This window comes from Rhodococcus sp. Chr-9 (genome assembly GCF_000801125.1).
GTDB lineage: Bacteria > Actinomycetota > Actinomycetes > Mycobacteriales > Mycobacteriaceae > Rhodococcus > Rhodococcus pyridinivorans.
Window position 1 is genome coordinate 1 of record NZ_JTIZ01000053.1, and the last position, 57,671, is coordinate 57,671.

54 protein-coding genes, 2 tRNA genes, 1 pseudogene and 1 riboswitch (1 of these 58 running past the window's edge) are annotated in these 57,671 nt (G+C 68.6%); of the genes and pseudogenes, 34 read left to right on the plus strand and 23 right to left on the minus strand.

Annotated elements, in window-relative coordinates:
• Positions 1-259: 259 nt before the first annotated feature.
• From QR64_RS06240 to QR64_RS06250, 3 genes are all read left to right on the plus strand, one after another.
• The gene (locus tag QR64_RS06240; protein WP_006553818.1) at positions 260-1,387 is read left to right on the plus strand and encodes a resuscitation-promoting factor; all 1,128 of its coding nucleotides are present in this window, start codon (positions 260-262) and stop codon (positions 1,385-1,387) included.
• 53 nt (positions 1,388-1,440) lie between these two features.
• On the plus strand, positions 1,441-2,349 hold the full coding sequence (gene rsmA / locus QR64_RS06245; RefSeq protein ID WP_039584563.1) for a 16S rRNA (adenine(1518)-N(6)/adenine(1519)-N(6))-dimethyltransferase RsmA: 909 nt from the start codon (positions 1,441-1,443) through the stop codon (positions 2,347-2,349).
• Positions 2,350-2,575: 226 nt separating this feature from the next.
• Positions 2,576-2,782, plus strand: a complete 207-nt coding sequence (locus QR64_RS06250; RefSeq protein WP_006553820.1) for a cold-shock protein — start codon at positions 2,576-2,578, stop codon at positions 2,780-2,782.
• Positions 2,783-2,845: 63 nt separating this feature from the next.
• On the opposite strand, the gene QR64_RS06255 is transcribed toward QR64_RS06250, so the two are convergent.
• Positions 2,846-3,112, minus strand: a complete 267-nt coding sequence (locus QR64_RS06255; RefSeq protein WP_006553821.1) for a hypothetical protein — start codon at positions 3,110-3,112, stop codon at positions 2,846-2,848.
• 89 nt (positions 3,113-3,201) lie between these two features.
• Here QR64_RS06255 and QR64_RS06260 point away from each other — a divergent pair, with 89 nt between their 5' ends.
• The 3 genes from QR64_RS06260 (at position 3,202) to QR64_RS06270 (ending at position 6,485) form a co-directional block, all read left to right on the plus strand.
• Positions 3,202-4,137, plus strand: coding sequence for a 4-(cytidine 5'-diphospho)-2-C-methyl-D-erythritol kinase (locus QR64_RS06260; protein WP_037216304.1), 936 nt, complete (start codon positions 3,202-3,204; stop codon positions 4,135-4,137).
• A gap of 43 nt (positions 4,138-4,180) precedes the next feature.
• On the plus strand, positions 4,181-5,974 hold the full coding sequence (locus QR64_RS06265; RefSeq protein WP_019288771.1) for an ABC-F family ATP-binding cassette domain-containing protein: 1,794 nt from the start codon (positions 4,181-4,183) through the stop codon (positions 5,972-5,974).
• A 73-nt stretch (positions 5,975-6,047) separates the two neighbouring features.
• Entirely contained in the window at positions 6,048-6,485 is a 438-nt protein-coding gene (locus tag QR64_RS06270) for a DUF6069 family protein (RefSeq protein WP_039584564.1), read from the plus strand.
• A gap of 224 nt (positions 6,486-6,709) precedes the next feature.
• Here QR64_RS06270 and QR64_RS06275 read toward each other — a convergent pair whose 3' ends face one another.
• Together QR64_RS06275 and QR64_RS06280 are read right to left on the minus strand one after the other, a co-directional pair.
• Positions 6,710-7,504, minus strand: coding sequence for an enoyl-CoA hydratase/isomerase family protein (locus QR64_RS06275; RefSeq protein ID WP_039584598.1), 795 nt, complete (start codon positions 7,502-7,504; stop codon positions 6,710-6,712).
• Positions 7,501-9,015 (minus strand): acetyl-CoA acetyltransferase, encoded by a 1,515-nt coding sequence (locus QR64_RS06280; protein WP_039584565.1) that lies wholly within the window; start codon positions 9,013-9,015, stop codon positions 7,501-7,503. Before QR64_RS06280 ends, QR64_RS06275 begins: the two co-directional genes overlap by 4 nt.
• Positions 9,016-9,115: 100 nt before the next feature.
• On the opposite strand from QR64_RS06280, the gene QR64_RS06285 reads away from it, so the two are divergent.
• From QR64_RS06285 to QR64_RS06305, 5 genes are all read left to right on the plus strand, one after another.
• Positions 9,116-9,724: a TetR-like C-terminal domain-containing protein gene (locus tag QR64_RS06285; protein ID WP_039584566.1), complete on the plus strand. Its 609-nt coding sequence runs from the start codon at positions 9,116-9,118 to the stop codon at positions 9,722-9,724.
• Between the two features lie 134 nt (positions 9,725-9,858).
• Positions 9,859-10,341: a nuclear transport factor 2 family protein gene (locus QR64_RS06290; protein ID WP_024103220.1), complete on the plus strand. Its 483-nt coding sequence runs from the start codon at positions 9,859-9,861 to the stop codon at positions 10,339-10,341.
• A gap of 14 nt (positions 10,342-10,355) precedes the next feature.
• Complete coding sequence (locus QR64_RS06295) at positions 10,356-10,790, plus strand: VOC family protein (protein WP_024103221.1); 435 nt, start codon at positions 10,356-10,358, stop codon at positions 10,788-10,790.
• Between the two features lie 25 nt (positions 10,791-10,815).
• Positions 10,816-11,487 carry a pyridoxal 5'-phosphate synthase gene (locus tag QR64_RS06300; RefSeq protein ID WP_039584567.1) on the plus strand — a complete coding sequence of 224 codons (672 nt, stop codon included), beginning with the start codon at positions 10,816-10,818 and terminating at the stop codon, positions 11,485-11,487.
• A 49-nt stretch (positions 11,488-11,536) separates the two neighbouring features.
• Positions 11,537-12,577 carry an enoyl-CoA hydratase/isomerase family protein gene (locus tag QR64_RS06305; protein WP_019288763.1) on the plus strand — a complete coding sequence of 347 codons (1,041 nt, stop codon included), beginning with the start codon at positions 11,537-11,539 and terminating at the stop codon, positions 12,575-12,577.
• 34 nt (positions 12,578-12,611) lie between these two features.
• Here the strand turns inward: QR64_RS06305 and QR64_RS06310 are convergent, their stop codons facing one another.
• Positions 12,612-13,262, minus strand: coding sequence for a hypothetical protein (locus tag QR64_RS06310; protein WP_039584569.1), 651 nt, complete (start codon positions 13,260-13,262; stop codon positions 12,612-12,614).
• 95 nt (positions 13,263-13,357) lie between these two features.
• The gene (locus tag QR64_RS06315) at positions 13,358-15,067 is read right to left on the minus strand and encodes a peptide chain release factor 3 (protein WP_006553834.1); all 1,710 of its coding nucleotides are present in this window, start codon (positions 15,065-15,067) and stop codon (positions 13,358-13,360) included.
• A 205-nt stretch (positions 15,068-15,272) separates the two neighbouring features.
• Between QR64_RS06315 and QR64_RS06320 the strand changes: the two genes are divergently transcribed.
• Positions 15,273-16,910: a fatty acyl-AMP ligase gene (locus tag QR64_RS06320; RefSeq protein WP_039584570.1), complete on the plus strand. Its 1,638-nt coding sequence runs from the start codon at positions 15,273-15,275 to the stop codon at positions 16,908-16,910.
• Between the two features lie 55 nt (positions 16,911-16,965).
• On the opposite strand, the gene pth is transcribed toward QR64_RS06320, so the two are convergent.
• From pth to QR64_RS06335, 3 genes are all read right to left on the minus strand, one after another.
• A complete protein-coding gene (gene pth / locus QR64_RS06325; protein WP_006553836.1) occupies positions 16,966-17,538 on the minus strand; it encodes an aminoacyl-tRNA hydrolase in 573 nt (190 codons plus the stop codon).
• A 95-nt stretch (positions 17,539-17,633) separates the two neighbouring features.
• Entirely contained in the window at positions 17,634-18,242 is a 609-nt protein-coding gene (locus QR64_RS06330) for a 50S ribosomal protein L25/general stress protein Ctc (protein WP_039584571.1), read from the minus strand.
• 218 nt (positions 18,243-18,460) lie between these two features.
• Complete coding sequence (locus QR64_RS06335) at positions 18,461-19,639, minus strand: aminotransferase class V-fold PLP-dependent enzyme (protein WP_006553838.1); 1,179 nt, start codon at positions 19,637-19,639, stop codon at positions 18,461-18,463.
• Between the two features lie 154 nt (positions 19,640-19,793).
• On the opposite strand from QR64_RS06335, the gene egtA reads away from it, so the two are divergent.
• The 5 genes from egtA to QR64_RS06360 all read left to right on the plus strand — a co-directional run bounded on the left by egtA (position 19,794) and on the right by QR64_RS06360 (position 25,298).
• Complete coding sequence (egtA, locus tag QR64_RS06340) at positions 19,794-21,023, plus strand: ergothioneine biosynthesis glutamate--cysteine ligase EgtA (RefSeq protein ID WP_037216302.1); 1,230 nt, start codon at positions 19,794-19,796, stop codon at positions 21,021-21,023.
• Positions 21,020-22,312: an ergothioneine biosynthesis protein EgtB gene (egtB, locus tag QR64_RS06345; protein WP_039584572.1), complete on the plus strand. Its 1,293-nt coding sequence runs from the start codon at positions 21,020-21,022 to the stop codon at positions 22,310-22,312. The genes egtA and egtB overlap by 4 nt, the downstream gene beginning before the upstream one ends.
• Positions 22,305-23,054: an ergothioneine biosynthesis protein EgtC gene (gene egtC, locus QR64_RS06350; protein WP_006553841.1), complete on the plus strand. Its 750-nt coding sequence runs from the start codon at positions 22,305-22,307 to the stop codon at positions 23,052-23,054. The genes egtB and egtC overlap by 8 nt, the downstream gene beginning before the upstream one ends.
• Complete coding sequence (gene egtD / locus QR64_RS06355) at positions 23,051-24,007, plus strand: L-histidine N(alpha)-methyltransferase (protein WP_039584573.1); 957 nt, start codon at positions 23,051-23,053, stop codon at positions 24,005-24,007. Before egtC ends, egtD begins: the two co-directional genes overlap by 4 nt.
• A gap of 64 nt (positions 24,008-24,071) precedes the next feature.
• A complete protein-coding gene (locus QR64_RS06360; protein ID WP_039584575.1) occupies positions 24,072-25,298 on the plus strand; it encodes an MFS transporter in 1,227 nt (408 codons plus the stop codon).
• Here QR64_RS06360 and QR64_RS06365 read toward each other — a convergent pair.
• From QR64_RS06365 to QR64_RS06390, 6 genes are all read right to left on the minus strand, one after another.
• Positions 25,267-27,855, minus strand: a complete 2,589-nt coding sequence (locus tag QR64_RS06365) for a helix-turn-helix transcriptional regulator (RefSeq protein WP_039584600.1) — start codon at positions 27,853-27,855, stop codon at positions 25,267-25,269. The genes QR64_RS06360 and QR64_RS06365 overlap by 32 nt on opposite strands.
• Positions 27,856-28,075: 220 nt before the next feature.
• Positions 28,076-28,753, minus strand: coding sequence for a hypothetical protein (locus tag QR64_RS06370; RefSeq protein ID WP_006553845.1), 678 nt, complete (start codon positions 28,751-28,753; stop codon positions 28,076-28,078).
• Positions 28,754-28,910: 157 nt separating this feature from the next.
• Positions 28,911-29,540 (minus strand): DUF2461 domain-containing protein, encoded by a 630-nt coding sequence (locus QR64_RS06375; RefSeq protein ID WP_033098259.1) that lies wholly within the window; start codon positions 29,538-29,540, stop codon positions 28,911-28,913.
• A 33-nt stretch (positions 29,541-29,573) separates the two neighbouring features.
• Entirely contained in the window at positions 29,574-30,551 is a 978-nt protein-coding gene (locus QR64_RS06380; protein WP_039584577.1) for a ribose-phosphate diphosphokinase, read from the minus strand.
• A complete protein-coding gene (gene glmU / locus QR64_RS06385) occupies positions 30,548-32,023 on the minus strand; it encodes a bifunctional UDP-N-acetylglucosamine diphosphorylase/glucosamine-1-phosphate N-acetyltransferase GlmU (protein WP_033098261.1) in 1,476 nt (491 codons plus the stop codon). Before glmU ends, QR64_RS06380 begins: the two co-directional genes overlap by 4 nt.
• A gap of 79 nt (positions 32,024-32,102) precedes the next feature.
• A tRNA-Gln gene (locus QR64_RS06390) sits at positions 32,103-32,174 on the minus strand.
• A 192-nt stretch (positions 32,175-32,366) separates the two neighbouring features.
• On the opposite strand from QR64_RS06390, the gene QR64_RS06395 reads away from it, so the two are divergent.
• From QR64_RS06395 to QR64_RS25600, 13 genes and pseudogenes are all read left to right on the plus strand, one after another.
• On the plus strand, positions 32,367-32,972 hold the full coding sequence (locus QR64_RS06395; RefSeq protein ID WP_024103232.1) for a TetR/AcrR family transcriptional regulator: 606 nt from the start codon (positions 32,367-32,369) through the stop codon (positions 32,970-32,972).
• A gap of 83 nt (positions 32,973-33,055) precedes the next feature.
• Entirely contained in the window at positions 33,056-33,697 is a 642-nt protein-coding gene (locus QR64_RS06400; protein WP_033098277.1) for a ScbR family autoregulator-binding transcription factor, read from the plus strand.
• A complete protein-coding gene (locus QR64_RS06405; protein WP_006553851.1) occupies positions 33,694-34,023 on the plus strand; it encodes a helix-turn-helix domain-containing protein in 330 nt (109 codons plus the stop codon). Before QR64_RS06400 ends, QR64_RS06405 begins: the two co-directional genes overlap by 4 nt.
• Positions 34,024-34,089: 66 nt before the next feature.
• Positions 34,090-34,668 carry a PIN domain-containing protein gene (locus QR64_RS06410; protein ID WP_039584602.1) on the plus strand — a complete coding sequence of 193 codons (579 nt, stop codon included), beginning with the start codon at positions 34,090-34,092 and terminating at the stop codon, positions 34,666-34,668.
• Between the two features lie 138 nt (positions 34,669-34,806).
• Positions 34,807-38,460 (plus strand): transcription-repair coupling factor, encoded by a 3,654-nt coding sequence (mfd, locus tag QR64_RS06415; protein ID WP_039584578.1) that lies wholly within the window; start codon positions 34,807-34,809, stop codon positions 38,458-38,460.
• Positions 38,457-39,110 carry a MazG family protein gene (locus QR64_RS06420; RefSeq protein WP_039584579.1) on the plus strand — a complete coding sequence of 218 codons (654 nt, stop codon included), beginning with the start codon at positions 38,457-38,459 and terminating at the stop codon, positions 39,108-39,110. The genes mfd and QR64_RS06420 overlap by 4 nt, the downstream gene beginning before the upstream one ends.
• Before the next feature lie 405 nt (positions 39,111-39,515).
• Positions 39,516-41,096: a putative bifunctional diguanylate cyclase/phosphodiesterase gene (locus QR64_RS06425; protein ID WP_235367031.1), complete on the plus strand. Its 1,581-nt coding sequence runs from the start codon at positions 39,516-39,518 to the stop codon at positions 41,094-41,096.
• Positions 41,097-41,213: 117 nt separating this feature from the next.
• Positions 41,214-41,936, plus strand: coding sequence for a lytic transglycosylase domain-containing protein (locus tag QR64_RS06430; RefSeq protein WP_039584580.1), 723 nt, complete (start codon positions 41,214-41,216; stop codon positions 41,934-41,936).
• A gap of 116 nt (positions 41,937-42,052) precedes the next feature.
• Positions 42,053-43,339 (plus strand): phosphopyruvate hydratase, encoded by a 1,287-nt coding sequence (gene eno / locus QR64_RS06435; protein WP_006553858.1) that lies wholly within the window; start codon positions 42,053-42,055, stop codon positions 43,337-43,339.
• An 8-nt stretch (positions 43,340-43,347) separates the two neighbouring features.
• Positions 43,348-44,055 carry an FtsB family cell division protein gene (locus QR64_RS06440; RefSeq protein WP_033098268.1) on the plus strand — a complete coding sequence of 236 codons (708 nt, stop codon included), beginning with the start codon at positions 43,348-43,350 and terminating at the stop codon, positions 44,053-44,055.
• On the plus strand, positions 44,052-44,579 hold the full coding sequence (locus QR64_RS06445; protein WP_006553860.1) for a DUF501 domain-containing protein: 528 nt from the start codon (positions 44,052-44,054) through the stop codon (positions 44,577-44,579). The genes QR64_RS06440 and QR64_RS06445 overlap by 4 nt, the downstream gene beginning before the upstream one ends.
• Entirely contained in the window at positions 44,576-45,520 is a 945-nt protein-coding gene (locus QR64_RS06450; protein ID WP_006553861.1) for a Ppx/GppA phosphatase family protein, read from the plus strand. The genes QR64_RS06445 and QR64_RS06450 overlap by 4 nt, the downstream gene beginning before the upstream one ends.
• Positions 45,521-45,532: 12 nt before the next feature.
• Positions 45,533-45,649 (plus strand): annotated as a pseudogene (locus QR64_RS25600) (cold shock domain-containing protein); the annotation flags it as partial.
• A 121-nt stretch (positions 45,650-45,770) separates the two neighbouring features.
• Here QR64_RS25600 and QR64_RS06455 read toward each other — a convergent pair.
• Positions 45,771-46,235 (minus strand): hypothetical protein, encoded by a 465-nt coding sequence (locus tag QR64_RS06455; RefSeq protein ID WP_039584604.1) that lies wholly within the window; start codon positions 46,233-46,235, stop codon positions 45,771-45,773.
• Between the two features lie 14 nt (positions 46,236-46,249).
• On the minus strand, positions 46,250-47,503 hold the full coding sequence (locus QR64_RS06460; protein ID WP_039584581.1) for a lipase family protein: 1,254 nt from the start codon (positions 47,501-47,503) through the stop codon (positions 46,250-46,252).
• A gap of 347 nt (positions 47,504-47,850) precedes the next feature.
• Here QR64_RS06460 and QR64_RS06465 point away from each other — a divergent pair.
• Positions 47,851-47,924, plus strand: a tRNA-Leu gene (locus QR64_RS06465).
• Between the two features lie 120 nt (positions 47,925-48,044).
• Here the strand turns inward: QR64_RS06465 and QR64_RS06470 are convergent.
• The 3 genes from QR64_RS06470 to QR64_RS06480 form a co-directional block, all read right to left on the minus strand.
• A complete protein-coding gene (locus QR64_RS06470) occupies positions 48,045-48,815 on the minus strand; it encodes an ABC transporter ATP-binding protein (RefSeq protein WP_006553864.1) in 771 nt (256 codons plus the stop codon).
• The gene (locus QR64_RS06475) at positions 48,812-49,597 is read right to left on the minus strand and encodes an ABC transporter permease (protein WP_019288745.1); all 786 of its coding nucleotides are present in this window, start codon (positions 49,595-49,597) and stop codon (positions 48,812-48,814) included. Before QR64_RS06475 ends, QR64_RS06470 begins: the two co-directional genes overlap by 4 nt.
• Entirely contained in the window at positions 49,575-50,642 is a 1,068-nt protein-coding gene (locus QR64_RS06480; protein WP_259443599.1) for an ABC transporter substrate-binding protein, read from the minus strand. Before QR64_RS06480 ends, QR64_RS06475 begins: the two co-directional genes overlap by 23 nt.
• Positions 50,625-50,721: riboswitch (TPP riboswitch) on the minus strand. It overlaps the preceding gene by 18 nt.
• Before the next feature lie 318 nt (positions 50,722-51,039).
• Here QR64_RS06480 and QR64_RS06485 point away from each other — a divergent pair.
• A partial coding sequence (locus QR64_RS06485) for a hypothetical protein (RefSeq protein ID WP_235367034.1) occupies positions 51,040-52,710 on the plus strand: 1,671 nt, incomplete at its 3' end.
• Between the two features lie 44 nt (positions 52,711-52,754).
• On the opposite strand, the gene QR64_RS27130 is transcribed toward QR64_RS06485, so the two are convergent.
• Entirely contained in the window at positions 52,755-52,901 is a 147-nt protein-coding gene (locus tag QR64_RS27130; RefSeq protein WP_162836409.1) for a hypothetical protein, read from the minus strand.
• Positions 52,902-53,121: 220 nt separating this feature from the next.
• On the opposite strand from QR64_RS27130, the gene QR64_RS06490 reads away from it, so the two are divergent.
• The gene (locus tag QR64_RS06490; RefSeq protein ID WP_006553868.1) at positions 53,122-53,319 is read left to right on the plus strand and encodes a hypothetical protein; all 198 of its coding nucleotides are present in this window, start codon (positions 53,122-53,124) and stop codon (positions 53,317-53,319) included.
• 115 nt (positions 53,320-53,434) lie between these two features.
• Here QR64_RS06490 and QR64_RS06495 read toward each other — a convergent pair whose 3' ends face one another.
• Complete coding sequence (locus QR64_RS06495) at positions 53,435-53,632, minus strand: CsbD family protein (RefSeq protein ID WP_019288742.1); 198 nt, start codon at positions 53,630-53,632, stop codon at positions 53,435-53,437.
• 119 nt (positions 53,633-53,751) lie between these two features.
• On the opposite strand from QR64_RS06495, the gene QR64_RS27135 reads away from it, so the two are divergent.
• Positions 53,752-53,928, plus strand: a complete 177-nt coding sequence (locus QR64_RS27135) for a hypothetical protein (RefSeq protein WP_162836410.1) — start codon at positions 53,752-53,754, stop codon at positions 53,926-53,928.
• Positions 53,929-53,957: 29 nt separating this feature from the next.
• On the opposite strand, the gene QR64_RS06500 is transcribed toward QR64_RS27135, so the two are convergent.
• Together QR64_RS06500 and QR64_RS06505 are read right to left on the minus strand one after the other, a co-directional pair.
• Positions 53,958-54,977, minus strand: a complete 1,020-nt coding sequence (locus QR64_RS06500; RefSeq protein WP_037216292.1) for a magnesium transporter CorA family protein — start codon at positions 54,975-54,977, stop codon at positions 53,958-53,960.
• Positions 54,978-55,034: 57 nt separating this feature from the next.
• Positions 55,035-57,671, minus strand: the 3' portion of a protein-coding gene (locus tag QR64_RS06505) for a serine/threonine-protein kinase (protein ID WP_039584583.1). It continues 864 nt past the right edge of the window; the window shows 2,637 of its 3,501 coding nt (coding positions 865-3,501); its start codon lies beyond the right edge, outside the window — the gene reads right to left on this strand; the stop codon is at positions 55,035-55,037.

Below are 57,671 nucleotides of genomic sequence, written 5' to 3' on the forward strand. Positions count from 1 at the left end.
CAACGGGGTCGATCGACACCCGCCCCTACCAAGTGCGAAGAGCCCCGAATCGCGAGGAAGTTCTTCTTCCGAGTGTCGATCGAAAATGGCGATTTCGGACACTCGAAAATGATCGAGCTAATATCGATCCGATATCTGTGACGTGCGTCGTGATCTGACAGAAATCATGATCTGTGCAGGTAAAGGCGATGAAGTTGCGATAACAATGCCGTCTCGTTACCGTGCTGTGATCACAGTTGTCGTCCGTCTGGAAATAATCGTGTCACCTTTCACCAAGATCAATCGCCTCAAGTCGCCGGTGTTCTACTCGGTGGTCGCCGCCGTCTTCGTCACCCTCGGTGCCGGTGGCGCCACTGCTGTGGTTCAGCACAAGGACGTCGTCCTCGACGTCGACGGTGAGCAGCGTGCCTTCGGCACGATGAACTCCAACGTCGGCGACATCCTGGCCGCAGCCGGCTACACCGTCGACGAGAACGACGTCGTGGCCCCGGCCGTGGACTCGTCCGTCTCCGACGGCGACACCATCGTCCTGCGACAGGCTCGCGAGCTGCGCCTCACCGTCGACGGTGAGGAGCGCTCGGTGTGGACCACCGCGCTGACCGTCGACGAGGCGCTCGACCAGTTCCGCCTCTCCGACGACGCCTACGTCTCCGCCTCCCGTTCGCACCGCCTCCCGCTCGACGGTGCCGATCTCGAGGTCGTCAACCCCAAGACGGTGCGCTTCGCCGACAACGGCGCGCCCGCCGCCGAGGTGCGCGTCGCAGCGCCGACGGTCGCCGAGTTCCTCGAGGCCCAGGGCGCGAAGCTCGAGCAGGCCGACAGCGTCACCCCTGCCCTCGACGCGGAACTCGCGGAGGGCATGGAGGTCGTGGTCACCCGCGACCGGACCGAGTCGCGGACCGAGAACCTGCCGATCGCCCCGCCGGAGAACCGCGTGGACGATCCGAACATGCTCGAGGGTGAGGCCGCCGTGAGCGACCCGGGTGCTCCGGGCGAGCGGTCGGTGACCTTCGACGTTCACACCGTCAACGGTGTCGAGGTCGGACGCGCCGAGACCGCTTCGAAGGTCCTCGTCGAGCCGCGGCCCGTCGTGGTCCGCGTCGGCACCAAGCCGAAGCCCGCCGTGCCGGCCTCCGGTCGCGGCTCCACCTGGGACGCTCTCGCGCAGTGCGAGGCGACCGGCAACTGGGCGATCAACACCGGCAACGGTTTCTACGGTGGCCTGCAGTTCACGCAGCAGACGTGGGCCGGCTTCGGCGGCACCCAGTACGCGCCGCGTGCCGATCTCGCGACGCGCGAGCAGCAGATCGCCGTCGCGGAGAAGGTCCAGGCGGCCCAGGGCTGGGGCGCCTGGCCATCCTGCACCAGCAAGCTCGGTCTGCGCTGACCGGCGCGGGTGTGCGCGGTGTGACCTGCTCCCGAGTGCGCTAGGTTCACCACGTGTCAGCAGACGATCCCGAAATCACTCCGAGGGCCACTCCGGCTTCTCCGCGCGGCCTCGCCGCGCTGCTCGGGCCCGCCGAGGTCCGCGCACTCGCGGAGGAGTTCGGGGTGCGCCCGACGAAGCAGCTCGGCCAGAACTTCGTGCACGACGCGAACACGGTGCGCCGCATCGTCAACGTCGCCGGGGTCGGCCCTGAGGATGTCGTGCTCGAGGTCGGGCCGGGCCTGGGTTCGCTCACCCTCGCCCTGCTCGACTTCGTCGACCGTGTGGTCGCTGTCGAGCTCGATCCCGTTCTCGCGCAGCGTATTCCCGTTACCGTGCGGGAGCGGGCCCCGCAGCTCGCCGACCGCTTCGACGTCGTGCACATGGACGCGATGAAGGTGCTGCCGAAGGATCTTCCCGTCACGCCCACCGCGCTGGTCGCGAACCTGCCCTACAACGTCGCGGTGCCGGTGCTGCTGCACCTTTTCTCTGAATTCCCTACTCTGCGAACCGCTCTCGTGATGGTGCAGGCCGAGGTCGCCGATCGGCTCGCAGCAGAACCGGGCGGTAAGATCTACGGCGTACCCAGCGTGAAGGCGCGGTTCTTCGGCGACGTCCGCAGGGCCGGCGCCGTCGGGCGTGCGGTCTTCTGGCCCGTTCCCCAGGTGGAATCGGGCCTCGTGCGTGTCGACCGCTATGCGGAGCCACCGTGGCCCACCGACGCCCGGACACGCGCCCGGGTCTTCGCCGTCGTCGACGCGGCCTTCGCTCAACGGCGAAAGACGTTGCGCGCAGCGTTGAGTGGATGGGCAGGTTCGCCCGCGGAGGCCGAGAGGCGCCTGCTGGCGGCCGGTATCGAGCCGTCGACCCGCGGGGAGAAGCTCGACGCCGCAGCCTTCGTGCGGCTCGCAGGGGTGGAGTGATCCCAATCACTCTTCCTGGCGGTCGGATGCGATGTGTGGTTAAGTTGTCCTCGGTCGTTAGGTAGTGTGTTCGTGGTTTACCCCTCGCACATTTCTGGTTGCGAGCGGATGCGATAGCCACGATGGAATCGTTTCAGCCGTGTAGTGACAGACCCGGGGGCCGAAACCGACTCCCGACGAGACAGAACGTCTACATCCGTTCTGCCTGCAAGTGAAGGACAGCAACATGGCTGAAGGTACTGTGAAGTGGTTCAACGGCGAAAAGGGCTTCGGCTTCATCGCTCCCTCGGACGGCTCTGCTGACGTCTTCGTGCACTTCTCCGAGATCCAGGGCCGCGGCTTCCGCACCCTCGAGGAGAACCAGCGCGTGAGCTTCGAGATCGGCCAGGGCCAGAAGGGCCCGCAGGCCACCGGCGTGAACGTCATCGGCTGATACCGATAATTCTCCGAATCCGGGCCGGCACCTCAGGGTGCCGGCCCGGATTCGTTCGTCCGGTCAGCCGATCATTGCCCCGTAACCGGTGATGCCCAAGTTCGACGAACCGGTCGACGAGCCCGCCGAGTCGGCGGAGCCGGTCGCCATTCCGGCGGAGCCCGTGGGAGGGGTCACGCAGTCCACGAGATTCAGCGAGCGCAGGACCAGGTCGCCGAGCGAGCAGACGCGCGGCGGAGCCGGTTCGGCCGAGGCGACGCCGGCGGTTCCCATGGTGGCCGCCACGGCGACGGCGCAGACGGCGACCGCATTACGTACGGAACGAGTCACATTTCCTCCAGAGTGTTCAGAGTCGATCGATCGTAGAGCGTGGCCGCGGCGGTCGGGAAGCATCCGTATCCCGAGTAAGCTCTGTACTCGTGCTTTCCGTCGTGCCGACCCCCGTGACAGTGAGGGTCCCGTCCAAGGTCAACCTGCATCTCGCGGTGGGTGACCTCCGTCCTGACGGCTACCACGACCTGCACACCGTCTTCCAGGCTCTGTCCCTGTACGACGAGGTGTCGGTGGTCCCGGCCGACACCCTGAGCGTGACGGTGCGCGGCGCGGGCGCCGAGTCGGTACCTACCGATTCGACGAACCTGGCGTGGCGCGCCGCCGAGATGATGGCGGAACGGGCCGCACGTACACCCGACGTGGCGATCACGATCGACAAGGGCATCCCCGTGGCCGGCGGAATGGCCGGTGGCAGCGCCGACGCTGCCGCGACGCTGGTCGCGCTCGACACACTGTGGGGCATCGGGGCGCCCCGGGAGGACCTCGCGGATCTCGCCGTCCGCCTCGGCAGCGACGTGCCGTTCTGCCTCCACGGCGGAACGGCGATCGGAACAGGGCGGGGCGAGCGCCTCGTCCCCGTCCTCACCCGCGGCACCTTCCACTGGGTACTGGCCCTCGCGAAGGGGGGCCTGTCCACACCGGTCGTCTTCCGTGAACTCGACCGGCTGCGTGCCGAGGGAGAACCTCAGCGCATCGGCAGCGCGGATGCCGTGCTCTCCGCGCTCGGCTCCGGCGACGCCCACCAGCTCGCGCCGCTGCTCGGCAACGACCTGCAGGCCGCGGCCCTGTCCCTCGACCCGATGCTGCGACGCACGCTCCGGGCGGGTGTCGAGGCCGGGGCCCTGGCGGGCATCGTCTCCGGTTCCGGCCCCACCTGCGCGTTCCTCGTCGAGGACCAGCACGCCGCCGTCACCGTGAGTGCCGAACTCGCCGGTGCCGGTGTGTGCCGTACGGTGCGGGTCGCCTCCGGTCCGGTGCCCGGAGCCCGTGTCGTCGGCGACGCCGATCCCGCACACTCCTGATCCTGTAGTACATCCCCGCAATTCTCGGAAGGCGTTCCTCCACGTGGCGAATCTGATCAACCTCGAACAGGTCTCGAAGTCGTTCGGCATCAAGCCGTTACTCGACTCGGTGTCCCTCGGCGTGAACGAGGGGGAGCGGATCGGTGTCGTCGGCCTCAACGGCGGCGGCAAGACGACGATGCTCGAGGTGCTCGCCGGCATCGAGGAGCCCGATTCGGGCCGGGTGAGCCGCGTGAACGGTCTGCGCATGGCCGTCGTGACGCAGCGCGGCGGTCTGCCGGAGGGCTCGACCGTCGGCGAGGTGGTCCTCGGGCCGCTCGATGTGGCCGAGCACGAGTGGGCCGGTGATGCGCGCATCCGCTCGGTGCTCACCGGTATCGGCATCGACAATCTCGGTCTCGACGCGGTCGTCGACGGTCTGTCCGGTGGTGAGCGTCGCCGGGTCGCCCTCGCCGCAGCCCTCGTGCAGGATCTCGACCTGCTCGTCCTCGACGAGCCCACGAACCATCTCGACGTCGAAGGCGTGCAGTGGCTCGCCGAGCACCTGCTGTCGCGGCGCAGCGCGCTCGTCGTCGTCACCCACGACCGCTGGTTCCTCGATACCGTCGCGACGCGCACCTGGGAGGTCGTGAACGGCCGGGTCGAGAGCTACGAGGGCGGCTACAACGACTGGATCTTCGCGCGCGCCGAGCGTGCCCGCCAGGCCGACGCGATGGAGGAACGCCGCCGCAATCTCGCGCGCAAGGAACTCGCGTGGCTGCGTCGCGGAGCCCCGGCCCGCACGTCCAAGCCGAAGTACCGCATCGAGGCCGCCGAAGCGCTGATCGCGAACGTGCCGCCGCCGCGCGACTCGGTGGCGCTGGCATCGTTCGCGAAGCGCCGCCTGGGCCGCGTCGTCATCGAACTCGAGGACGCCACCCTCACCACCCCGGACGGGCGCGAACTGGTCCGCGACCTCACCTGGCGTCTCGGTCCGGGCGAGCGGATCGGTCTCGTCGGCGTCAACGGTTCGGGCAAGACGACCCTGCTGCGCACGCTCGCGGGCGAACTCGAACCGGCGCAGGGACGTCGCGTCCAGGGGCAGACCGTCGAGATCGGCTGGCTGCGGCAGGAACTCGACGACCTGCCCACCGACATGCGGGTGCTCGACGCCGTCAAGGACGTCGCCGAGCGGATCACACTGGGCGACAAGGAGATCTCCGCCGGTCAGCTCGCCGAACGTCTGGGCTTCACACCGGCGCGGCAGCGCACCCCCGTCGGCGACCTGTCCGGTGGTGAGCGTCGCCGGTTGCAGCTCACGCGCGTGCTCATGGCCGAACCGAACGTGCTGCTCCTCGACGAGCCCACCAACGACCTCGACATCGACACCCTCCAGCAGCTCGAGGACCTGCTCGACGGCTGGGCCGGAACCCTCGTGGTCATCAGCCACGACCGGTATCTCGTCGAACGCATCTGTGATTCGACGTGGGCCCTGTTCGGCGACGGCCGCCTGACGAACCTTCCCGGTGGCATCGAGGAGTACCTGCGCCGGCGCGCGGCCATGGGCGACGGCGACGTGCCGTCGGTGGCGTCGACCGTCTCGAAGACCGGTGACGCCGCCGAGCAGCCGAAGAAGCGCGACGGTGCCGCCGAACGCACCGCGCGCAAGGAACTGTCGCGCCTGGAGCGTCTCGTCGCGAAGCTGACCGAGAAGGAGGAGAAGCTGCACCACGACCTCGCGGAGGCGGCGACCGATCCTGACCGGCTGCAGAAACTCGACGCGCAGTTGCGTGAGGTGGTCGCGGAGAAGGAAGCGGCCGAGGAGCAATGGATGGAGCTCGCCGAAGATCTCGACTGAATCCTCTTGACCTCGAGTCGGCTCGAGGTCGCAGGATGGGCGTCGTCAGAAGGAACGCCCATCAGGAGGATCCATGTCCGTCACCGAAACATCCGGTACCTCTACGCATCTCCCGCAGTCCCGGCTCGCGCGTTTCGCCGTGGTGGTCGCCGCGTCCGTCGTGACCGCACTGGTGATCGACCTCGCGCTGTGGGCCGTCGGGCTCATCGCGGGTGGCTCGTTCGAACACACCGACGCCGGTGAGGTGGTGAGCGCGGCGCCCGGTGGCGTGGTGCTCATGTCCGTCGTCCCGCTCACCGTCGGTCTCGCCGTCGCGGCCCTGCTCACCCTGTGGTGGAACGGTTTCGCGCGGATCGCCCAGGTCGTCGGGGCGTTGCTGCCGCTGGCGACGATCCAGGGCACGATCTCCGCGGACTTCGACACGCCGAGCACCGTCGCCCTGACGCTGATGCACGTCGTGATCGCCGTGGTGGTCGTCGTGGCCCTGGAGATGCTCCGTACGCGTGACTGACACGAGTAGGGGGAGGAAATATGCGCTTCCGCAAGGAAAGTCGCACATTTCCTCCCCCTGATTCGGGCAGAGGCCTACGGTCAGGTCGAAGCAGCGCTGAGCGCGGGACGCGCGAACCGCTCGATCAGGTCGAGTTGCCCGACGAGACGATGTGCGGGGTGGCGATGCCGTGGCTGAACAGCGCCGAGATCAGGCCCGACGAACCACTTCGGTGGTGGTCATGCCTATTCGCCCTTCCAGACGGGTTCGCGCTTCTGTATGAAGGCCATGACGCCTTCGAGGGTGTCGGCGCTGGTGGTGAGACGTGCGAGGGCTTTGTCGGTGAGTTCCCAGGGCAGGTCCTCGGCGGGGACGTTGCCGTCGATGATGCCGCGGGCGACGGTCTTGCCGGCCTGCACGGCGAGCGGGGCGCCCTTCGCGATGTCGGCGGCGAGAGCGAGAGCGGTGTCGAGGACCTCGTCCTGTGGGACGACCCGGTTGACGAGGCCCCAGCGCAGCGCGTCGGCGGACGACATCGGCTTGCCCGTCAGGACGAGTTCCATCGCGACGGCGCGGGGGATGGCCTGGCCGATGCGGAACACGCCGCCGGCACCGGCGATCAGGCCGCGGTGCACCTCGGGCAGACCGAATTCGGCGGTTTCGGATGCGACGACGAGATCGCTCGCGAGGGCGAGTTCGGTGCCACCACCGAGCGCGGTGCCGTTGACCGCGGCGATGACGGGCTTGGAGATGTGGTGCTTGACGACACCGGCGAAGCCCCAGTGGGCGGTTTCGGGCGGGGTGACGCCGTCCGGTCCTTTGGTGCCGAGGGCCTCGAGGTCGGCGCCGCCGCAGAAGACGGCGCTGCCTGCGCCGGTGAGCACCACGACGCGCACGTCGCGGTCCTCTTCGGCGCGGTCCCAGGCCTCACCGAGTGCCTGGTGCACGTCGGCGTTGATGCTGTTGGCCGCCTTGGGGCGGTTGATGGTGACGAGCAGGACGTGCTCGCGCTTCTCGACGTGAACGACGGGTTCGCTCACGACCGGTACGCCTCGGGGCACAGGTGTTCGATGCGGGTGACGGTGAGAATGCCGCCGTCGTCGGTGACGTGGACGGTCTCGCCGACGATGTCGGCTCCGGCGGCGAGGACTGCGGCGCCGGTGGCGTCGGTCTGGCCGGAGACACGCCGGCCGTCGGGGGTGAGGCCGACGAGGAAACCGATCGACGGGTTGCCGTCGCGACCGAATTCGGCCGTGGCGGTGACAATCTGGACCTCGCCGCTGTAATCGGTGGCTGTCTCCGGCGCGGACGGCTCGAGCAGCACGTGCTCGGGGTCGCCGACGTAACCGTCGGTGTGCGGCGCGCAGCCGAGGACCACGACGTGCTGGTAGGTCAGGTAGCCACCGTTGCCGTGCACGAGGGCGAGCTCGCCGTCCTGGCGCAGCCGCTTGGCCACCGACACCACGGAGTGCAGCGTGTAGCTGTTGAGCGGGCCGCCGAAGAAGGAGTGGCCGCCGGTCACCGACGGGACGGTGTCGCGGGGGAGGCCGAGCTGCTCGATGAGCAGCTTCGGGACCACGGGGAAGCAGCTGTAGGCGTCGATGATGTCGAAGTCGCCGGGACGCAGGTCGCTCGCAGACAGCGTGCGCCGCAGCGCATCGTCGAGTGCGGCGGAGCGTCCGAAGTCGCCGCGGGCGAGCACGTCCGAGGGCTCGGTCGCGCCGGCGCCGCCCCACACGTAGAGCAGGTGGTCGTCGGGGACACCGAATTCGCGGGCCACGGCGAGCGAGGTGACGACCACGGCAGCGGCCTGGTCGACGAACGGCATCGCGTTGACCATCAGCGGGTACGGGTCGGTGACGAGGCGGTTCTTGCCGGCGATGGTGCGGATGTCGTCGGCGGTGCGGCGCTCGGGGTTCCAGGACGCCGGGTTCCCGGCGGCGAACTCGGAGAAGGCGGCGTACAGCGTCGCCGACCAGTCGAGCGACTTCTCGCGCGAGTGCCCGAGATCGTGGCTGAGCCGGTTCTCGAACAGCGGGTAGACCCGCGTGGGGACGATCATCCCGGCGCGCTGCATCGCGGGGCTGCCGAGGTCCTTGTTGCTGATAGGCGCGGGGCCGCCCGGGGCGGTGGTCCATCCCAGCGTGACCGGATCCGTTCCGGCCTTGTACGAGTTGGTCGCCGAGGCCTGCGCCTCGCCGCCGACGAGCAGCGCGACGGTGCTGGTGCCCGCGGCGATGTCGTGGCCGATGCGATCGAGCAGGGCTGCCGGCCAGTGGCCGCCGATCGGCGTGGTCGACGTGTGCTCGGGCGTCGCGCCGAGACGTTCGGCGAGCAGGCCCGGCAGGTCGTCGTAGTTCCAGCTCGCGGTCTTGATCGCGTGGATGGTGTCGATCCGCGTGGCGAGATCGGCGCCGGAGTCGGCGATCGCGGCGAGGGTGGCCTCGTGGATGAGGTCGAGCGGTTCACGCGGGTCGGCGGGCGCACCGGCACGGCCGGAGCGCAGGTCGCCGACCCCGATCACGACGGGAACCCGAGTGGGGTCGGTCATGGCGTTCCTTCGGTCTGCTCGGGGGGGGGGNGACGCCGCCAGCTTAATGCGGACGATTTCAGTCTGTAAATCGAGGAGTGGTCTGGCACACTTTTCCGACGTGACCGAAGCACCCGCACCGCGCCGCCGCGGACGCCCCCGCGACGCCGACCTGGAGGACCGCGTGTTCGACGCCGTGCTCGAGGTGTACTCCGAGACGAGCTGGCGTGGTTTCACGCTCGACGCGGTCGCACGACGCGCGCGGGTGGGGCGCGCCGCCCTCTACCGCCGGTGGTCGAGCAAGGACGACCTGCTGGTCCAGGCCCTCGAAGCGCGCAGCCCGCTGCCCGTGCCGATCGACACCGGCGCGCTCCGATCCGATCTCGTCGAACTCGCCCGGCAGCTGTTGCGCGGTTACCGGACCACCCCCGGCCTGGCGAGCCTGCGCGTCGCGCTCGACGCCCGTGCCAACCCCGAACTGCTCGCCCGGCTGATCCACACCCTCAACCGCAGCCGCGTGCTCGCGGCGCGCACGATCGTGCACCGCGCCGTCGAGCGCGGCGAACTCCCCGCCGACACCTCGGCGACGCTGCTGCTCGAAATGGTCACCGGCACCGTGCTCAGTCATGCCCTGTTCGCGTTGGCCACCCCGGACCAGAACGTAGACGATGACTACGCCGAACTCGTCGTCGACGCGACCATCCGCGCGCTGCATCGTCCCGAGTCGTGACCGGCACGCCCTCCCGTGACCGAATCGCGATCGAATGCTGCCTGGTAACAGTGTGATTCCGGCCGTCTGCGCCGGTCGTCCGGGCTAGCCTGGAATGCGAATACTCGCAGGGGGGCGCCAATGGGAGGCCGACGATGGATGTGCAGGCGGTAGCGGAGATCACGCGGCTCAAATACCGTTATGCGCGAGCGCTCGATACGAAGGACTGGGACGAGCTGGCGAACACCCTCACCCCCGACGCACACGCCGTCTACGGGGAGCATCTCGTTTTCGACTCACGCGACGCCTTCATAGGTTTCCTCGAGAACACGCTGGGAACGCGCTTGATCACGGAGCACACCTGTTCCCATCCCGAGATCGACATCGCCGACGACGGCCGCAGCGCCACCGGGGTGTGGTTGCTGTCCGACACCGTGATCATCCCCGAGGACGGGATGATGTTGCGCGGCTCGGCCTACTATCACGATCGGTACAGCCTCGGCGACGACGGATGCTGGCGGATCAGCCGCACCGGATATCAACGCAACTGGGAGACGGTCACATGCATGGGCGACTCGCCTTCGGTCCGGTTGACGACCAATCGATGGGCGCTGCTGCAGCAACCGAAAGCGTCCTGAGCGGGAACGACGAGATGGTCTCGGAGGGTTCCGGCGATTTTCCCCGTCCGGGGGCGCTGCCCTATCTGACGGTGCCGCGGGCCCACGAGGCGATCGAGTGGTACACCCGGGTCTTCGGAGCCTCGCTGACCGCCGAACCGGTCGTCATGGACGACGGTCGCGTCGGGCACGCCGAACTGCGGTTCCCCAGCGGAATGATCTATCTCGCAGACGAATTCCCCGAACTCGGACTCACGGCGCCGCAGGAGGGGGCGGTCTCGGTGAGCCTGATGCTCGAGGTGGCCGACACCGACACCGTGCTCACCCGCGCCCGTCTGGCCGGCGGTTCGGTCGAGAGGTGGATCAACGAGGCCCACGGTCATCGCAACGCCACCCTGCTCGACCCCTTCGGGCATCGCTGGATGCTCGTCGGCCCCCTGACCGGCAAGCTGCCGCCACCTCGGGAGTGAGCTCCCGAATCGGTACCATGCGGCGATGAGTGAGATCGCGCGTCGCAGTGAGTTTCCCGATACCCGCGGCTGGATCCGGGCCCTGCCCACCCTCACGGCGTCCGCGCCGCCGTTCGCACCGGCCGCGACGCCGCAGGAGACCTTCCTCCGCTGGCTCACCGAGGCGGCCGAGGCCGGCGTCGCCGAGCCGCACGCAGCGACCCTGTCGACCGTCGACCCGTCCGGGACGCCCGACGCGCGCATGCTGCTGATCAAGGACGTCACCGACGACGGCTGGTGGTTCTCCGGCGACGACCGTTCCCCGAAGGGCCGCCAGCTCGACGCGACACCGGCCGTCGCGCTCACCGTGTACTGGCGCGAACTCGGCCGGCAGGTACGCGTGCGCGGACCCGTCCTGGCCGGCCCACCCGAGGTGTGTGCCCGCGACTTCCGGGAACGATCGGTCTTCGCCCGTGCCGTCGCATCCACGGGACACCAGAGCGAGGTCCTCACCGATTCCGCCGAGTACGACGACCTCGTACGGGAACGCCTGACCGCGCTCGAACACGATCCGGACCTCGTCTCGCCGCACTGGACGGCGTGGTGCGTCGCCGCTGAGGCCGTGGAGTTCTGGCAGGCGGATCCCGGCCGGCGGCACCTGCGGTATCGCTACCGGCGTGCGGGGGACCGGTGGGTCACCGAGGAACTTCATCCGTGACGTGTCGCGTGGCCGGGACGAGTCGCCCGCGACCGGTAGGCTCCCGCCCGTGAACGAGTCCTTCATCCGCACACGCGTCGCCAACGGAGTCGGCGAAGTGCAACTCGACCGTCCCGGTGCGCTCAACGCGCTCGACCGGTCGATGATCCGCGACATCCGCTCGTCGCTTCTCGCCTGGCGCGACGACCCGGCCGTCACGGCCGTGCTCGTCACCAGCACGTCCGACCGCGCGTTCTGCGCCGGTGGCGACGTCAAACCGGTGCGCGAGCTGGCCCTCGAGGGGCGCTTCGACACCGTCCGCGAGTACTTCGCCGACGAGTACCGCCTCGACGAGCTGGTCGCCACCTACCCGAAGCCGTATCTCGCGGTCCTCGACGGCGTCACGATGGGCGGTGGGCTCGGTATCTCGGTGCACGGCGCGGTGCGCGTCACCACCGAGAAGACCACGATGGCCATGCCCGAGACGGCCATCGGGTTCGTTCCCGACATCGGGTCGAGCCACTTCCTCCCGCGCCTGCGCGGCACCACCGCGCGGTGCGATGCGGTGGGGATGTATCTCGGACTCACCGGCGCCCGCATCGATGCCGGCGACGCGCTGGCCGTCGGCCTGGCCACGCATTACGTGCCCAGTGCCCGCATCGACGACTTCGCCGACCGCATCCGCGCCGGGCAGTGGCGCGACGCCCTCGACGAGTTCGTCGAACCGACCCCCGAATCCTCCCTGGCGCAGCGTTTCCCCGACATCGAGACGGTGTTCGGCGACGGTACGGTGCTCGACATGGTGACCCGCCTCGACAGCCTCGCCGACATCGACGCCGAGTGGGCCGAGCAGACTCGCACGGCCCTGCGGTCGTTGTCGCCGACGAGCGTGTGGGCCACGGCCGAACTGATGCGACGCGGTGCCGAGAGCACGCTCGAAGAATGCTTCGCCCGCGAACTCGACGTCGCTGTGCGCGTCGCTGCGACGCCGGACTTCATCGAAGGTGTGCGCGCCGTGCTCGTCGACAAGACCCGCGACCCGCAGTGGTCGCCCGCGACGCTCGAGGACGTCGATCCGGCGGCGATCGCCGCACTGTTCGGCGACGGATAACCCGCGACCTGCCCGTCTCTACCGGGCGTGACCTCTACCGGGCGTGACGCTGCGGTACCTGCAGGTCGACGACGATCGGCTGCCCACCGAGGGTCGCGTGGATCTCGGGCTTCTCGAGTCCACCGGCCAGCAGGTACTCGCCGAGCAGCGTGAGCAGTTCATCGTTGTCCGCTATCGGGTCGCCGTGCGCTCCGGTGCTACGCGGGTCGCCGTGCGCTCCGGTGCTGCGGGAGTCGCGGGAGGTCAGTTCGTTCTGTGCGAGTCGCGCGGCGATACGCACCGACGCCACGCCCATCGAATTGCGCCGTGACGGGACCGGACCCGGTGCGGTGATCGTGCCCAGGCTCTCGGTGGCCGTCGGGGTCGTCGTGGTGGTGGCGGGCCCACTCGCGGAGCCGTTCGTGCCGGTGCTGCTCACCAGGGTCGTTCCTTCCTCGGAATTGCCGGCGCCCACCCCGCCGGCCGGGTCACCTTCGAGCGACGATGCATCCCCCACGCTCATGCGGTGTGTTCCGGGATCCGGCGTGCTCGTCAGCGGGGTACTGCTCGGAAGAGGAGTGCTCGGCAGCGGGTAGACGAAGGTGCCCGAGCGCTTCGCGCGTCCGGATCGCCTGCTCGTATCCGCCGTCCCACCGGACGACAGGTCCTCACCGGCTGCGGCCGGTACGTCGTCGTTCATCGACACAACTCCTGATTCCACCCGAATACGTCGGATCGACGAAAGGGAAAGTATCAGTAAAATCCGCTGGACGCACTACCCGTCCGGCATTGCCGGGACGCTCAGTCGGTCGCCGCGACCAACGGTTCGAGAGTCAGCTCCGGCAACTCCTTGAGGATGTACTGCAGCCGCCACTTGTCGCTGACGAGAGCGAGGAGCACGCCGTCCGACCGGGTGAACACCTCCACGCCGCGCTGGCGGTTCAGTTCGTCGGCCGAAGCCGCATCGGTGCGACGCGCGAGCGAGTAGCCGAGATGCTCGATCTTCGGGTCGACGTTGTACTCGGCCTTCATCCGCGCCGCGACCACCTCGAACTGCATCGGACCCACGGCCGCCATCACCGGCGACGCGTCGCCGCGGACGTCGTTGCGGAGGATCTGCACGACGCCCTCGGAATCCAGCTGGTCCACGGCCTTGCGGAACTGCTTGTACTTCGAGGCGCTCTCGGCCCGCAGGATCGCGAAGTGCTCGGGCGCGAACGACGGAATGGGCGGGAACTCCACCTTCTTGTCGATGTAGAGGGTATGCCCCGGCGCCAGCGCGGTGGCGTTGACCAGGCCGACGACGTCGCCGGGATAGGCGTTCTCCACCGTGGAACGTTCGCGGCCGAAGACCGTCAGCGCGTACTTGGTGGCGAAGGGCTTACCGGTCTGCGCGTGCGTGACGACCATGCCGCGCTCGAACACACCCGAGACGACACGCATGAACGCGAGCCGGTCGCGGTGGGCGGTGTCCATGCCGGCCTGCACCTTGAACACGACGGCGCTGAACGGATCGTCGACCTCGCGAGCGGTCTCGTCGATGGCGAGACGGGCACGCGGTGGCGGTGCGAGCGTGACCAAGGTGTCGAGGATCTGCCGCACACCGAAGTTGAGCATCGCCGACGCGAAGATCACCGGCGAGGTCTGCCCGGCGAGGAACAATTCCTGATCGTGATCCTGGCCGTTGGACGACAGCAGTTCGGACTCCTCGGCGGCCTCGACCCAGGTGTCGCCCTCGAGGGCGAGCGCCTCGGCGGGGGACAGATGCTCCTCGGGCGCGATCTTGGCGCCACCGGCCGTGCGGGTGAACTTGATGTACTCGGCCGCGTCTCCGTCCTCGCCGCGACGCAGCAGACCGCGGAAGTCGCCGGCGATGCCCACGGGCCAGAACAGGGGAGTCGGCATCAGGCCGATGCGCTCGTCGATCTCGTCGAGCAGTTCCAGCGGCGTCCGGCCCGGTCGGTCCCACTTGTTGATGACGGTGACCACGGGGATGCCTCGGTGGCGGCACACCTGGAACAGCTTCAGGGTCTGCGGCTCGAGACCCTTCGCCGCGTCGATGAGCATGACGGCGGCGTCGACGGCGGTGAGGACGCGGTAGGTGTCCTCCGAGAAGTCGGAGTGACCGGGGGTGTCGACGAGATTGACGACGTTGACGACCTCGTCGTCGGTGCCCGCGACGTCCGAGCGGGTGTAGTTGAACTGCAGGGCCGTGGAGCTGACGGAGATGCCGCGGGCCTTCTCCATCTCCATCCAGTCGGAGACCGTCGACTTGCGGCCGGCCTTGCCGTGGACCGCGCCGGCCTCGGAGATGACCTTCGCGTGCAGGGCGAGCGCCTCGGTGAGCGTCGACTTACCGGCGTCGGGGTGGGAGATGACGGCGAAGGTGCGTCTGCGCTCGGCTTCGGCTCTGACCTCCTTCGCGGCCCCGGGCTTCGCTGTGCCGGAGGACTGCGCAGGCTCCGTCGTGCCGGTGGATTGACTGTCGGCCGAAGCGTGCGGGGTGCTCAACGGGAAAAACCTCTCGAAGGGGGCAGGGAGTAGGGGCGCTATCGCCGCCAACTCGTCCATGTTACTCGGCGATTCGGTGTCGATTTCCGCCAGATTCGATCACGTTTCCCCGAGGCCGCCCCATACCGACCACTCGACGGCGCACGCTGATGTGCAACTACCGGATCTTGATCGAGGTCGTGCACCACCGGACGAGGAGCGGGTCGTGAGCAGGTTCACCGAGGAGATGTACGCGACGGCGGAGTCGGACACCGGGGCTCTGGTCACCGGCGAACCGGATACGCCGTTGCGGCAGAACTGGGGAGAGATCCACCGGCAGGCCCGCCGCATGGCCGGCGCACTGGCCGCGGCGGGTATCGGACCCGGCGACGCGGTGGGTGTCCTCGCAGGACAACCGGTGGACATCGCACCGGTCTGCCAGGCCGTGTGGATGCGCGGCGGAAGCGTGACGATGCTGCACCAGCCCACGCCGCGCACCGACCTGCAGATGTGGTCGCGCGACACCGAGGTGGTCCTGCGGATGATCGACGCCCGCGCCGTCGTGCTCGGCGCACCCTTCGAGATCGCGGAGCCGCTGCTGCGCGAGCGGAGCATCTCCGTCGTCACCGTGGAGCGGATGCGGGAGGGGAGGCCCGTCGATCCCGTCGACACGGCGGAGTCCGACATCGTGCTCCAGCAGCTGACGTCCGGGTCCACCGGCTCGCCGAAGGCGGTGCGGATCACGCACGGCAACTTCTACGCCAACGCGACGGCGATGATGGACCGCGTCAAGTTCTCGCTCGACGACGACGTCATGATCAGCTGGCTGCCGCTGTTCCACGACATGGGCATGGTGGCCTTCCTCAGCGTCCCCATGCAGGTGGGCGCCGAGGTTGTGTCGGTCACGCCGCTGGACTTCCTGCGCTCTCCGATCCTGTGGGCGGAGCTGATCAGCAAGTACCGCGGAACGCTCACCGCAGCACCGAATTTCGCGTACTCGTTGCTGGCCCGGAAGTTGTCACAGGCGCCGGACGGCGCGCTCGACCTGTCGTCGATGCGCTGGATGTGGAACGGCGCCGAGCCGGTTGATCCCGACACGATGGAGGCCCTCGCGGAGGCCGGGGAGCGCTTCGGTCTCGACCCGTCCGCCCTCGCGCCCTCCTACGGGATGGCCGAGACCACGCTCGCGGTGTCGGTCCCCGATCCGGGACGCGGGGTGGTGCTCGACGTGGTGGACCCCGACCTGCTCGAGGCCGGCGGGATGGCCGTGCCGACCAACCGCACCCACACGCGCCGCATGCCCACCCTCGGCCGTCTCGTGGCCGGTCTCGAGGGCCGGGTCGTCGGCCGTGACGGACAGGTGCTGCCACCCCGCGGCGTGGGCATCATCCAGTTGCGCGGCGAGGCCGTCACGCACGGCTATCTCACCGTGGACGGACCCGTACCCGCGCAGGACGCCGACGGCTGGCTCGACACCGGCGACGTGGGTTACTTCACCGAGGAAGGTCTCGTCGTGGTGTGCGGCCGGGTGAAGGACGTCATCATCATGGGCGGCCGCAACATTTATCCCACCGACATCGAGCGAGCGGCGGGGACCGTCGACGGGGTGCGTCCCGGCAACGCCGTCGCCATCCGGCTCGACGCGGGGGACAAGCGCGAATCGTTCGCGGTGGCCGTGGAGACCAAACTCTTCGACCACCCCGACGAGGTGCGCCGCATCGAACACGACGTCGTGCACGCGGTGGTCGCCGAGGTGGGCGTGCGGCCCCGCACGGTCGCGGTACTCGGTCCCGGCAGCATCCCGAAGACCTCCTCGGGCAAGCTGCGTCGCGGCACCTCGCTGGCACTGCTGACGCGGGCCTGACCACCGCGCCACGCGACGCCGCTGCGACCGCGCCGGCCTCGGCGGAGGCGGGCGGTCAGTGGATGCGGTTCTGGGCGCCCTCGAGGCCGAGCCTCAGCAGCAGTTCGACGGCGTCGGCGCCTTCCTCGCACCACACGTCGAGTTCCTTGCGTTCGGTCGCCGAGAACGGCTTGAGCACGAAGTCGGCGGGATCCTGGCGGCCGGGAGGGCGGCCGATGCCCATCCGGACCCGCAGGTAGTCCTTGGTGCCGAGCGCCGACGAGGTCGACCGCAGGCCGTTGTGCCCGTTCTCGCCACCGCCGAGCTTGAGCCGAATCGTGCCGAAGTCCAGGTCGAGTTCGTCGTGTAGGACGATCACGTTCGAGGGATCGACCGAGAAGAACTTGGCCAGGGAGGCGACCGGACCGCCGGACAGGTTCATGTAGGTGCGCGGCTTCGCGATGATCACCTGCCGCCCGTCGAGCCGGGCCTGCACGATGTCGGCGTTGCTGCGCTTGTGCGCGGAGAACTTGCCGCCGACGCGTCCGGCCAGCACGTCGGCCACCATGAATCCGATGTTGTGCCGGGTGTTCTCGTACTTCGGGCCGGGGTTGCCGAGACCGACCACGAGCGCGGCGTCGTCGCCCACGAACTGATCCTTCCGTGCATTCGAACGACGTGCGGCGCGCCACCCCGAAGGGATGACGCGCCGCACGAGTGACTTCACAGGGAGCCGGTGAAGGCTCAGGCCTCCTCGGAGGCCTCTTCTGCGGTCTCTTCGCCCTCGGCGCCTTCCAGGGCGTCGGCGGAGGGAGCCTCGACGATGTTCACGAGCAGCAGCTCGGGATCGTCCTGCAGGGTCGCGCCGGCGGGCAGCTCGACGCCACCGGCCAGGATCTGGGTGCCGGCCTCGGCGCCCTCGATCGAGGCGGTGATCTCCTCGGGGATGTTCAGGGCGTCGGCCTCGAGCTTGATCGTGTTGACCTCGTTGACCACCAGCGTGCCGGAGCCGGCCTCACCGGAGAGGACGACGGGCACCTCGACGGTGACCTTCTCGCCCTTCTTCACGACGAGCAGGTCGGCGTGCTCGATGTAGCGACGGATGGGGTGGACGACGACCGACTTGGTCAGCGCGAGCTGATCCTCGCCGTCGACGTCGAGGGTGAGGATGGCGTTGGTGCCGTGGTTACGCAGCACGGCTGCGAACTCGAGGTCGGGGAGGGCGAGGTGCCGGGGCTCGGTGCCGTGGCCGTAGAGGACGGCGGGGACCTGGCCGGCGCGACGGGCGCGGCGTGCGGCACCCTTGCCGAACTCGGTGCGGACGCTGGCTACGAGACGATTCTCGTCGGACATGATGTGACGGCTCCTACGCTGGTGGCACTTGGTGGTCGGGTGTTCTCGAACGAACGGATCCGACACGTGCGACCGGGGAGCACATTGCTTCCGTCGCAGCCGCGTCGATCACGGTGATCCAGCGATATTGCGGTTCACCCTCGCCGAGACAACTCGAACCACTTTACCGGACGACGTCGATCAGGGACAAACAGCCCTGTCGTCGACGCGCGTGAGCTTCACGACCGGGCGATGTCGTGAACCGAGGCGAGGAACCTGTCGACGTCGGCGGGGGAGACGAAGTAGTGCGGCGACGCCCGCACCACCGACTGCAGGTCGCGCGAGGTCATGTCCAGCAGCGTCGAACTGCGGCTGCTGACCGTGACCGTCACGGACCGCTCGGCCAGGGCGTCGCGGACCTCCCGCGGGTCGCGGCCGTCCACGGTGAACGAGACGATGCCGCTGCGCTGCTCGCCGAGGTCGGTGACGGTGACGCCGTCGATGCCCGCGAGCCCCTCGCGCACGTGCCCGGCCCGGTAGGCCACCGCCTCGGCCACGGCGTCGACACCCAGATCGAGGAGATAGTCCACGGCCGCGCCGAGCCCGAGCCGGGCCGCCACTCCGGCCTCCCACATCTCGAAGCGGGTGGCGTCCGGAGCGAGTTCGTAGCTGTCGGCCGAGGTCCACGAGGCGCTGTGCAGGTCGAGAACGGCCGGTTCGAGTTCGCTCACCAGGCGCGGCCGCACGTAGAGGAAACCGGTGCCGCGCGGCCCGCGGAGCCACTTGCGCCCGGTGCCCGACAGTGCGTCGACATCGAGTTCGGGCACGCTCACCGGCAGCTGCCCCACCGACTGGCACGCGTCGAGCAGCACGAGCGCCCCGACCGCGTGCGCGGCGTCGGCGATCTCCCGCACCGGGTTGACCAGCCCGCCGTTGGTGGGGGCGTGCACGACGGACACCAGCCGCACCCGTTCGTCGAGCATCCCCTCGAGCGCCTCGACGTCGACGCGGCCGGACGGATCGGACGGAACGACCTCGACGGTGGCGCCGGTCGCCCGCGCGCGCTGCAGCGCGGCGATCGCGTTCGCGGCGTATTCGGCCTGCGAGATCAGGATGCGGTCGCCGGGTCGCAGCGGCACCGCGTAGAAGAAGGACGTCCACGCCCGCGAGGCGCCGTCGGACAGCGCGAGGGAGGTCTCCGGCACGTCGAACAGGCGGCCGAGCGAGGTCTTCACGGCCGTCAGGTCGTCGAGCCGTTCGTCGGCCGCCACGTACCCGCCGATCTCGGCCTCGCGGCGCAGGTGCGCGAGCATCGTCTCGAGCACCGGTGCCGGGGGCAGCGACGAGCCGGCGCTGTCGAGGAAGACCCGGTCGAAGCATCCCGGTGTGTCGCGTCGGGCCGCCTGGAGGTCCAGCACGGGCCGCTCACCTCCTCCGTCGTCCGTATCGTCGGGGTCGAGCCTGCCCGGTGGAGTGCGTTCGCGCACGCACCGGTGCGTTATCCGCGCGTCGTGTCCCCCGGCGGGTTAGTCTCGACCGCAGACCTGGCGCACCGGCCGAGGGGGTGGACGAATGGCAATGGCAGTCGATGCCGCAGCCTCCCGTGCCCGCAAGGACCTCGGCTCCCGAGCAGCAGCGGAGGACCACGTCCGCAGCAGGGCATTCCGGCTGGGAATCCCCAGGCTGATCGGGGTCGAGCTCGAATGGCTCACCGCGCGGGCCGACGGCACCGAATCGCGTCCCGAACTCACGAGGCTCGTCGAGGCCCTCGGGCCCCACGCGCCGCGCACGGTAGCGCCGTCGTCGTCGGCCCGTCCTCTGCCGTCGGGCAGCGCGGTCAGCGTCGAGCCGGGTGGTCAGATCGAGCTGTCGAGCGTGCCGTGCACTTCGGCACGGCAGGTGTGCGATCGGCTCACGGCCGACCTCCGCATGCTCCGGGCGTTGCTGGCCCGCCGGTCGGTGACCATGCTCGACCGCGCCGCCGACGAGGTGCGGCCTCCCCACCGTCTGCTGCGCACCCCGCGCTACGGAGCGATGGAACTCCGCTACGACCGGATCGGCCCGATGGGCCGGTTGATGATGAACAGCACTGCGTCCATACAGGTTTCCGTCGACGCGGGACGCGACGAGGCAGAGGTGGTGCAGCGCTGGGAGTTGCTCCACGCCATCGGCCCGGCGATGATCGCGGCCTTCGCGTGCTCGCCCCGGCTGCGAGGTGCTCCGGAGGGCGACTGGGCGTCGCAGCGGATGCGCACGTGGCTCGAACTCGATCCCGCCCTCGGTCACGTCGACCATCCCGCCGACTACCCCGCATGGGTGCTCGACGCACCGCTGACCTGCGTGCGTTCGGAAATGCCCGAATGGTACGCACCGCCCGGCGCCACCTTCGCGGCGTGGCTCGCGGGCGAGCTCGACGCCGACATCCACCGTCGACCCACCATCGACGACCTCGACTACCACATGACGACGCTGTTCCCGCCTGTTCGTCCGTGCGGGCATCTCGAGGTGCGTTATCTCGACGCCCAGCCGGCCGAGTCGTGGCAGGTGCCCGTCGCGGCTCTCGAGGCGTTGCTGTCGGCGCCCGAGGTCTCCGCGGAGGCGTGCGCGATCGCCGCGCCGGTGCGCGACCAGTGGTCCGAGGCGGCCCGCGTCGGTCTCGCCTCGCTCGAATTGCGTGCTGCCGCAGCGGGTTTGCTCTCGCTCGCGGCGGAGTCCTCCCGCGACATGCGGTTCACCGCGGCGCTCGACGCGGCCGCGGCACGGTGCCTGCGCGGTCTGGCGCCGGGTGAGGAGGTGCGGTGACACCTGCTCGTGTTGCGCTCAGGCGGCACCTCGAGCGGGCGCGTGCCCGCACCGAGGTACTCGCCTCCGTGCCGGAACAGGATCTCACCGCACAACATTCGCCGTTGATGAGCCCGCTGGTGTGGGATCTCGCGCACATCGCCAACCAGGAGGAGCGCTGGCTCGTGCGGGTCGCGGGCAGGCGCCCTGCGGTTCGCGGCGACATCGACGATCTCTACGACGCCTTCCGGCATCCCCGCGCGACCCGCACGGGGCTGCCACTGCTCGACCCCGACGCCGCCCGCCGTTACGCGCGTGCCGTCCGCGAGCTCACCTGGGATGTGCTCGAAGACAGTGCATTCGACGACGATCTGACCCGCGAGGGTTTCGTCTTCGCGATGGTCGCGCAGCACGAACAGCAGCACGGCGAGACGATGCTCGCGACGCACCAGTTACGGCAGGGTCCACCCTTGCTCGACGCGCCGGAAGCGCCGCGCACCGGAACCGTCCGCGACACCGAGCGTGTCCGGATCCCCGCCGGCGCATTCGAGATGGGCACGTCCACCGATCCGTGGGCCCTCGACAACGAGCGCCCGGCACACGTCGTCGAGGTGCCGGAGTTCGAACTCGACGCGGTGCCCGTCACCAACCGCCGTTACCTCGGGTTCGTCGAGGACGGCGGGTACGAGCGGCCCGAACTGTGGAGCGAGGCAGGTTGGCAGCACCGCCTCGACGCCCGTCTCGAGGCCCCGCAGTTCTGGAGTCGCGACGAAACCGGATGGAGCCGAACGGCCTTCGGCCGCACGATGCCGCTGCACCCGGACGAGCCGGTCGTGCACGTGTGCTTCCACGAGGCGGAGGCGTTCGCCCGCTGGGCCGGTGGACGTCTTCCGACCGAGGCCGAATGGGAGAAGGCGGCACGCTGGGATCCGGCCACCGGGCTCAGCCGCCGATTCCCGTGGGGCGACGAGGATCCCGGTCCCGACCACGCGAATCTCGGTCAGCGTCATCTCGGTCCCGCCGTCGTCGGCGCGTATCCGCAGGGAGCGTCACCGCTCGGGGTGCACCAGCTGATCGGCGACGTCTGGGAGTGGACGTCCACACCGTTCACCGGCTATCCGGGCTTCCGCGCGTTCCCGTACCGCGAGTACTCGGAGGTCTTCTTCGGCGACGGACACCGGGTTCTGCGCGGAGGCTCGTTCGGAACCGACGAGGTCGCGTGCCGCGGAACCTTCCGCAACTGGGATCTGCCGATCCGCCGTCAGATCTTCTCCGGGCTCCGCGTCGCGTACGGGACGGGCGATGTGTAGACATCTGGCGTACATCGGGCCGGAGACGAACGTCGCGGCACTGCTGTCCACCGGAACCAACTCGCTGCTCCGCCAGTCGTGGGCGCCCACCGACATGCGTGGGGGAGGCACGATCAACGCCGACGGATTCGGTGTCGGATGGTGGAGTGCCGAGGGCACCTTCGGGCGCTACCGGTCGGCGTTGCCGATCTGGTCCGATCCCTTCGTCGGTGAAGGCCTGACGTCGATACGGTCGCGCACCGTCGTCGCCGCGACCCGCTCGGCCACCGAGGGGATGCCCGTCGAACGGTCGGCGGCCGCGCCCTTCTCCGACGACCGGTGGGCGTTCAGTCTCAACGGTGTCGTCCGGGGCTGGCCGGGATCGCTCGTCACCCTCGCCGGCGCGCTTCCCGTCGCCGAACTGCTGCAGCTCGAATCACCGACCGATGCTGCCACGCTGTGGCTCCTGCTCCAGTCGCGCCTGCGCTCGGCCGATCCCGAGCCGGCGCTGATCTCACTCGTCCACGACGTGCTGGAACTCGCACCGGAATCACGGTTGAACATGTTGCTGTGCAACGAATCCGGGATCTGGGCCACCGCCTGGTACCACTCGCTGTGGACGTTCGTCGACGAGCAGGTCGCGATCGTGGCGTCCGAACCGTTCGACGACGACAGCCGCTGGAAACCCGTACCCGACCGGCATCTCGTCGCCGCGATGCCGGGCAAACTCATCGTCTCACCACTGGAGGTCGGTTCACCGTGATCGTCGACGTGCATCTGCGCCCCGAGGACCTCGACGCCAAACTGCGCGAGGACGCACGGCGCGGACTCACGTCCGATCCCAAGTACCTGTCGCCGACCTGGCTGTACGACGCGCGGGGCAGCGAACTGTTCGACGAGATCACGCGACTGCCCGAGTACTATCCGACACGCACCGAATTCGCGCTGCTGCGACAGCACGCCGCCGACTTCGCCGATGCCGCCCGCCCCGAGATGCTCGTCGAACTCGGCTCCGGGTCGTCCGAGAAGACGCACGTGCTGCTCGACGCCCTCGAACCGTATCTCCACACCTACGTGCCGCAGGACGTCTCCGAACCGGCGTTGCGGTCGGCCGTCACCCGGCTGGCGGCGGAGTATCCCAACCTGACGGTGCACGGGGTTGTCGGCGACTTCACCGATTCGCTCACGCATCTGCCGGCCGGCGGGAAACGCGCGATCGCGTTCCTCGGCGGCACGATCGGCAATCTCGTCCCGAGCGAACGCGCACAGCTCCTCGCCGGGACGGCCGCGATCCTCCATCCCGGCGAGTGGCTGCTCCTCGGCGCCGGTCTCGTCATCGACCGCGACACCCTGATCGCCGCCTACGACGACGCGGCCGGCGTGACGGCGGAGTTCGACCGGAACGTCCTGCGGGTGCTCAACGACCGGCTCGGCGCCGACTTCGATCCCGCCCGGTTCGTGCACCGTGCCGTCTGGGACCCGGAGAACGAGTGGATCGAGATGCGCCTCGAGGCGACCGAGGCGATGGACGTGACGATCCCGGGTCTCGACCTGCAGATCTCCTTCGTCGAGGGTGAGCAGATCCGGACCGAGATCTCCGCGAAGTTCCGCCTCGTCGGAATCTCGCAGGAACTCGCCGACGCGGGATTCGTGGTCCGGCACGAATGGGTGGATCCGGACGGACGGTTCGTCCTGCTCGCCGCATCCCGGGAGTAGTCCTCGAAAGGCGGCCGACGAGCCGATTCGACTTCCGCCGCGCCCACACGGGACGCTGGAGGACATGGCGTCCTCCCGTCCCGTCCTGACGACCCCGGTCCTGTTGCTCATGGCCGTGGCGACGGGTCTGTGCGTGGGTGGCAACTACTTCAACCAACCGCTGCTCGACTCGATCGCCGAAGCACTGGACACCTCCCGATCGGCCGCCGCCTCCACCGTGACGGTCGCGCAGGTCGCCTATGCTCTCGGCCTGCTGTTCCTCGTGCCGCTCGGCGACATGTTCCCGCAGCGGCGGCTGGCGGTGATGCTCATGCTGGCCGCGGCGGCGGGGCAGGGGCTGAGCGGATTCGCGCCGAACATCGGGGTGCTCGTGGTGGGCACCGCTGTCGCCGGTCTGTTCTCGGTGGCCGCGCAGGTGCTGGTGCCGTTCGCCGCGACCCTCGCGACGCCGGAATCGCGGGGTCGCGCGGTCGGCACCGTGATGAGCGGGCTGCTCGTCGGGATCCTCGTGGCCCGGAGCGTCGCGGGCATCCTCGCCGAACTCGGCGACAGTTGGACGACGGTCTACCGGGTGAGCGCGGTCGCGATGGTGATCGTGGCGCTCGCGTTGTGGCGGGTGCTGCCGGCGACGCCACCGGTGGTCCGTCAGGGTTACGGAAGCACGCTGCGATCACTCGGGACGTTGATCGCCACGCATCCTCGCCTGCGCACCCGGACCCTGCTCGGCGGGCTGGGTTTCGCCTCGGTGGGCGCGTTGTTCTCGACGATGGCGTTCCTGCTGTCCGACCCGCCCTTCGGCCTCGACGACCTGCAGATCGGGCTCGTCGGGCTGGCCGGGGTGGCCGGTGCGTTCGCCGCGACCGCGGCGGGCCGGCTCGTCGACCGCGGTTACGGACCGCCGACGACGGCGGTGGGAGTGTTCACGCTGATCGCGTCGTGGGCGGCGCTCGCGGCGGGTGCGAGCTCGCTGGTGTGGTTCGTTGTCGGGATGCTCGTCGTCGACCTCGCGCTCAACCTCGTGCACATCACCAACCAGAACATCGTGTACGCCCTCGACCCCGACGCCCGCTCGCGCGTCAATTCCGTCTACATGACGGGCTACTTCATCGGTGCGGCGTCCGGTTCGGCGCTCGGCACGATGGCGTGGAGCGCCGGCGGGTGGACCGCGGTGTGTGTGCTCGGTGTCGGACTGGCGGCGCTCGCGGGTGTCGTGTGGGCGCTCGATCTTCGGCTCACCGCCCGGATGCGTGCGCGTTCGGCTACAGCGACCGGCGGACCGGCAGCAGCCTGAGATCGCGCGCCCGGCCGATGGCTTCCACCCGCGTGTGCACGCCGAGCTTGCGGTAGATGCTGCGCAACTGGGTCTTGATCGTGTTGTGCGAGACGAACAACTTCTTCGCGATGTCGGCGTGCGTCGATCCCAGCGCCAGCAACTCCAGCACGTCTGTCTCCCGCCGGGACAGTTCGACATGGGTGACCGGTTCGGTGAAGACGGACCCGATCGCCTCGTCCGGGACGGTGAGACCGCCGGGCTCCGCGAGACGCCCGGCGACACCCTCGGCCAGAGTGGTGAAGGCGCGGCGGTTGCCGAGGGCCTCGGCGAGCGTGCAGGCCCGCTGCCAGCTGCGGACCGCGGCGTCCTTCTTGTCGAGATCGAGGTGGGCGCTCGCCTCGATGAGCAACGCCTCGACATGTGCGCGCGGGAAGCCGCACTCCGTCCACGGAACACGCTTGAGCTTCTTGAGCGCGATCTCCGGATGACCGGTGAACAGTTCGACACGCGCGTTCGTCACCACGAGCATCGGATGGGTCTGCGGCGACTCCTCGGCGAGGGCGCGCGCGAGGTTGCCGTTGCCGAGCGCCAGCTGCAGGTCGATCTCGGCGGCCCCGAGCAGGATGCGCGAGAACGCGCCGCGGTCGAACAGATCGTGGTGTGAAGCGATGAGGCGGTGCAGTTCGGTGAGTCCGTCGTAGGCGTTGCCCGCCGCCAGGTTGTAGTAGGCCCGGCCGTAGGCGACGAATCCCCAGAGTTCCTCCGAAACCCGCGGGACACCGAGCTCGTCGAGATATCCGACGGCACGGTCGAGCTCGAGCGAGTCGAGGTGGACGAGCGCGGACGCCACGCGACCACCCACCTTGACCATCTCGCCCCAGCGACCCTCGGTGGGCTCGGCGTTGCTCTCGATGCGCAGCCATTCCCGGGCGCGCGGATTGTCGCCCGTCACCGCCCAGTTCAGCGCCGAGCTGCCCGCGGCGTTCTGGATGACGAAGGCGATGTTCACGGCGTACGCACCGCGGTAGGCGCGGCGGAAGACGGTGGTGGACTCGGTCAGATATCCGGCGAGCTGGAGCGTGATCGCCCACTGCACGCGCAGCAGCGGCAGTTGCGGACCGAGATCGTCGGGCCGGTGTTCGAGGATCGAATCGACGAGCGGACGCAACAGCAGCGTCAACCGCGCGGCCTCACCGAATTCGCCCGAGACCCGCAGGGTCAGGGTCTGCACCGTCGCGACGTAGAGGGCCTGCGCGGCGCCGGGTGTCTTCCCGAGCTCGGTGAGTTCGTCGGGATCCGCGGGCAGGGAGGCGTGCAGGATCGAATGTTCGTCGAGCATCTGTGTGAACAGCGCGCGACCTGCCTGGACCGACGGATGGTCGCCGAGCTCCTGGTCGGGGATCTGCCGAAGCACCTTGACGAGAACGTCGAAAGAACTGTCGACCATGCGCGCCCAGGATTCCTCGACGATCGCCACGGCGGTCTCCCAGTCGCCGGCCTCGACGGCATAGATCGACGCCTCGGCGGGCCTGCCGGCGTCGCGATGGGCCCGGGCGAGTTCGACGAGCAGGGCGTCGACACGTCCGGGTTGCTCTCGGCGGGAGATGTCGAGCACGCACGAGCGGACGGCGTCGGGCCACCGCCACGTCCGGGGATCGTCGAAGGGCGAATCCATCAGGAGGCCGGCCGCGGCGAGCGTCGCGAGTGCGGCCTCGGGGTCCGCCGCGCCCGTCAGTTCGGCCGCCCGCTCGGCGGTGACGCTGTGGGCAGCGGCGACCGAGAACGCGAACTCGCGGTGCGCGTCGTCGAGTTCGTCGAGCAGGCTCTCCACATACGTCCGCACGAGGCGGGCCAAGGCCGGGGTCGGCAGTCCACGGGAGTCGATCAGGCGCTGGGGCCGGCTCCGGGCGACGGCCGCGGCCGCCGAGACCAGGGTGGGCACACCACCGAGCACGCGACACACGACCTCGCACTCGCTGTCGGAGCGCTCCGGTCCGGCGTCGCGCAACAGCGTCGTCGTCTCCTCGATGGTGAACGCGAGATCGGCCGCCGGGACGTACGTGGAGTCGATCCCGCGGAGGACGACCTCGGTCATGTCGGTGCTGTTTCCCGGCAGGCAGACGATCGCATCGAGCAGGGGGCACCGGTCGAGCAGCCGAAGGGTTGCTTCGAGCACCTCGGCCGAGTTCTGCGGCGACACACAGGCGAGCACGAGCAGGCAGGGCGACCCCAGATCGCGGAAGGTACGGACCACGCGCTCGAACGGGGAATCGTCGGGACCGTCGCCGGCGACCTCGACGGCCGGGTGATCGGCGAGGACCGCGAGCACATGCTCGGGCAGGTCGCCGTCGCCGGACGCCGTGAGTTCGGGAACCCAGACGATCGTGTGGTCGGGTGCGCCGCCCCGATGGAGCCATCCCGCGACGAGCGTCCGCTTGCCGAAACCCGAGGGAGCGTCGATCACCGTCAGCGTGGAGCACCGGTCGAGACACGCGAACAATCGGGGCCGCGCCAGAGCCGAGGACAAGGAACGCCACGCGGGTGCACCGACGCGAGGGGAGTCGGAAACACTCACGCGCACTCCTTCGGAAGGCTTCAGCCCGGATCTGCACAGGCGGGAAGGCCCGAGCAGTGCCCCCGACAGGCTCTTGGTCGATCACAGACTACCTGGTCCGTTGTCGTGAGGTGCGGTAACGACAACCGTCGTGACGTGCGGTAACGACGGCAGCCCCGGCATCGGACCGTCGAGCGGACTCGACGGAGCGGGACGGGGCTGCGGTGGTGTGAGCCGGCGACTAGCTGCCGGATGCGCTCAGACGTGCCTTCTCGAGTGCGGCGAGGGTGCGCAGGATCGTCGCCTTCTGCTTCTCCAGATCGCTGCGGCGGGCGCGGGCGGCGAGGCCGTTCTGCTCGGCGACGAGCGCGAGCTGCGCGTCGATCGCGGAGAGCTGATCGAGCAGCGCGAGGGCCCGGGTCTGGATCTCCTCGACGTCCACGGCGCCCGTCCGGACCGGAGCCGCGGACTTCGCCGGCTTGGCCGAAGCGGACGAGCTGCGGGTCGCGGAGGCCGGACGCGTCGACGTCTGCGCGGAGGAACCGGTGTGGCCCTCCGTGATCGCGGCGGCGCGGGGACGCAAGGCCTTGCGCACGAGCGCCGGGTCGGGCTGCTCGGCGAGACGGATGTCGTTGAGGGCGCGGCGGGCCTCGCGGGCGGCGAGGCGGTGCTCGTATTCCTCCTCGTCGTCGGACTGCAGGGTGCCGCCGATGGGGCGCAGGCCGTACATGCCCATGAACTTGCGGGCCTCGTCGATGACGGCTTCGTGCTTACGGCATGTGGCACAGCGAGGTTCGTTGCGGAAGACCTCGACAGAGTCGGTGTCGCCGCACCAGACGCACGCACCCGGCGACCATCGTCGGACCGTTCGGATTGTCGCGTTTTCCGTAGGGGCTTCGAGAGTTTGCGCGTCGGTCACGAGGTGCCACTTTAGGTGAAAGCCGAGTTACGCAGGGGAGGGGGGTCTCGCACGACCTGCGACGATTTCACGCGGCGTGACGAAGATCATCCCCGTCCCGGCGCGTCCTTCAAACCATTGCGCCACACAGCATTTCCATACCACCCGGTCTGCCGGATCACGTTGTGGTAGCAGCGGTGAGCCAGCGCACCAGCGGCCGGAACTCACGCCACGCCGAACGCACCTCCTCGAGGGTGCGCGGACTGTCGATCCACGGCGGGGAGATCTCGGTGCGACCGGCCCACAGCGACCGGTGACGCATGAGTTCGATGCGGGGATGATCGGCGCCCACGCCGCGCGGCCGGGACTTCAACCGGTCGCCGCCGATCTCGTATCCCGCGCGTTCGAGCTTGCGCACGATCCTCCCGAGCTCGGGGCCGCGACGGTCGTGATCGACCCCGGTCCGGTAACCGGCGATCTGATCGGACGAGCCGTGGAACAGGCCGGCGGCGACCCGCAACCCGGCGGCGTTGATCTCGACGTAGTAGCCGACGCTCTGCGCGACGGAGGCGAATCCGCCCTGGTGGGTCTTGTACGGCAGCTTGTCCTTGCTGAACCGCACGTCGCGGTACGGGCGGAAGGCCTTGCCCTCCCCGAACTCCTCCTCGAGTTCCGCAAGTAGGGCAAGCATCGGGCCGCGCACGCAGTCGTCGTAGACGGCTTTGTGCGCGGCCCAGAATGCTTTGCTGTTGTCGGCCTCGAGATCGTCGTAGAAGTCGAGGGCCGCGACGGGAAATCCGGTGAACACCCGGACAAGTCTGCCCCGTCGTCGAGCGGAAGGTCAGGCGACCCCGTTGAACAGCGAGGTGACCGAGCCGTTCTCGAAGACCTCGCGGATCGTCTGCGCGAGCAGCGGAGCGATCGACAGCACGGTGAGGCAGTCGAACTGCTTCTCCGGCGGGATCGGCAGCGTGTTGGTGACGATGACCTCCTTGGCGCCGCACGAAGCGAGGCGCTCGGCGGCCGGGTCGGAGAGCACACCGTGGGTGGCGGCGATGATGACGTCGCCCGCGCCGGCCTCCTTGAGGATCTTCACGGCGCCGGCGATGGTGCCACCGGTGTCGATCATGTCGTCGATCAGGATGCAGGTGCGGCCCTCGACCTCACCGACCACGCGGTTCGACTTGACCTGGTTGGGCACCAGCGGGTCGCGGGTCTTGTGGATGAACGCCAGCGGCGCGCCACCGAGGGTGTCGGCCCACTTCTCGGCCACCCGCACGCGACCGGAGTCGGGGGAGACCACGGCGATGTTCTCGACGCCGTACTTGCCGCGGATGTACTCGGCGAGCTGACCCTGTGCGTGCATGTGGTCGACCGGACCGTCGAAGAAGCCCTGGATCTGATCGGTGTGCAGGTCGACCGTGATGATGCGGTCGGCGCCGGCGGTCTTGAGCAGATCGGCGATCAGGCGGGCGGAGATGGGCTCGCGGCCGCGGTGCTTCTTGTCCTGACGGGCGTAGGGGTAGAACGGCAGGATCGCGGTGATGCGCTTGGCCGAACCACGCTTGAGCGCGTCGATCATGATGAGCTGCTCCATGACCCACTGGTTCAGCGGGAACGGATGGCTCTGCAGCACGAAGGCATCCGAACCGCGCACCGACTCCTCGAAACGCACGAACGTCTCACCGTTCGCGAAGTCCCGTGCCGTCTGCGGGGTGAGGGGGACGCCCAGTTCCTTCGCGACCTGCTCTGCCAGCTCGGGATGGGCCCGGCCGGAGAAGAGCATCAAGTTCTTCTGGTTGTCGATCCAATTGGTCACTGGTTCTGGCCGTCCTTCTGGCGATCGTGGTCGTGCGGCTGCTGTGCTCTCGATGCTGCCTCGGCAGCGGGGGTACCGGCGCGATTTCGCTGGACCCACCCGTCAATATTGCGCTGTGGCGTACCCGACACCGCCAGCGCCCCCGGAGGAACGTCGCGACGGAGTACTGTTCCGGCGCCCGTGTAGGCGCCGTCGCCCACCGTGAGGGGAGCGACGAACATAGTGTCCGACCCGGTCCGGACATGCGATCCGACGACCGTGCGGTACTTCTTCACCCCGTCGTAGTTGACGAACACGCTCGATGCCCCGATGTTGGAGTGCTCGCCGATCTCCGCGTCGCCGACATAAGTGAGGTGGGGGACCTTCGAATGCGCTCCGATCTGCGCGTTCTTCGTCTCGACGAAGGCACCGAGCTTGCCGCACGCGCCGAGTTCGGTGCCGGGGCGCAGGTAGGTGAACGGGCCGACGGTGGCCTCCGCGCCGATCACGGCGTCGGAGCCGTGGGTGCGCACCACGGTGGCGCCGGCGCCGACCTGCACGTCGGTCAGCGTCGTGTCGGGGCCGACCTCCGCGTCGTCGGCGATCACCGTGCGGCCGCGCAACTGCACACCCGGGTGGATGGTGACGTCGGCGCCGAGCACGACGTCGACGTCGATCCACGTCGAAGCCGGGTCGATCACCGTGACACCCTCGCGCATCCAGTGCTCGAGCAGGCGCCGGTTGAGTTCGGTGGTCAGTGCGGCGAGCTGGACGCGGTCGTTGACGCCGGAGACCTGCACCGCGTCGTCGGTGTGGAGTCCGCGGACGGTGTGGCCCTCATTGCGGGCGATCTTCACGACGTCGGTCAGGTACAGCTCGCCCTGCGAGTTGTCGGCGCTCAGCTTGCCGAGCGCGGATCGCAGCGCGGCCGCGTCGAAGGCGTACACGCCCGTGTTGATCTCCTGGATCGCGCGTTGCGTCGGCGAGGCGTCCTTCTCCTCGACGATCCCGGCGACGTCGCCGTCGGTGGTGCGCACGATGCGTCCGTAGCCGGTCGGCTCGGACACCGTCGTGGTGAGGACGGTGACGGCGGCAGGTTCGGTGTCGAGGTGCGCGTCGAGCAGTTCCTGCAGGGTGTCGGAGCGGAGCAGCGGGACGTCGCCGGCGGTGACGACGACCGTGCCGTCGAAGTCGTCGGGGAGGGCACCGAGGCCGCACTCCACGGCGTGGCCGGTGCCGAGCTGTTCCTCCTGGACGGTCACCCGGATCTCGCGGTCGAGATCCGCGGCGACGGCGCTCACCTCGGCGGAGACCTCCTCGCGGCGGTGCCCGACGACGGTGACGAGATGGTCGGGTCCGAGTGCGGCGGCGGCGTACAGGGAGTGAGCGAGCATCGTGCGTCCACCGAGGGTGTGCAACACCTTCGGTGTCTTCGACCGCATCCTTGTTCCTGCTCCGGCTGCCAGCACGACGATCGCGGTCTGCACCTGCATGTAGCTCCCTCGACACGTTTCTGTACGCCGGTCCGTGCGTACACCGGGGAAGCGCTGAGGCTCCCCGGGACGGTTCCCGCTCCGCCGCCAGGACTCGAACCTGAACTATCTGAACCAAAATCAGAGGTGCTGCCGATTACACCACGGCGGATTGCCACACCCCCGCGGCGGAACCGGCGGGCGTGCGCCCCTGATCCTCGCACGAGACGGCGTCGACGTCGAACCTGGGGTGGCGCGATCGGGAATGGATAGGCTGTCGAACGTTCGAGTACGTCCCGCCGCCGAAGGAGGACCTGTGTCGCAGGCGTCGCAGAAGCGAACCGAGCGCACTCCGCGGATCCGGATGACGGGCACGCAGCGTCGGGAACAGCTCATCGAAATCGGTCGCGCCCTGTTCGCCGAGCGCGGCTACGAGGGCACCTCCATCGAGGAGATAGCCCAGCGGGCGCAGGTCTCCAAGCCGGTCGTCTACGAGCACTTCGGCGGTAAGGAAGGTCTCTACGCGGTGGTCGTGGACCGCGAGATGACCGTGCTGATGTCGATGGTCACCGAGAGCCTCACCCGCAACCGGTCGAGGATCCGCGTCGAGCGGGCCGCGCTCGCTCTGCTCACCTACATAGAGGAGCGCACCGACGGCTTCCGCATCCTCGTGCGCGACTCGCCGATGTCCGCCGAGGAAGGCACCTATTCGAGTCTGCTCAACGAGGCGATGCGTCAGGTGGGGAAGCTGTTGACCGGCGACTTCTCCCGGCGGGGGCTCAACCCGGAGTTCGCTCCGCTCTACGCCCAGGCTCTCGTCGGCATGGTCGCCACCACTGCGACGTGGTGGCTCGACCGCCGCACTCCGTCGAAGGAGGACGTCGCGGCCCACCTCGTGAACCTGTGCTGGAACGGCCTCATCGGTCTGGAAGCGGACCCGAAGCTCGGGGAACCCCCGGTTTCCGAATAGTCCTCTCGTTTCCGGGACCGTCTGCTCTCTACTTTCAGGTAAGCGGCGTTATCGTTGGGATACCCGTGAGAAGGCAGGCTGTGGTGGGACGACAAGTACGCGCAGAGGTGACACGCGAATCGGTGCTGCAGGGCGCAGCGACGATCTTCGTGCGCGACGGGTACGCGGACGCGAACCTGGGCGACATCATCGAGGAGGCCGGCGTCACCAAGGGTGCGCTGTACTTCCACTTCGGTTCGAAGGAAGAACTGGCGCGCGGGGTGATCGACTCCGGCTATCTCCGCTTCGAGGCCGCCGCCGAGTCCAAGATGGACCGCCGTTCCCCGGCGCTCGAGACACTGATCGACCTGTCGGTCCTGCACGTCGACATGTCCGAGACCGATTCCGTGGTGCGGGCGATGTTCCGGCTGCTGGTCGAGATCGGCGACTACCAGGGCACCGAGCACCGGCCCTACGAGATCTGGCAGAACAACCTGCAGGAGCTCGCGGCCCGGGCCGCCGACGAGGGCGACCTCGTCGAGGACGTCGACGTCCACGCGGTCTCCCTGCTGCTGCTCGAACAGGCGATGGGCGCCCGGATCATGGCGAACGCTCTCAAGGCGACCGAACGGCTCGCAGAGCAGACCGGTGCGATGTGGCAGATGATCCTGCCCGCGCTGGTGCCGGCGAACAAGCTCGAATACTTCCGGCAGTTCGTGGAGCGCCGTCTGCGGCTGCAGTCGTGACCTTCGGGCCGTTCTCCGCCGAGGAGGCCCCCGCGGCGCTGGCGGGTCTGCTCGACCGGTTCGGGTCCGACACCGCCGTGACGATCGGTGTCGTGCCGTCGTTGCTCACCATCGCCCAGGCCGCCGACGTCCTCGGCTGCTCCCGCCGGCACGTCGCGCGCCTGGTCGACACGGGCGCACTCTCCGCCGACTTCCACGGCCTGCACCGGCGGGTGTTGCGCTCCGACGTCCTCGACCTCGCGAAGCAGCAGGCGGAGGTGGTCACGACGGTCCTCGACGGACTCGCCGATCTCACGCGGCGCGAAGGACTGTACGACCCGTTCTGACAGCATGACGCGGCCCGCCGCGGCAGCACGGTACGGTCCGTTCCGACGGTTCGACGAAGGGTGACGATGCCGGTTCGAGTGGTGCTCGATGCGACGGTCCTCGCCCGCCCCCGCCTGCGCGATGTGGCGCTCGCCCTTACCGAAGACGGCCTCTACCAACCCTTCTGGAGCGACGGAATCATCGCGGAAGTGGACCGCCGACTGCCGCAGGAACTGCTGCGTCCCGCCCGCGACTTCCTCTTCGCCGAACTCGACCGCGCCTTCCCCGACGCCCGGGTGGTCTGGCCCACCACCGTGCTCCGCGAGGTGCCGCACGTGACGGGACCGAGGGAGGCACACGTGACCTCGGTGGCGCTGCTGTGCCACGCCGACGCCGTCGTCACCGCCGACCCCGAGCTCACCGGGGCACTGGAACGATCGGGTATCGAAGCGTGGACACCCGACGCTTTCGTCACCTTCGCGCTCGACGCCGATCCCGTCCGCACCCGCGCGGCACTGCTGAGAATGGTGCGCCGTCGCTGGCTCGCCGACGATGACACCCGGCGCGAGGCGGACGACGACGAACTGTTCGCACGGCTGGCCGAGTGGGCCGCGCGCGACCTCGGTGCAAACAGCGCCGACCTCCTCGCGCCCCCGGCGCGGTAGCGCGTTTCACGCCCCCGGCGCGGTAGCGCGTTTCACGCCCCGGCGCGGTAGCGCGTTTCACGCCCCGGCGCGGTGACGCGCGGGGAACAGCGGAATAGACTCGACAAGGTTCTCGTCCCACACTCAGGAGCGCCTTCCTTGTCTGCTGTGCCCCCGGCCGCTGTCCCACTGTCCGGATTGGCGCGGATCGCGCTGGCCGACGACAGACTGCGCAGGATCGGCGAGCTCGCCGGTTCCGCCGAACAGGAGATCGTCGCCCCACCCGCCGCGCGGCCGTTCGTCGCGGCGGCGCTGGCCGAGAAGACACCTCTGCTCGTGGTCACCGCCACCGGACGCGAGGCCGACGATCTCACCGCCGAACTCACCGAGATGTTCGGCGAGGGCGTCACGCAGTTCCCCTCGTGGGAGACCTTGCCGCACGAGCGCCTGTCGCCGAGCGCCGACACGGTCGGCCGTCGCCTGCACGTCCTGCGTCGCCTCGCGCGTCCCGACGATCGCGATCTCGGGCCCGCACTGCGGGTCGTCGTCGCCACCGTGCGGTCGCTGGTGCAGCCGATGGCTCCCGGACTCGGCGAGATCGACCCCGTCACGCTGCGGGTCGGCACCGAACACGACTTCGAGGAACTCGTCGAGCGGCTCGTCGAACTGGCGTACACCCGCGTCGACATGGTCGGCAAGCGCGGTGAGTTCGCGGTGCGCGGCGGCATCCTCGACGTCTTCCCGCCCACCGCCGACCATCCGGTCCGCGTCGAGTTCTGGGGCGACGAGGTCACCGAACTTCGCTGCTTCTCCGTCGCCGACCAGCGTTCGATCTCCGAGGTCGACGTGCCGGTGCTCGTTGCGCCGCCGTGCCGCGAACTGCTGCTCACCGACGAGGTCAAGGCCCGCGCCGCGCAGCTCGCCGAGGACAACCCGGCCGATGCGGCGCTCGTCGAGATGCTCGACAAGATGGCCGGCGGCATCCCCGTCGAGGGCATGGAAGCGTTGCTGCCGGTGCTGCAGCCCGGCGAGTTGCAGTTGCTCACCGACGTTCTGCCCGCCGGGGCGCACGTGCTGATCTGCGACCCGGAGAAGGTCCGCACCCGTGCGAGCGATCTCGCCCGCACCGGGCAGGAGTTCCTCGAGGCGTCGTGGACGGCCGCCTCGATCGGTGGTGCGGCGCCGCTCGACACCTCGAACCTCAACGGGGTGGACGGCCGGAAGCTCGATCTCGGCGCGTCGGCCTACCGGTCGCTGCGTCAGGTGCGCGAGGCCGCGCAGGCCGCGGGCAGACCGTGGTGGACGCTCAGCCCGCTCGCCTCCGGTGCCGACACCGAACTCGTCCTCGACGTGCAGCCGGCCCCCGAGGTCCGCGGCTCCGAGGACCTGCTGTCGATGCTGTTCGTGAACCTGCGCGCCCACGTCACCGCGGGGGGCCGCGCGGTGATCGTCGTCGCCGGTGCGGGCACCGGACAGCGCATCCTCGAGCGGCTGAAGGAGAACGAGGTCCCCGCCGCGAAGCTCGAACCGGGCACCGAACCGGTGCGCGGGCAGGTCGGCGTCATGCGCGGTTGCCTGCACGAGGGCGTCGTCCTCCCCGGCAACGACGACAACGTGGTGCCGGGGCTGGTGGTCGTCACCGAGGCCGACCTCACCGGTAACCGCGTGGTCACCGAGGGCCGCAAGACTCCAGTCAAGCGTCGCAACCAGGTCGACCCGCTCGCCCTGAACGCCGGTGACTTCGTCGTCCACGACCAGCACGGCATCGGCAAGTTCGTCGAGATGGTCGAGCGCACGGTCGGTGGTGCCCGCCGCGAGTATCTCGTCATCGAGTACGCGCCCGGCAAGCGGGGCCAGCCCGGCGACAAGCTGTTCGTGCCGATGGAGCAGCTCGACCAGCTCTCTCGGTACGTCGGCGGTGAGCTGCCGTCCGTCAGCAAGCTCGGCGGATCCGACTGGGCCAACACCAAGCGCAAGGCGCGCAAGGCGGTTCGCGAGATCGCCGGCGAGCTCGTGCGGCTGTACGCGGCGCGGCAGGCCTCGCCCGGCCATGCCTTCGCGCCCGACTCGCCGTGGCAGAAGGAGATGGAGGACGCCTTCCCCTTCACGGAGACACAGGACCAGCTCACGGTGATCTCCGAGGTCAAGGCCGACATGGAGAAGGCGGTGCCGATGGACCGCGTCGTGATCGGCGACGTCGGCTACGGCAAGACCGAGATCGCGGTGCGTGCGGCCTTCAAGGCCGTGCAGGACGGCAAGCAGGTCGCGGTGCTCGTCCCCACGACCCTGCTCGCGCAGCAGCACCTGCAGACCTTCACCGAGCGGATGGCGGCTTTCCCCGTGACGGTGAAGGGGCTGAGCCGGTTCACCGACGCATCCGATTCGCGCGCGATCACCGAGGGCATGGCCGACGGCACCGTCGACATCGTCGTCGGCACCCACCGCCTGCTCCAGACCGGGATCCGCTGGAAGGACCTCGGTCTCGTGATCGTCGACGAGGAGCAGCGTTTCGGCGTCGAGCACAAGGAACACATCAAGGCGCTGCGCACGCACGTCGACGTGCTCACGATGTCGGCCACACCGATCCCGCGAACCCTCGAGATGAGCATGGCCGGGATCCGCGAGATGTCGACCATCCTCACCCCGCCCGAGGAGCGGCACCCGATCCTCACCTATGTGGGTGCCTACAACGACAAGCAGGTCGCCGCGGCGATCCGCCGAGAGCTGCTGCGCGACGGCCAGGTCTTCTACGTCCACAACCGGGTGAGCTCGATCGACAAGGCCGCCAAGCGACTCCGCGATCTCGTCCCCGAGGCGCGGGTCGCGGTCGCGCACGGGCAGATGAACGAGGAGACGCTCGAGAAGACGGTGCAGGGCTTCTGGCAGCGCGAGTTCGACGTGCTGGTGTGCACGACGATCGTCGAGACCGGCCTCGACATCTCGAACGCCAACACGCTCATCGTCGAACGTGCGGATTCGCTCGGTCTGTCGCAGCTGCACCAGTTGCGCGGCCGCGTCGGGCGTTCGCGTGAGCGCGGCTACGCGTACTTCCTGTATCCGGCGGAGAAGCCGCTGACGGAGACCGCCTACGACCGACTCGCCACGATCTCGCAGAACTCCGATCTCGGCGCGGGTATGGCCGTGGCCATGAAGGACCTCGAGATCCGCGGCGCCGGTAACGTTCTCGGTGCCGAACAGTCCGGCCACGTCGCCGGCGTGGGCTTCGACCTGTACGTGCGGCTCGTCGGCGAGGCCGTCGAGGCATACCGGGCCGCGGCCGACGGCCGCACGGTCACCACCGACGAAGCGCCCAAGGAGGTGCGGATCGACCTTCCCGTCGACGCGCACATCCCGGCCGACTACGTCGCATCCGACCGGCTGCGCCTCGAGGCGTACCGCAAGCTCGCCGCCGCGAACGACGACGCCGCGATCGCCACGGTCGTCGACGAACTCGTCGACCGTTACGGTCCGCTGCCCGATGAGGTGCAGCGGCTCGTGTCCGTCGGCCGGTTGCGGTTGCTGTGCCGCGAGTACGGCCTCGAGGAGGTCGCGGTCACCGGCACCCAGATCCGGATCTCGCCGATGGAGCTGCCCGACTCGAAGCAGATGCGGCTCAAGCGGTTGTACCCGGGAGCGCAGTACCGCGCGACGAGCGGTCTCGTGCAGCTGCCGATCCCGCGGACCGGCGGGGTCGGATCGGATCGGGTGCGCGACGTGGCGCTGCTGCAGTACATCGCCGACTTCCTGCTCGCCCTCGACGGCAAGCCGCAGGGCTCGGTGGACCTGAACAGCGCGGCGACGGTGAATGCATGACCGACTACACCGCTCTCGCCGAGGCGGCGGCCGTGATGGACAGACTGTGGTCGTTCGGGGGATGGGAGGTCACCCAGACCCACGAGAGTCTGCGCCGCTATCTGATCGAGGAGACCTACGAGGTTCTCGACGCCGTGGAGTCGGGTGATCCGGACGAGCTCCGCGAAGAACTCGGCGACCTGCTGCTGCAGGTGCTGTTCCACTCCCGGATCGCCGAGGCGAACGGGCAGTTCACGGTCGACGACGTGGCGGCGACGCTCGTCGCCAAGCTGGCCGCGCGCAGCCCGCACCTGACCAACGGGCACACCGGTCCGCTCGACGTCGCGGAGCAGGAAGCGGCGTGGGAGATCGCGAAGAAGACGGAGAAGGCACGCACGTCGTGCCTCGACGGGATTGCGATGTCCCAGCCGTCTCTGGCGCTGGCTGAAAAGGTGATCGAACGTGCTCGGCGGGCGGGGCTGCCGAATCGACTCATCCCTCCGGAGTTGCGTACCGTTCGTATCGGCGAGGGCGGGGCGGAAGAAGCACTTCGCTCGGTCACTCTGAGGTTCATTGCGGCTGTCCGAGCGGCCGAGATCACCGCGCGGGACGAAGGACATGTGGACCGCGACCTTACGGCGGAGGAATGGTCGATGTTCTGGCCTCGGTAAGATATTAGATGAACCGCATTCTCGTACTGGAAGAACGAAGAAATTGCACCAAACACACATCTGGATTTTTGGGTAACTACGCGGTGACCGTCACGAACCCGTTACTGTTCGGAACAGTGTCCCCGTCGACCACGGCGCAGGCGCGGGGCTCCTGGGCATCGAGGGCCTTCTAGCCCCAGGCGCCGCGGCTGCGTGAATACCGCCAGTTCGCCTGCCACGCCATCGGATGCACTATCGCGTTCCAGAAGGCTCGGCCCATCGCCGTTGGTTGTTAACCATGGAGCGGGATGCCGGGAAGTAAGGGTGTCGATGATCTAACCGTTGACGAAAAATGCTTCCGTTCCAATGAGATGTGAGGCAAGATCGCCAGGGCACCTTCGTGAGATCTTCGCTCTCACCGAACACATGAAGGAGCCGTCGGTCAGCCGTCCTGCACAGTCGGGCGCCGCCTACGCCGACCGTGTAAGGGCCGGATCCGGCGTACCCGAGGTTTCCGTCGCTGCTGTACCTCTGATATCCGGACAGATCACCACAGGCACCCTGGGTTTCATCAAGATCGGTGATCGAGTCTGGACCGAGGACGAGATCTACACGCTCACCATGATCGCCGCCATGTTGACCCAGGTGCAGGCCCGAGTCCGCGCCGAGTGGGAACTACGCGACGCGGCCTTCCATGACGACCTCACGGGGTTGGCGAGTCGGCGTGCTCTTCTCGATCATCTCGAAAAGCGTCTGAGCCCGGAAGAACCGGGGCCGGTAGCCGCCGTGTTCCTCGACGTGGACAGACTCAAGCCGCTCAACGACTTTCTCGGCCACACGGCAGTGGACATCTTCCTGTGCAGGACCGCACAGAGGATGAGTCGGGTTTGTGGTCCCGACGACGTGGTGGCTCGTCTGGGCGGAGACGAGTTCGTGATCGTCTTCGGCGGTCCGCTGTCCCTCGAGGAAGCATGCGAGAAGGCCGAGGAACTGCGCTGGGTCGTCGGAATGTCGGTTCAACTCGGAACCCAGGTGGTGAGTCGATGTGCCAGCCTCGGCGTCGCAGTCGGTGAACCGGGCAGGCTGGATCCGGTGGGACTGCTCGGACGTATCGATGAAGCGATGATGCGAGCGAAGAGCAAAGGTGGTAACGGCGTCGAGGCCTATACCGAGGACATGCAGGGAGCCAGCGAACGTCGTAACCTCATCGAGCTCAGTCTGCGAAGGTCGATAGGCGATGATCAACTCGTTCTCGAGTACCAGCCGGAATTCGACCTGCGGAACGGGCGGATACTCGGTGTGGAAGCCTTGGTGCGCTGGGATCATCCGGTGCTCGGCCGGCTTCAGCCGGCGGAGTTCATCGAAGTCGCCGAATCCACGAACCTTGCGGGTGAGCTCGGTCGTTGGGTGCTGCGCACCGCTTGTGCCCAATTGGCGCAGTGGCGTCGAACGGTACCCGGACTGGAACTCCGTATGAGTGTCAATGTGTCGCCGGCGCAGTTGGTCGGTATCGGTTTCGTCGAGATGGTGGAGGAGATCCTGGAGGAGTTCGATCTCGGTAAATCGTCACTTTGCCTCGAGATCACGGAATACGTCGTCGTCAGCGACCTCGAACGGTCGCGCAAGACTCTGCGGCGTCTCGACCGCCTCGGAGTGTGCTGCGCGATCGACGACTTCGGTACGGGGTACAGTTCGCTCGCTCACCTCAAGTCTCTGCCGGTTCATGTTCTCAAGATCGACAAGGCCTTCGTTCTCAACCTGCAACGCAGTCCGAGCGACAGGGTCATCGTCGAGTCGATCATCGGATTGGCCTCCGCGTTCGGACTCGACGTCGTCGCCGAGGGGTTGGAATCGTCCGCGGCAGCGCGCACCCTGCTCGGCCTCGGTTGTTATCGAGCCCAAGGATTCCTCCTGAGCAAGCCGCAACCGCCCGCGGACCTCGAGAAGATGCTCCATATGAAGCAGATCGAACTCCCTTCCTCGGCAGTCGCCTCGGACATCTCCTGAAGGCTCTTTTCCGGGCCGCAGTGCCGCGACTTGGTGACGGCTCGGGCCCCGATCGTGACATTTGTGGAATATGGAGGGGTGCCGTCCGATCGAGAACCCCGACGCTGGCTGTGGCCGGTGGTCCTGCTCAGTGCACTCGTCGCCGTCGTCTTCGTGGCGGTCGAGTCCGCTCTGCACTCACCCCGGCCACCGTCCGTCGAGATCCCCGACGGCGTCCCGCCGGCACCCGGTCTGCCCGTTCCGCCCATCGACGTGAACGGTCCCGGCCGCACAGCAGCACAGCTCGCCGACTGGGCCGAATCACAGTCCCGCGAACTGGGCATCCCCACCACCGCACTCGAGGCGTACGGGCACGCGGCGGCCGTCCTGGCCGTCGGCACCCCCGACTGCGGCCTGTCGTGGACGACCCTCGCCGGCATCGGCAACGTGGAGAGCAGCCACGGACGGTTCGGCGGCGCCTCCCTCGGATCCGACGGCAGCGTCTCACCGCCCATCCGGGGTGTCCCGCTCGACGGCACCCGGGGCAACGCCGAGATCCGCGACACCGACGGTGGCCGCCTCGACGGCGACCCGGTGCTCGACCGGGCGGTCGGGCCGATGCAGTTCATCCCCGAGACCTGGGAACGATGGGGTGTCGACGCGAACGGCGACGGCATCGCCGACCCCGACAACATCGACGACGCGGCCCTGACCGCGGGCCGCTATCTGTGCGACCGCGGAGGCGACCTGACCACCGCGGAGGGTTGGACGAACGCTCTGATGGCCTACAACCGCTCCACCGAATACCTGATGCTCGTCCGCGACCGCGCCGCCGCCTACGGCGTGGGAGTGCGGCCGTAGACGGCACCGCGCCGGGCCTCGAGCGCGCCTGTGCCTCACACGCAGGTCGCGACCGTTAGGCTGTCCCCAGCGTGCAGACACCGCAGCGTGACAGTCCATCGAAGGAGAATCAGCCAGTGGCCATCATTGAGCAGGTAGGAGCCCGCGAAATCCTCGACTCCCGTGGCAACCCCACGGTCGAGGTCGAGGTGCTGCTCGAGGACGGAAGTTTCGCCCGCGCTGCAGTGCCGTCGGGCGCCTCCACCGGCGAGCACGAGGCCGTCGAGCTGCGTGACGGCGGCGAGCGTTACCTCGGCAAGGGCGTCGAGAAGGCCGTCGAGGCGGTTCTCGCCGAGATCGGCCCGGCCATCATCGGCCTCGACGCCACCGAGCAGCGCACCGTCGACCAGGCACTCCTCGACGCCGACGGCACCCCCGACAAGGGCCGCCTCGGCGCGAACGCCCTGCTCGGCGCGTCGCTCGCCGTCGCGAAGGCCGGCGCGGAGTCGTCCGGACTCGAGCTGTTCCGCTACGTCGGCGGCCCGAACGCCCACATCCTTCCCGTTCCGATGATGAACATCCTCAACGGCGGCGCCCACGCCGACACGGGCGTCGACGTCCAGGAGTTCATGGTCGCCCCGATCGGCGCCCCGACCTTCAAGGAATCCCTCCGCTGGGGTGCCGAGGTCTACCACTCCCTCAAGTCAGTGCTCAAGAGCAAGGGCCTGGCCACCGGCCTCGGCGACGAGGGCGGCTTCGCTCCCGACGTCGCGGGCACCAAGGCCGCGCTCGACCTGATCAGCGAGGCGATCTCCAAGACCGGCCTGAAGCTGGGCAGCGATGTCGCGCTCGCGCTGGACGTCGCGGCCACCGAGTTCTACACCGAGGGCACCGGCTACAAGTTCGAGGGCCAGAACCGCACGGCCGCCGAGATGGGCGCCTTCTACGCCGAGCTGCTCGGCCAGTACCCGCTGGTCTCCATCGAGGATCCGCTCAGCGAGGACGACTGGGAGGGCTGGGTCGCGCTCACCGAGGAGATCGGCGACAGGATCCAGCTCGTCGGCGACGACCTGTTCGTCACCAACCCGGAGCGCCTCGAGGACGGCATCGTCAAGGGCGCCGCGAACGCGCTGCTCGTGAAGGTCAACCAGATCGGCACCCTCACCGAGACCCTCGACGCCGTCGACCTCGCACACCGCAACGGCTACAAGACGATGATGAGCCACCGGTCCGGCGAGACCGAGGACACCACCATCGCCGATCTCGCCGTCGCCGTCGGCAGCGGACAGATCAAGACCGGCGCGCCCGCCCGCTCCGAGCGTGTCGCCAAGTACAACCAGCTGCTGCGCATCGAGGAGTCCCTCGGTGACGTCGCTCGTTACGCCGGCGAGCTCGCCTTCCCGCGGTTCTCCGTCGAGGGCTGATCGCCGGCATGAGTCAACGCGGTAGATCCCGTCCCGGCGCGAGGCGCACCCGCACCGAGGGTGTGTCGGGCGTCCGGCGTCCGGGCCGGGTCCGGCCCACGGGATCTACCGCCCCGGCCGAACACTCGGCCGAGAACGCGGGTGCGCGGCCGGCCGGCCGCGAGGACCCCGTTCATTCGTCGCCCGGCCGCGGCCGGCCCGGTGGTTCGGGGCGAGCCCGCCCCACCCGGGTCGGCGCCCCCCGCGACTCCCGCCGCCCCCGCACCGAACGCACCGTCCTGGGCCTGTCCACCGGCCGCGCCGTGGTGCTCGCCCTCGTCGTGTGTGGTCTCGCCCTCACCCTCGCGGTGCCGCTGCGCACCTACGTGAGCCAGCGTTCCGAAGCCGAGCAGCTCGCCGCCGAACGCGTGCAGCTCGAACAGGAGATCGCGGCCCTCGAAGAGCAGAAGGCCCGCATGGAGGATCCGGCCTGGGTCCGCGCCCAGGCCCGCGAGCGACTGCGGTTCGTCGTCCCCGGCGACATTCCCTACCAGGTACAACTGCCGGGCGACGCCCCACCCGAACGCGAGCAACGCGAACCCGAGCGGCCGACGACCGGCGCCTGGTACAGCGACCTGTGGTTGTCGGTGTCCGAACCGGCACCCGAACCCGAGCCCGAACCCGTGCCCCAGCAGATGCCTGTGGCACCCCCAGAACCAGGAGATGTTCCCGGGTGACCGATCACGTCACGCAAGAAGACCTCGACGCCGTCGCCGCCCAGCTCGGGCGCGAACCCCGCGGCGTCCTGGCCATCGCCTACCGTTGCCCCGACGGTGCGCCCGGAGTGGTGAAGACCGCGCCCAAGCTGCCCGACGGCACGCCCTTCCCGACGCTGTACTACCTCACCGACCCGCGCCTCACAGCCGAAGCGAGCCGGCAGGAATCCGCCGGGGTCATGAAGGAGATGACCGAGCGCCTCGGCACCGACGAGGAACTTGCTGCGGGCTACCTGCGCGCCCACGAGTCGTACCTGGCCGAACGCGACGCGATCGAGTCGCTCGGCACCGACTTCACCGGCGGCGGCATGCCCGAACGCGTCAAGTGTCTGCACGTGCTGATCGCCCATTCGCTCGCGAAGGGACCGGGCGTCAACCCGCTCGGCGACGAATCCGTAGCCCTCGCCGCCGACGCCGGTCTGCGTGGCACGGCGATCCCCGCCGACTGGCCCACCTACGCCGAGCTGCGCGGAGAAGAACAGTGAGGGTCGCGGGAATCGACTGCGGCACCAACTCCATCCGCCTTCTGATCGCCGACATCGCGAAGGACGGCACCCTCACCGACGTCACCCGCCTCATGAAGGTCGTGCGGCTCGGGCAGGGCGTCGACGCCACCGGTCGTCTCGCACCCGAGGCGATCGAACGCACGCGGGTCGCGCTGGTGGAGTACGCCGACCTGATCCGCGAGACCGGCGCCACTGCCGTTCGCATGGTTGCCACCTCGGCCACGCGCGACGCGAGCAACCGTGAGGACTTCTTCGCGATGACCCGCGAGGTGCTCGGTGCCGTGATCCCCGGAGCCGAGGCAGAGGTCATCACCGGCGACGAGGAGGCGCGTCTGTCCTTCGCTGGTTCGGTCGGCGAACTCGACTCCGCGCGTGGGCCTTTCGTCGTCGTCGATCTCGGTGGCGGATCCACCGAGGTCGTGCTCGGCGACGCCGACGGTGTGCACGCCGCCTACTCCACCGACATCGGCTGCGTCCGGCTGACCGAACGGTGCCTGCACGACGACCCGCCGACCGCCGCGCAGGTCGCTGCGGCACGGGAGGTCGCGGCGGACAAGATCCGCGAAGCGCTCGAGCGGGTGCCGGTCGAGCAGGCCCACACCTGGGTGGGTGTCGCGGGCACCATGACCACCCTCGCCGCGATCGCCCTCGAACTCGACGAGTACGACTCCGAGAAGATCCACTTGTCGTCGGTGCCGTTCGACCGCCTGCGCGAGGTGTGCGACGGTCTCGTCGCCGCGACCCGCGAGAAGCGCGCGGCGCTCGGCCCGATGCATCCCGGCCGCGTCGACGTCATCGGCGGCGGCTCGATCATCACCACGGTCCTCGCCGAGGAACTCGGCCGCCGAGCCGGCATCACCGAGCTGGTCGTGAGCGAGCACGACATCCTCGACGGCATCGCCCTGTCCGTCGCCCGCTAGTTCTTTGATCCGCACTACTCGGAGATCCAGTCGGGCGGCTACCGCAGCCTCGACGAGAACCAGCGCGTGCGCTTCGAGATCGGCCAGGGTGCCGAGGGTCCCCAGGCCACCGGTATCACCGTGATCTGATTCGATCTCCCGTCCCCCAGGGGATCCGAGACACCATCAGGCCCGCCTCGTCATTCGAGGCGGGCCTGATGCATGTCCTGGCCGGATCGAGCGGAAACGATTGTGACGACCGGAAATCCCGTCAGGGCACCGTGAAACGAGTGGTGAACCGGGCGGGGTCGAGATAGGTCGTGTTGAGGCTGTCCGTGGTCACTGTCATTCCCGCATCGCCGGAACCGATGTCGATACTGATCTGTCCGCTGGGAGCGTGTCCGGGTTCGCCGGGAGCCGACGTCAGCTCGAGGGCGCGTACGCCGTTCCTCTTGCTTCCCCAGTGGTTGACGAATGCGGTGATGGTGCACGAACCGCCCAAGAACGTCGACCAGGACAGATCGATGAGGATCGTTCCCGGTCGATGGTGCGGGGCGAACACGTGGCCGGTCAGCTGCCCGCTGCACGGTACCGAGTGGTCCCGCCCCAACGAGTATGTGGTCGGCAGGGGAACGAACTCCTGGTGGTGCGCGGACGCCGTGCCCGGAAGAACCGCGAGCAGGGCAAGCGACATGCCGCCGACCGCGAACGTCCGACGGAATTGTCGTCCAGTCACGCTCCGAGCGGTGTTCATACCGTCCCGCAGTCCGACGACGGCGCAACGCCGGCGAATCGGCCGTCGAGGAAGTCCAGCGCACCCGGCAAGCCGATCACGGCGGCAGTGATGTGATCCGGGCTCGGCACGAGTTCGGTCCGCACCGCCACCCCGGCGTCGCAGTACCTGCGCAGCGTCGTGGAGATCGCATCGAGAGGAATCAGCACGTCGGTCGGTGAATGCCACTCGTACACCGGGGCATTCGGCACCGTCGCGACCTTCTCGACGCTGTTCTCCATCAGCACCTCCTGCACGGTCGGGCTGTCGAGCAGGGCAAGGCCCGCCGCCGCGTCGGCGACGTCGGCCATGCTGCGACCGGCACCGGCGAGCAGGATTTCGTTGGTGCACGCGTTGGCGATGCGGTCGCGCAGTTCCCGCCCCGCACCGTTGAGCTGCTCGCTGACCGGCATGCGGTCCGGGTACTCACGTTCGAGGCCGAGGGCGGCCGCCATCGCCAATCCGAAGGCGGGATGAGCGGATTCGCCGAGTTCCCGGGCCATCTCGCCGATGTCCATCGGGACGCCACCGTAGGCGGAGCCGACGATCGGGATCTCGGGCGCGTAGGTCGGGGCGAGTGCTGCGGCCATCGCTGTCGCCATCCCGCCGCCGGAGTAGCCGGCGATGCCGACCGGACTGTCGGCGAGTTCGAGCGGTGCGTAGCGTTGCGCGGCCCGGATGCCGTCGAGGGTGATCTGCCCGCCGACCTTCGCGGCGCCGTAGGCGCTGTTCGGTCCGAGATGATCGGGAACGGCCAGCGACCAGCCGCGCTGGATCGCGATGAGCAGGCCGGGAGACTCCCGGATCCCTCGCAGCGGGTTCGGTGCGTACAGCGCCGTCGACGGCGCGCATTCGAGCCCGAGTGCGTTGATGATGGCTTGGTACGAGACGAGCGGACGACCCGGCGCCCCACCCTGAGGGGACAGCACGGTGGTCACTGCGGAGATCGGTTCGCCGGCGGAGTTCGTCGACCGGAACTTCAACTGGACGGCGTCGGTGCCGGGAAATCCGAGCGGCGGCGGAAGGACGCGCGCGGCGAGGACGTCACCGGGCTGCCGATCGGCGATGTCGTCGGGGGTGCTGTAGAAGGAGTCGTTCACGGACGCGGGGTAGACGATGCCTTCGGCCTGTGCGGAGGGTGCGGCCACCAGGCTCGGCGTCGCTGCCAGGGCCATGACGGCTACTGCGGTGGCGAGTCGCCCGGTCAGTGGGCGTGCGGTCGTGAAGCGCATCCATGGTCCTTCTCTTCGTGCCCGGTTCACCACCCGGCTGTCCGCTGTGTACTTGTCTCCCCGCAGGATGTCGGCCGGAAATCGAGGTGCGTTACAGCCCGGGCGAGGAGCACATTCGAAGTCGGATCCGAGGAGGTCGAGGAGCAATGAGGATCGAACCTTGCACGGCCGAACGACGAAGTGACGTACTCGATCTCTCCCTCCGGGCGTGGCGTCCCGTCCTCGGGCTGTACCGGCCTCCGTCTACGAGGGGACAGGATACGAACGCCGTCCCGTCGCACGGTACTTCAAGAACCTCGCGCCCCGGCGCGGTGGTGGACAGTCGTGAACGCTAATGTGATCCCCACGCCCCTATAGCCCAATTGGCAGAGGCAGCGGACTTAAAATCCGCACAGTGTGGGTTCGAGTCCCACTGGGGGCACAGGTCCGGGGTCGTCCCCGATGCATCCGCTACCGCTCTCGCTATCCGCTACAGCAATTTGCCGTAGCGGATAGCGAATCTTGTAGCGGATGCACTGGTGGCGAACAGTTCGGCCGGCGACTATCCCGAGGGCAACCTCTGCTGCTCCTCGTGTCGTGACCGGTGCAGGACCTCCATGAGCTCGTGTTCGAGCGCCACGAACTCGCTCGACACGCACGTCTCCAGGGTTCGAGGTCGGGGCAGGTGCACACGCACCTCGTGCTGCACCCGCGTCGGTCGCGGACCGAGGACGACGACCCGATCGGACAGCAACACCGCCTCGCGGACGTCGTGCGTCACCATCAGCACCGTCCACCGATGCTGCTGCCACACCTGCTGCAACCACAATTGCATCTCGGTGCGGGTCAGCGAATCGAGTGCGCCGAACGGCTCGTCGAGCAGGAGCACGTCGCGCCCCTGCAGCACCGTGCGTGCGAGCGACGCGCGTTGACGCATACCGCCCGACAGTTGGTGCGGGGCAGCGTCCTCGAAGCCGGCCAGGCCGAAGGTCGGCAGCAGTTCGCGGGCGCGGGCACGAGCGTCGGATCGCTGTACACCCTGCACCTCGAGCCCGAGTGTGCAGTTGTCGAGCACCGTCCGCCACGGGAACAGCAGGTCCTTCTGCGGCATCAGCGCGACCTGCCCGGGTGCCGCGGGGGAGTCGCCGACGAGAACCTCTCCGGTGTCGGGTTGCTCGAGTCCCGCGACGATCGAGAACAGCGTCGACTTGCCGCACCCACTCGGCCCGATGAGGGACACGAACTCGCCGGGCTCCACAGCACAGTCGATGCCGTCGATCACCGCCCGGTCGCCGTACGACTTGTGGACCGAGGCCACCGTCACCGCATTCATCTCTCACCCCTCGTGAGCGCCCACGGCGCGACCATCCGTTCGACGACGAACGTCAGCGCGTACAGCAGGAGTGACAGAGCAGCGGTCACCACTACGGCAGCGAGCACGAGATCGGTGCGGAACGAGTTCTTCTGCGTGCTCATGTAGATGCCCAGACCGGATGTCGCGCCGACGTATTCGGCGAACACCGCACCCACGACGGCGTAGGTGATGCCGATCCGCAGGGCGGTGAAGAAGCGGGGGAGCGCGGATGGCAGGCGCACGTAACGGAACTGCTGCCACCGCGACGCGCCCATACTGCGTAGCAACGCGCCCGCCTCCCGGTCGGCCGCCGCGAACCCTTCGAGCAGCCCGATCGCGACGGGGAAGAACGTCACCAGCGCGATGACGAGGATCTTCGGTAGCAGTCCGAAACCGAACCAGATGATCATCAACGGCGCGATCGCGATGATCGGCAGGGTCTGCGACACCACGAACAACGGCACGAGGGCCCGCCGCAACCAAGGCGAGAAGTCTACGACGATCGCGAGGGCCCACGCCAGTGCCAGCGACACGGCGAACCCGACCATCGTGACCTGCAGAGTGGACCAGGCGTGCCCGGCGATGTCGACGCGATGAGACCACCCCTGCGTGAGAACGCGTGCGGGGGAGGGCAACACCTGCGGGCGGACACCGCTCACCACGACGTACGACTGCCAGATCGCGACCAGAGCCCCGGCGATGAGCAGCGCGGGAAGGAGCCGACGTGCGCGGCCGATGCTATCGGTCTTCGAGGTAGTCATCGGTGACATAGGTCGACCAGTCCGGCTCGGTCGTCAACGGGCTGCCGTCGGGTCCGGACAGCACGCCGTTCTCGTACAGGAACCGGGCATAGCCCGACCATTTCCCGGCGTCGAGGACTCCGACGGCGCCGGAGGCGTCACGCATGTACTCGGCGGCGAGCATGCGCTGGCTCTCGTAGACGAGTTCCTCGTCGGGGAAGGCCCCGGGGTTCGCCTCGAGCAGAGCCCGGGCTCCACGATCGGGGTCGTCGGCGGCGATCCGGTAACCCTGGTGCAGCGCCTGCACGAAAGCGCGTGCCTGCTCCGGGTTCTCCGTCATCCAGTCCTCGTTGCCGTCGACGACGATCGCGTACGCGTCGGGGAAGCCGTAGTCGGTGAAGCCGAAGTACCGCATGGGCAGGCCGCGGTGCTCGGCCTCGAGACCCTCCCACGCCAGGTACGACACGGTGAAGTCGGCGGTCGACGAGTAGACGGCCTCGTACGACGACGTCCCGAGCGTCACGTTCTCGAACTCACCGCGACCACCGTCGTTGCGGATCACTTCGGCGAGCATCTCGTCCTCACCAGGGTTGGCGAAGCCCGCGAAGGTCTTGCCGTCGAGATCCGCCGGCCGCGTGATCTCGGCGTTGTCGGCCCGCACGGCGATCCCCGTCGCCCAGTGCTGCAGCGGTGCGAGGACCGCGACGGTCCGGGACCCGGCGGCTCTGGCGATGGTCGATGTGGCATGCGTGGAGATTCCGAACTCGGCGCTACCCGCGTCGACGAGGGTGTCGGGGGTCGCGTTGTTGTACGGCAGGATCTCGACGTCGAGACCCGCATCGGCGAACAGACCTTCCTGCTGCGCCACGTACAGGCCGGTGTGATTGGTGTTGGGCGTCCAGTCCAACGCGAATCGGATGGTGTCGCTCCCGGAATCGGACGAGCACCCGACGACCGCGGAGAGTGCGGCGACGAGGGTGAGCAGTCCGGCGAGAGTCCGCCGCGCCTTCACTGCGCGGGCAGGGGACGGATCGATGTGGGTACAGGCGTGGTCATGTCGGGACATCCCTTCGTCAGCATTACCTGGTCAGGTTCGACGGGTGTGATCTCAGCCCCGCTCGTGCGGAGCACCCCGTGTCACGGGCGACCCTAGCACCATGCCCTCCTGGGGCCGCCGGGACGGGAGCAGAACGGAAGATGTGACCCGAAGTTACGGAAATGCCCAGGTCAGGATGTCACCCTCACATTTCACCCGCAACGGAAGGATCGAAGATCCCGACTCTTCGAGTGATGGTCCCTGCCACCTCCCCCGAACGGCAGGGACCGTCGCTCTGCGCATGTCTCTCCCTTGCGCGGACGATGAAGGGCCGTCGGTGAACTCCGACGGGTCCGTTCTTCTGTTGTTTCCGTAGACCCGACTCCCGCAACGGTGTTCAATACGCACGAACCGATCGGGGGATGGGATGCGCGCAATGATGGGCGCCGCGATGGCTGCGGCGGTGATGGGAAGTGTCCTGACGGCATCGGTGGTGTCGGCGGAGACGAGCGGACGCACCGAAATGCCGTATGACTCGTCGGCGCCGCTGGCCGGCGAGGTGCTCGGGTCCGTAGTGTCGATACCCGCGCCGCTGCCGGCGGAAGCGGGACCGCGACCCGCCGCGTGCGACCGGTTGTCGTATCTGCGGTGGCGGTCGGCCGACGGACCGGAGAGTTCGGCCGACGCCGACCGGATCCTCGTCGCCCAGCCCGGGATCTTCGAGGGAGCGGGCGCGTTCGAGAGCGTCGCGCGCAACACCGTCGTCGCGGCCGCGGCCCGTGGTGCCCACGTCGAGTTCTGGGCACTCGACCGGCGATCGAACTGCCTCGAGGACCACACCGGTACCCGGGCGGCACTGCGGACGGGTTCGCTCGACACCGCGACCGACTACTACTTCCGCGGTGCCGAAGTGGACGGGCGACGATTCGCCGGCCACGCGAGCGGCGCCGACGTCGCGTGGCTCTCGCATGTCGGCATCGAGCAGACGCTGCGCGACCAGTACGACCTGCTGCGTCACGAACTCTCCGACCCGGAACTGCGGAAACGGAAAGTGTTGTGCGGCGGACATTCTCTCGGTGGTTTCATCACCGGCTACTTCGCGGAATGGGACTTCGACGGAGATCCCGCCACCACGGGCGACGCCGGTTACAACCAGTGCGGCGGGTACTTTGCGCTCGATACGGTGATCGAGGCGGGAGCGCCCTCCCCCGGGCAGAGTGCCCTCCCGGATCTGCCCGAAGCGGTCTCGGCGCCAGTCGATGCGTTCTTCGGCTCCATCTCGACGGCATCGCCGGTGCTGGCACTTCCCACGGTCATCAATCCCGAGACGACGAATCTGCTCGCACTCACCGGACTCGCCGCGCGACTGGACCCGGACAGCACCGACGGCATTGTCCCGCGCATGCCCGACAACCCGAACATCGACTGGACGTTGCGCACTCTGTTGTCGGGGGACTACGCGATGTTCGCGACGGGCGACCCGGATGTGCGGACGTTGAACGCGACCAACGAGGCGGTGCTCGGCGCGATCCTCGACGACAATTCGCAACCGCTGGGGTTCCTGCAGGTGAGCGTCGGATTCATTACCGGGGCGCCCGTGCGCGACAAGCTGTTTCCTGTTCCCGCCACGCCGGAGGTGCTCGGGTCGGGATTCTTCGGCGATGCGCTCAAGGCGTCGCCGGCGGTGTTCGCGGATCCGGGAGTCGTCTACCGGTGGCTCGACTACGACGAGGTGGGCACTGGGGCGTCGTCACCCGACGAGGCGCGGTACACCGATCGGGGGAGCGAGGTGACGTCGATCGCGGGGCTGGCGCGGAATCTGTCGGAGCCACCACTGGATTTCACCGAGTGGTACTTCCCGTCGAGGCTTCCGTTCGACCTCGTATCGGCGACCCGCTTCGAAGGGCATCTCCACCGCGACGGTGTCGCGCGCAATCCTGTGGTGACGCTGGTGGCGAGCGGCGGGATCCCGTTGCCGGAGAAGGATCATCCGAACGAACGCAGGTGGGTGCTGCCCGGATACAAGCACATCGATGTACTCACTGCGGCCGCCGATCAGAACGACGGGCGGCCCGAGCAGGTATCGCAGACGCTCGCCNCGCAGCCGACCGAGTCGGTAGCTTCACAGTCGGGTGATGCGGATCAGGCGCCGCGCGCGGAGAAGATCGAGGTGTAGTCGTGGGGACCGCCCACTTCGGCGACAGCGGTGACGGGTTCGGTCTCGGCGTCGGTCTCCGGAGTGGTGGGCGCGAGGAAGAGGGGTCCGTCGAATTCTTTGTTCTGGCTCATGGCCGTCCTTTCGGGTGCGGCCGGGTAGTCCCCGGCCGTGGGGCAGTGCGAAGAAGAGGGGCCGCGGTACACGCGGCGGGGAACTCTCACGTCCGGTTCGGAACCTTCGGGCACTGTGGTGCGAGGTTGCTCATCATGTGCGAGCCGAACGATGTCTCCACTCTACACCAGAAGGGCCGCGCGACGTTTGACCGGCGAGTCGCGTGGGAAGACACTCGGCATGGCTACCTACAGAGTGATCGACCCGACCGGGAACGTCGTGGATACCAAGGAAATCGAGAGCGCGGACGACGCGCACGCCTGGTTCGTCGACCAGCGCGCCGACAACAGCGAACTCGGCTGGCGTATGGAGGCGCAGAACGAGCAGGACGGTACCTGGCACTTCTTCGACGACACCGAAGGCACCTCCTCGAAGTAGTCCCGGCAGCACCCCGTGAGAGCGGGGTGCTGCATGCACCTCGACAGCGCGGTGCCGAGCACCTCAACAGCGCGGTGCCGGTAGTCGCAACTACCGGCACCGCGCAGTTCAAGGGCTACTTCTTGAAAGCGTCCTTGACGTTCTCGACGGCATCCGAGACCTTGTCGCCTGCCTGCTTCAGACCGCTGGAGGCCTGGTCGCCGCGACCCTCGGCTTCGAGATCACGATCGCCGGTCGCCTGACCGGTGTTCTCCTTGATCTTGCCGCCCGCTTCTTCTGCCTTGTGCTTTGCCTTATCGACGAAGTCGGCCATGGGGTCCTCCTGTGTCATCGAACGTTGCTCTGACGGAGTACCCCACCCGAACAGCCTGAAACCGAACACGACCGGCTCGTCCGTGTCAGACTTCGACACGGACAGCCAGGAGGAGACCGATGTCGCATCCCACCAACTCCGGTCCCGAGAACAACGACCCGATCGGGGACGCGCCCGACGCCGATCCCGAACTCGTCCGCGACGGGCCGGTGCAGCGCCGGCGTTCGGCGGGTGCGGTGATCGCAGCCGTCGCGGTGGTCGTCGTGATCGTCGTGCTGCTCGTAGTTTTCCTCTGAACAGAGCCGTTCACCGAGCAACGCGGGGTTCACAACCAGTCGCGGCGCTTGAAGAGCACGTAGAGCACGATCGCCGACACGACCATGATCCCGACCCCACTCATCAGTCCCCAGGCCTCGCCTACCCCGGGATAGGGCACGTTCATGCCGTACCAACCGGTGACGGCCGTGGGGACGGCGATGATCGCGGCCCATCCCGTCAGTTTCTTCATGACGATGTTCAGGCGCGCGTCCTGCAGCGACAGGTTCGTCTCGAAGACGGTGTTCACCATCTCGCGCAGTGAATCGGTCCACTCCGCAGCACGCATCACGTGGTCGTAGAGGTCGTTGTAGGAACTGTCGAGTTCGGGGTGGTGGTTGCTCTCGGCGCGGGTCCGCAGGACGGCATTGACGACCTCGCGCATCGGCAGCACAACCCGCCGGAGCTGCACGAGTTCCTTGCGGAGCCGGTAGACGCGTCGCTGGATCTGCCGGGTGGAGGCGCCGTCCTCGAAGAGGCAGTCCTCGAGGTCCTCGGCGGCGTCGTCGAGTTCCTGGATGGTCTCGAACTGCCCGTCGACGACCGTGTCGAGCAGGCCGTGGATCAGCGCACCCGGTCCGTACTGCAGCAGGTCGGTGTTCTCGTCCCACCTGCGCACCGCCTCGTCGATGTCGAACGGAGTGCCGCGGCGAACGGTGACGACGCCGCGGGGCAGGACGAAGGCGGAGATCCGGGTGGTGCGGAGCCGGGACTCGTGCGCTTGATTCTCGTCCTCGGAATCCGGAAACAGGTGTGTCGCGTAGACCGTGAGGAAGGTATGGGTGGCGTAGCGGGTGGCCTTCGTGCGCTCGCCGTGTGCGAGCGAATCCTCGACGGCGTGCGGGTCGAGGTTCCATTCCTCGGCGAGTTCGAGCAGAGCCGTGTGCTCGGGATTCCACAGATCCACCCAGACGAGGGCCTCGGGATCGGCGAGATGCTCCGAGACGGCTGAGAGCGGGAAACCTTCGTCGACGAGTTTCCCGTGGGCCCACCGCCGGGTCCGGATGGAGTTGTCGTATCGGTCCGTCACCTCGGCAGTGTCCCCGAAATCGGCGGGCTTCACACCACGTTCCCGTCACGACCGGGCTCACACGACAGGACGATGCTCGGTGTCCACCAATCGCAGCACCTCGTCGACGAACCCGAGGTCGATCCGTGGCCGATCGTCAGGCCGCAGACCCTGTTCGATCCGTACCCGCATCGAGGTGAGCGTGGCGATCACGTGTGGCCCGCCGTCGGTCAGATAGCGCACCATTCCGCGCGCCGCGCACGCGTCGACCACGACGGCCAGGGTCTCCTCGGCCTCCTCGATGCGTCCGGCCGCGTGCAGGCAGGAGGCGAGCAGACGGTGGGCCTGCAGGTGGGCGCGGGGACGCGAGGTGGTGCGCTGTACCCACATCCGCGCCCATTCGACGGCCTGTTCCGACGCCTCGGGCTCCCCGTTCTCGCTGAGCAGCCGGATCGCGGTGGAGTCCTCGATCTGGAGGGTGATCTCGACGGTTCCGTCGGGGTGGGGTGTGGTGTTCTCCGGCATCGTGCGTGTCGAGGGGCCTGGAGTGGCGATTCCGAGCCGGACCCGTTCGTTCTCGATGCGTGCCCGCAGGCGCGGCAGGTCGTGCAGCGCCGCGACCCGCAGTCCTTCGGTGAGCAGGGCGACGGCTTCCTCCCGGTTGCCCTGCAACATCTTCAGGCGCGCAGCGGTACCGAAGCGAGCGATGAGGAAATCCGTTCCACCGCCTTCTATTCCGAGCAGGTTGCTCTCGTCGAGCAGTGCTTCGGCCTCGGCGGTCCGTCCCTGTTCGTAGAGCAGCTCTCCGAGCATGGCAGCGGCGAGACGCCCTCCGTGGGTGTGGATTCCGCCGTTTCGTCGCGCTCGGCGCAGCGCTGTGCGGAAGTACTTCTCGGCCGAGGCGACGTCGAGTCGTTCGTTCGCGGCGATGCCGCACAGGCACTGACCGTAGATCGACGCGAACGGTCCGCGGGTCTCGCGGTGGTAGGGCTCCGCCCATTCCTGCCGCCGGATCGCTGAGGTGAAGTCGAAGCGGAAGATGTCGGCGTACGAGGCGAAGTCGGCTGCGGCCGCCACCACCCACGGGTGCACGGAGGTCGGATTCTCCAGGCACGGCGCGATGAGTTCGTAGATGCCGTCGATGCGGTCGGAGTTCATCAGGATCGACGCCTCGACGGCATCCGCCTCGATGTGGAGTGCTTCGACGTCGTAGCTGTCCGTCACCCCACGGTCGAGCAGTTCCCGTACTGCCGCGAGGGTTCTGCGGCATCGGTCCAACCGCAGCAGCGCACTGTTCGCCCAGGCCTGCGTGAGCAGCAGGCGCGGATCGTTTGCGACGGCCCGTGGCGGCAGTTTGTCGATCAGGGCGAGCAGCGTGGCGATGTGCCCGTGCTCCATCAGGTACATGCCGTCGTCGGCGAGCAGGTCGACGGCGAAGTCGGTGTCGTTGGCGGCGAGGGCGTGGTCGACGGCCTCCTGCAGCATGCGGTTGCGGGCGAACCAGTCGGCGGCGGTGCGATTCAGGTCCGCGACCTTCTCGGGATGGTCGCGTTCGAGACGTCGACGCAGGAAGTCGAGGAACAGGTGGTGATAGCGGAACCACACGCGTTCGTCGTCGACGTGCCGCAGGAACAGGTCGCGTTCCTCCGCCTCCTCGAGCATCGCCTGGCTGCGCGGATCGCCCGTGAGCGCCGCGGCGAGGCTGCCGCTGATCGATTCGGTGATGCTCGTCGCGAGGAGGAATTCGTACATGCGGGGTTCGAGACCGGCCAGCACGTTGTCGGCGAGGAACTCACCGATCGCGTGGTGCCGACCGGTGATGTTCTCGATGAGCCACGACGGATCGTCGCTGTCGCGCAACGACAACGACGCGAGCTGCAGGGCTGCGGCCCAGCCCTCCGTGGTGCGGGTGAGATCCTCCACGTCCTCGGGGCCGAGGTCTATCCCGCCGATGTCGCGCAAGAAGGCGTTCGATTCGTCCACCCCGAACCGCAATGCCGTCGAATCGATCTCGACCAGCTCGTCGCGAACACGCATGCGGCTGAGCGGAAGTCCGGATCGGTTGCGGCTCGTCACCACGAGCTGCAGGTGATGGCATCCGCGGTCGAGCAGGAACTCGAGGGCAGCGACGGTCTCCGTCGACGTGACGCGGTGCCAGTCGTCGATCACCAGCGTCGCCGCGGTGTCGGTGCGGTGCAACTCGTCGATGAGCGTGCACAGTACGTACCGTTCGGCCTCGTCGCCGTGCGCGTCGAGGATCTGGCCCAGTTCGCGCGCGAGGACCGGCCGGATCTGCTTCATGGCCTCGACGAGGTGCGCGAGGAACCACAGGACGTTGTTGTCGTCGCTGTCCACCGTCAACCACGCGACCGGCACTCCCTCGGCGGCGAGTACGTTGCGCCACTGCGTCGCGAGGGTGGACTTACCGAAGCCGGTGGGGGCGTGGAGGGCGACGAGACGGCGTCGTCCGCCTGCCCGCAGGAACGAGATCAGACGGCTGCGTTCGATCAGGGGACGTGAGGTCGAGGGCGGCCGGAACCTGGTCGACGGTGCGGTGGACGGACCGGTGCGTCCCGAGACCGTGGACGACCGGCCGGAGACCGTCGAGGCCGGTCCGGTGAGCGGTGGCGCCGAACGCGGCGGGAGCGGGCCGGACGGCGGTGACCCGGGCAGCGCCATCTCGTCGATGGTCAGGTTGTGGGCGCGCTGGACGTC

Excerpts from the sequence above, each read along its gene's own strand:
- QR64_RS06250 (WP_006553820.1), top strand. The coding sequence starts at position 2,576 with ATGGCTGAAGGTACTGTGAAGTGGTTCAACGGCGAAAAGGGCTTCGGC.
- QR64_RS06270 (WP_039584564.1), top strand. The coding sequence starts at position 6,048 with ATGTCCGTCACCGAAACATCCGGTACCTCTACGCATCTCCCGCAGTCC.
- QR64_RS06280 (WP_039584565.1), bottom strand. The coding sequence starts at position 9,015 with ATGACCGACCCCACTCGGGTTCCCGTCGTGATCGGGGTCGGCGACCTG.
- QR64_RS06290 (WP_024103220.1), top strand. The coding sequence starts at position 9,859 with ATGGATGTGCAGGCGGTAGCGGAGATCACGCGGCTCAAATACCGTTAT.
- QR64_RS06295 (WP_024103221.1), top strand. The coding sequence starts at position 10,356 with ATGGTCTCGGAGGGTTCCGGCGATTTTCCCCGTCCGGGGGCGCTGCCC.
- QR64_RS06300 (WP_039584567.1), top strand. The coding sequence starts at position 10,816 with ATGAGTGAGATCGCGCGTCGCAGTGAGTTTCCCGATACCCGCGGCTGG.
- QR64_RS06330 (WP_039584571.1), bottom strand. The coding sequence starts at position 18,242 with ATGTCCGACGAGAATCGTCTCGTAGCCAGCGTCCGCACCGAGTTCGGC.
- egtA (WP_037216302.1), top strand. The coding sequence starts at position 19,794 with ATGGCAATGGCAGTCGATGCCGCAGCCTCCCGTGCCCGCAAGGACCTC.
- egtC (WP_006553841.1), top strand. The coding sequence starts at position 22,305 with ATGTGTAGACATCTGGCGTACATCGGGCCGGAGACGAACGTCGCGGCA.
- QR64_RS06360 (WP_039584575.1), top strand. The coding sequence starts at position 24,072 with ATGGCGTCCTCCCGTCCCGTCCTGACGACCCCGGTCCTGTTGCTCATG.
- glmU (WP_033098261.1), bottom strand. The coding sequence starts at position 32,023 with ATGCAGGTGCAGACCGCGATCGTCGTGCTGGCAGCCGGAGCAGGAACA.
- QR64_RS06395 (WP_024103232.1), top strand. The coding sequence starts at position 32,367 with ATGACGGGCACGCAGCGTCGGGAACAGCTCATCGAAATCGGTCGCGCC.
- QR64_RS06410 (WP_039584602.1), top strand. The coding sequence starts at position 34,090 with ATGCCGGTTCGAGTGGTGCTCGATGCGACGGTCCTCGCCCGCCCCCGC.
- QR64_RS06420 (WP_039584579.1), top strand. The coding sequence starts at position 38,457 with ATGACCGACTACACCGCTCTCGCCGAGGCGGCGGCCGTGATGGACAGA.
- QR64_RS06425 (WP_235367031.1), top strand. The coding sequence starts at position 39,516 with ATGAAGGAGCCGTCGGTCAGCCGTCCTGCACAGTCGGGCGCCGCCTAC.
- QR64_RS06440 (WP_033098268.1), top strand. The coding sequence starts at position 43,348 with ATGAGTCAACGCGGTAGATCCCGTCCCGGCGCGAGGCGCACCCGCACC.
- QR64_RS06460 (WP_039584581.1), bottom strand. The coding sequence starts at position 47,503 with ATGCGCTTCACGACCGCACGCCCACTGACCGGGCGACTCGCCACCGCA.
- QR64_RS06470 (WP_006553864.1), bottom strand. The coding sequence starts at position 48,815 with ATGAATGCGGTGACGGTGGCCTCGGTCCACAAGTCGTACGGCGACCGG.
- QR64_RS06475 (WP_019288745.1), bottom strand. The coding sequence starts at position 49,597 with ATGACTACCTCGAAGACCGATAGCATCGGCCGCGCACGTCGGCTCCTT.
- QR64_RS06480 (WP_259443599.1), bottom strand. The coding sequence starts at position 50,642 with ATGTCCCGACATGACCACGCCTGTACCCACATCGATCCGTCCCCTGCC.
- QR64_RS27130 (WP_162836409.1), bottom strand. The coding sequence starts at position 52,901 with ATGAGCCAGAACAAAGAATTCGACGGACCCCTCTTCCTCGCGCCCACC.
- QR64_RS06490 (WP_006553868.1), top strand. The coding sequence starts at position 53,122 with ATGGCTACCTACAGAGTGATCGACCCGACCGGGAACGTCGTGGATACC.
- QR64_RS06495 (WP_019288742.1), bottom strand. The coding sequence starts at position 53,632 with ATGGCCGACTTCGTCGATAAGGCAAAGCACAAGGCAGAAGAAGCGGGC.
- QR64_RS27135 (WP_162836410.1), top strand. The coding sequence starts at position 53,752 with ATGTCGCATCCCACCAACTCCGGTCCCGAGAACAACGACCCGATCGGG.